The following is a 44,102-nucleotide window of genomic DNA, read 5'->3' on the forward strand; positions in this document are numbered from 1 at the left end:
GGGCGTCTCGAAGCATAAGGCCGCTGTCTGCTTTTCAAAGCCACTGGCAAGCGTCGGCTCCCTCTGCTCAAATGCGGCTCATCCTTCCGCAATCATCCGGGTTCCCATGTCCAAGCATCACACGCTTTCCTCCAGCCCCGAAACCTGTCACTGGGGCGCGTTCGACGCGAAGATCAAGCCGGTGCTGGAGGTGGAATCGGGCGACCGGGTGACGATCCACACCGTCTCCGGCGCGCCGGAGGTGACCAGCGGCGAGGGCATCGTGGTGCGTCCCGAGCTGAAGGAAATTCACGCGAAATCGCCGCGCCTGTTGCCCGGCCATATCCTCACCGGCCCGGTGGCGGTGAAGGGCGCGATGCCCGGCGACGTGCTGGAAGTGCGCATCATCGACGTGTCGTTGCGCGACGATTGGGGCTGGAACATCATCCGCCCGCTCGGCGGCACCCTGCCGGACGAGTTCCCGAACATGCGGTTGCTGCACATCCGCATGGATCTGGAGAAGATGGTGGCGAAGCTGCCCTGGGGCGTCGATCTGCCGCTCGACCCGTTCTTCGGCGTGATGGGCGTCGCCCCGCCGCCGGGCTGGGGGGCGCAGACCACCATCATCCCGCGCGCCATGGGCGGCAATCTCGACATCAAGGAGCTGAAGCCGGGGGCCACGCTCTATCTGCCGGTGTTCAACGAGGGCGGCCTGTTCTCCTGCGGTGACGGCCATGCGGTGCAGGGCGATGGCGAGGTCTGTATCACCGCCATCGAGACGGCGCTGAGCGGCACCTTCGAGTTCGTCGTGCGTAAGGATATGAGCCTGAAACTGCCGCAGGCGGAAACCGCGAAGCACTACATCACCATCGGCCTCGACCCCGATCTCGACGAGGCGGCGAAGATCGCGCTGCGCGGCATGATCGAGCTGATCTGCGCCAAATCCAACCTCAGCCGGGAGGACGCCTATACCCTGTGCAGCCTGGCCTGCGATCTGCGCGTCAGCCAGTTGGTGAACCAGCATAAGGGCATCCACGCCATGCTGCCGAAGGCGGCGCTGCACGGCGCGAAATAGCGCCTCAACCCTTGGCGGCCACCGCCTCGATCTCGACCAGGAAGGCGGGGCTGGCCAGCCCCGCCACGACCATCAGGGTGGAGGCGGTCTCCACGCCCTTCAGCATGCGGTCGCGGATCGCGCGGTAGGCCGGCACGTCCTGCTGGCGGGTGATCAGCACCGTCACTTTCACCAGATCCTCGACGCCCATGCCGGACGCTTCCAGGCAGGCGACGATGTTCTGGAAGGATTGCTCGCACTGCGCCTCGAAGCCGTCCAGCACCGCGCCATCGGCGGTGACGCCGATCTGCCCGGAAACATGCAGCCAGCGCAAAGCGCCGGAGCCTTCGACCGTCTGGGCGTATTTCGAGGCCGGCTGCGGCACGCCGTTCGGGTTGCGCTTGGTCAGCATGGCATCCTCCCTCAGATCACGCCCTTGGCGCGCAGCGCCTCGATTTCCTCGGCCGGCAGGTTCAAAAGTCCGCCCAGAACATCGTCCGTGTGCTGGCCCATCAGCGGCGGCGGCAGGCGGTAGGTCGCCGGCGTGCCGGACAGCTTCAGCGGATAGGCCAGCATGGTCACCGGGTCGGGCGACAGCGGGTGGTCCATCTGGACGGTCAGGTTGCGGGCCTTCACCTGCGGGTCCTCGAACACCTGGTCGATGCGGTTCACCGGGCTGCACGGCACGTTGCAGCCTTCCAGCCCGTCGACCCAATAGGCCACGCTCTGCGTCGCCGTCACCGCCTGGATCAGCGGGATCAGTTCCTCGCGGTTGCGAATCCGGTCCGGATTGCCGACGAAGCGCGGATCGGTCGCCAGATGCTCGATCTGCGCGAATGTGCAGAAGCGCTGATACTGCCCGTCATTGCCGCAAGCCAGGATGATGTAGCCGTCCGAGGCCTTGAACACCTGGTAGGGCACGATGTTGGGATGCGCATTGCCGCGCCGCACCGGCACGGTGCCGGAGACCAGATAGTTGGTCGCCTCGTTGACCAGCCAGGAGACCTGGGTGTCCAGCAGGCAGGCATCGATATGCTGGCCCTCGCCGGTGGCGTCGCGGTGGCGCAGCGCCGCCAGGATGGCGACGGCGGAATGCATGCCGCACATCAGATCGGCGATGCCGACGCCGACCTTCACCGGCTCGCCCTCGACCTCGCCGGTGATCGACATGATGCCGCCCAGCCCCTGGGCGACGAAATCGTAGCCCGCGCGCTCCGCATAAGGGCCGGTATTGCCGAAGCCGGTGACCGAGCAATAGACCAGGCGCGGGAATTCCGCCTTCAACTGCTCATAGCCCAGGCCGTATTTCGCCAGCCCGCCAGTCTTGTAATTCTCCACCAGCACATCGCATTCGGCGATCAGCTTCTTCGCCAGCGCCTGGCCTTCCGGCGTGGCGATGTCCAGCGTCACCGAGCGCTTATTGCGGTTGGCGCACAGATAATAGGCGCTCTCGGAGGTGTCGTTGCCCTCGGCATCCTTGATGTAGGGCGGGCCCCATTTGCGCGTGTCGTCGCCCTGGCCCGGCCGTTCGATCTTGATCACGTCGGCGCCGAGGTCGCCCAGCATCTGCGTGGCGCTGGGGCCGGCCAGGATGCGGGTCAGGTCGAAAATGCGGATGCCCGCGAGCGGTCCGGGGAAAGGCTGGGTCATGGGATGCGGCCGTGATGTTCGGGTCTATGACAGGTGCGCGACCGTCGCCGATAGACGCCGAGGCGTCAAGCGCCGGGGCGGCTACCCTGCCTTACATCAGGAACATCACCACCACGGGCAGGGTCAGGGCGGCGGCGATGACCTGGGCGGTGAGGATGCCGGCCATCAGCCGGTGGTCGCCACCCATCTGCCGGGCCAGGATGTAGGAGGATGAGGCCGCCGGGGTGCCGGAGAACAGCACCGCCACCTTCGCCGTCAACCCCTCGACGCCGAACACGAAGCAGGCGAAGGCGGTGAGCGCCGGCAGCAGCAGCAGCTTCAGCAATCCGGAGATCAGAATGCCGCGTTGGCCGGCCTTGGCGGCGGCGAAATCCAGCCCCGCGCCGACGCATAGCAGGCCGATCGGCAGGGCGGCGCGGCCGATGGCGTCCAGCGCCGGGCCCAGGACCGGCGGCAGGCTGATGTTCAGCCCGTTGAGCGCGAGGCCCAGGAACACGGCGAGAATGATCGGGTTGCTGGCCAGCGCCCGCACGATGCTGCGGCTGCCCGGCTCCGCCGTGCCGTTCAGCCGCGCCAGCAGGATGACCGACAATACGTTCACCGTCGGCACCACCACGGCGATGGCGATGGCGACCAGCGTGTTGCCGGCCGCGCCGTACAGCGCGCTGGCGGCGGCGATGACGACATAGATGTTCGGGCGGATGGCGCCCTGCATCACCGAGGTCAGCGCCGGCATGTCCATATGCAGCCGGCCGCGCATCAGCAGCAGCCAGCCGATGATCATCAGGATCGGCGCGACCAGGGCTGCGGCCATCGGCAATATCTGCAACTCGCCGACGCTGGAGCCGGCCACGCGGGTCAGCAGCATGGCCGGGAACAGCACGTAATAGGTCAGCCGCTCGGTCGCGTCCCAGAAGGCGTCGCCCAGGCCGAGACGGGGAAAAACGAGACCGCGCTTCAGCAGCGTGCCGAGCAGGATCATCAGGAAGATGGGGCCGAGGGCGGAGAGGACGGAAACCATGATAGGGGGCGTTTACCGCGCCTTGCGCGCCGCGTCCAGCGCGCCTTGCAGAATGTAGGCCGCCGCCATCTTGTCGACCAGCTCGCCGCGCCGCTTGCGGGTCATGTCGGCGTCGATCATCAGCCGGGTGACTGCGGCGGTCGACAGGCGCTCGTCCCAGAAGGCGTAGGGCAGGCCCAGCGGGGCGATGTTGCGGGCGAATTGCCGGGTCGACTGGCAGCGCGGCCCCTCACTGCCGTCCATATTCACCGGCAGGCCGATGATCAGCGCGCCGACCTCGCGCTCGGTGACGATCCTGCGCAGCGCCTCCATATCTTTCGTCAGCTTGCTGCGGGCGATGGTTTCCAGCGGCGAGGCGATGGAGCGGCTGAAGTCGGACAGCGCGGTGCCGATGGTGGTGGAGCCGACATCCAGGCCAAGCAGCCGGGCGCGCGGCTTGAGCGCCTGGATCAGCGCCAGCACGGCCTCGATGGGGCTGTTTTCCGGCGGCTGGGGCGGGGTGTCGGGGTTGCGGTGCGTCATGGCCGATGCTACTTTCCGCCGCGTTTCACGAATCCCTGAATTCTGCGGCTTTCCGCCGTTCCGCGAGGAAGACTTACAGCATGTCGATGGACAAGGCCACCGTCGCGAACATCGCCCGACTGGCGCGCATAAGACTGAACGAGGACGAGCTGGAGCTCTACGCCAAGGAGCTGTCCGGCATCATGGGCTGGATCGAGCAATTGAACGCTGTCGATACCGGCGATGCGGAGCCGATGAGCAGCGTCGTCGAGCGCCTGCTGCCGGAGCGCGCGGATGTCGTCACCGATGGCGGCATCCAGGAAGACGTGCTCGCGAACGCGCCGGATACGGCGCATGGCTATTACGTGGTGCCCAAGGTGGTCGAGTAATGACTGATCTGACCGGATTGACGATGGCGGCGGCCCTGGACGGCCTCGCCAAGAAGGATTTCTCCAGCGCCGAGCTGACCGCCGCCTATGTGACGGCGATGGAAAAGGCGCGGCCGCTCAACGCCTACATCACCGAGACGCCGGACCAGGCGCTTGCTATGGCGAAGGCGTCCGATGCGCGGCGGGCCAAGGGCGAATCCCGCGCGATGGACGGGCTGCCGCTGGGCATCAAGGATCTCTACTGCACCAAGGGCGTGCAGACCACGGCGGGCAGCCATATCCTGGGCGGCTTCACGCCGACCTATGAATCGACCGTCACCCAGAAGCTGTGGGATGCCGGCGCGGTCATGCTGGGCAAGCTGAATCTGGACGAGTTCGCCATGGGCTCGGCCAACATCACCTCCTATTACGGCACGGTCGAAAGCCCCTGGCGCAAGGCCGGCGACAACCGGCCGCTGGTGCCGGGCGGCTCTTCCGGCGGGTCGGCGGCGGCGGTCGCCGCCCATGCCGCCATCGCCGCCACCGGCACGGATACCGGCGGCTCGATCCGCCAGCCGGCTTCCTTCACCGGCATCGTCGGGCTGAAGCCGACCTACGGGCGCTGCTCGCGCTGGGGCATCGTCGCCTTCGCCTCCTCGCTGGACCAGGCCGGGCCGATGACCCGCAGCGTCACCGACGCGGCCATCATGATGGGCGTCATGGCGGGTTACGATGCGAAGGATTCCACCTCGGTCGATATCGCCGTGCCGGATTACCGCGCCGCGCTGGACGGCTCGGTGAAGGGGCTGCGCGTCGGCATCCCGAAGGAATACCGCGTTGACGGCATGCCGGCCGAGATCGAGCGGCAGTGGCAGCAGGGCATCGCATGGCTGAAGGAAGCCGGCATGGAGCCGGTCGAGGTCAGCCTGCCGCACACGAAGCACGCGCTGCCGACCTATTACATCATCGCGCCGGCCGAGGCGTCGTCCAACCTGGCGCGCTATGACGGCGTGCGCTACGGCCTGCGGGTTGAGGGCGATTCGCTGGACAAGCTGTACGAGAACACCCGCGCCGCCGGCTTCGGGGCGGAGGTGAAGCGCCGCGTGCTGATCGGCACCTATGTGCTGTCGGCCGGCTATTACGATGCCTACTACCTGAAGGCGCAGAAGATCCGCACGCTGATCGCCGACGATTTCAAGAAGGCCTATCAGCAGTGCGATGTGATCCTGACGCCGACATCCCCCTCGGCGGCTTTCGCCCTGGGCGAGAAAATGGACGATCCGGTCGCCATGTACATGCAGGACGTGTTCACCGTGCCGGCGAACCTGGCCGGCATTCCCGGCCTGTCGGTGCCCTCCGGCCTGTCGTCTGACGGGCTGCCGCTGGGCCTGCAGGTGCTGGGCAAGGCGTTCGATGAGGAGACGGTCCTGAAAGTCGGCCGGGTGATCGAGAAGGCGGCGGCATTCAGCACCAAGCCGTCCTTCCTGGCGGGAGAATAAGAGCATGAGCGGATTGCTTATCGAGGGTAGCACCGGCACCTGGGAGGTCGTCGTCGGCCTGGAAGTGCATGCGCAGGTCACCTCCAACGCCAAGCTGTTCTCCGGTGCCTCGGCCGAGTTCGGCGCGGAGCCGAACAGCCAGGTCAGCCTGGTCGATGCGGCCATGCCGGGCATGCTGCCGGTCATCAACACGGTCTGCGTCGACCAGGCGGTGAAGACCGGCCTGGGGCTGAACGCGGCGATCAACCGAACCAGCGTGTTCGCCCGGAAGAACTATTTCTATGCCGACCTGCCGCAGGGCTACCAGATCTCGCAGTACGAGAAGCCTATCGTCGGCGAGGGGGTGGTGCTGGTCGACCTGCCGGACGGCAGCACCAAGGAAGTCGGCATCGAGCGGCTGCATCTGGAGCAGGATGCCGGCAAGAGCCTGCATGACCAGCACCCGAGCAGGAGCTATATCGACCTGAACCGTTCCGGCGTGGCGCTGATGGAGATCGTCTCCAAGCCCGACCTGCGCTCCGGCGACGAGGCGGCGGCGTATCTGACCAAGCTGCGCGCCATCCTGCGCTATCTCGGCACCTGCGACGGCAACATGGAGGAAGGCTCCATGCGCTGCGACGCCAACGTGTCGGTGCGCAAGGCCGGCGACCCGCTGGGCACGCGCTGCGAGATCAAGAATGTGAATTCGATCCGCTTCGTGAAGCAGGCCATCGAGTATGAGGCGCGCCGCCAGGTCGAGGTGATCGAGGAGGGGGGCACGATCGTTCAGGAAACCCGCCTGTTCGATTCGCGCCAGGGGGTGACCCGCTCCATGCGTTCCAAGGAGCACGCGCATGATTACCGCTATTTTCCCGATCCCGATTTGCTGCCGCTGGTGCTGACCGAGGAGCGGATCGAGACGATCAAGGCCAGCCTGCCGGAATTGCCGGACGCCAAGAAGCAGCGCTTCATGGAGGCCTATGGCCTGTCCGCCTACGATGCCGGCGTGCTGGTAGCGGAGCAGGAGACATCCGGCTTCTACGAGCAGGTGGTGACGTCCAGCGGCGACGCCAAGCTGGCCGCCAACTGGGTGATCACCGAATTGTTCGGGCAGCTCAACACCGCCGGCAAGCCCATCGCCGAGAGCCCGGTCTCGGCCGCGGCGCTGGGCCAGATGATCGCCCGCATCAAGGACGGCACGATCTCCGGCCGCATCGCCAAGGATGTGTTCGCCGAGATGTTCGCCACCGGCAAGGACGCCGACGCGATCATCGAGGAGAAAGGGCTGCGCCAGGTTTCCGACACCGGCGCCATCGAGAAGATCATCGACGACGTGATCGCCGCCAACCAGGACAAGGTGGCGGAATACAAGGCCGGCAAGGACAAGCTGTTCGGCTTCTTCGTCGGCCAGACCATGAAGGCCAGCCAGGGTAAGGCCAACCCCGGCATGGTCAATGAGATGCTGAAGGCGAAGCTGGGCTGAGCCCAACCGACTGAATTAAGTCGAAGAAGAACCGTTCAAGAATGCCCGGCATGTCCGCGGCATTCTTGAAAAAGGTTGACCTCGTTCAAACTTCGGCTCAAACACAGGTCGGAATTTCCACAAGAAGGGACGCCTATGGCGAAGGAAGACGTCATCGAATTTTCTGGCACGGTCGCAGAACTGCTGCCGAATGCCATGTTCCGCGTGAAGCTGGACAATGATCATGAAGTGCTGGCGCACACGTCGGGCAAGATGCGCAAGAACCGCATCCGCGTGCTGGCCGGCGACCGCGTCAATGTCGAAATGACGCCCTACGACCTCACCAAGGGTCGCATTACCTTCCGCTTCAAGTAAGCGGCTCCGCCGGGAGCCGGGAGGGGCCATGCCCGCGCCTGCATCCATGCCTGCGCGGCCCCCCGCGCAGGCCAAGCTGATTCTGGCCTCCGCCTCGCCGCGCCGCCGCGACCTGCTGGCGCAGATCGGCCTGACGCCCGACGCTATCGATCCCGCCGAGCTCGACGAAACCCCGCAGCCCCGCGAATTGCCGCTGGACTACGTCAGGCGCCTGGCCGAGGCCAAGGCGCTGGCCGTCGCCGCGCGCCATGCCGGCGGCTTCGTGCTGGCCGCCGATACGGTGGTCGCGGTCGGCCGCCGCATCCTGCCCAAGGCGGAGACCGAGGCTGAGGCGCGCGCCTGCCTGGCGCTGCTGTCCGGCCATCGCCACAAGGTTATCGGCGGGCTGTGCCTGATCGCGCCCGACGGCCGCCGGGTGGTCCGCGTCGTCACCACCGCCGTCACCTTCAAGCGCCTGTCGGACGAGGAGCTGCGCTGCTACATCGCCAGCGGCGAATGGCAGGGCAAGGCCGGCGGCTATGCGGTGCAGGGGCTGGCGGCGATCTTCGTCGCCCAGCTTGTCGGCTCCTATACCAATGTGGTCGGGCTGGATCTGCACATGGCCTACAAGCTGTTGGCGGGGCACGGATACCCATGCCTGGCGCCGGGCTGAACGGCATCGATTCCATCCTGATCGAGCTGGGGGCGGACAGCACCCGGATCGCCCTGCTGCGCAATGGCGAGCTGATCGAATTGCTGGTCGAGCGCGCTGGCCATGAAAGCCGGCTGGGCTGGATATTCCTCGGCCGCGTCGCGGAGGTCGTCAAGCCGCTGAACGCCGCCTTTGTTGATATCGGCCAGACACCGCCGGCCTTTCTGTCCGGCGCGGCGGCGCATTGGCTGCATCCCGATGTCAGCGCCGACACGCCCATCGGGCGCAGCGTGACCGAAGGGGCCGCCGTGCTGGTGCAGCAGGTGAAGGATGCCCAGGGCGACGCCAAGGGCGCGGCCGTGACCGCCGATATCTCGCTGGCCGGCACGCATCTGGTCTTCACCCCGCGCCGGCCGGGAATCGCCGTGTCGCGGAAGATACCTGACAAGGCGGAGCGCGCGCGGCTGCGCCAGACGGTGCTCGATTGTCCGTTGCCGGCGCAGGCCGGACTGGTCGTGCGCACCTCCGCCCAGGGCGCCGACGCGGCGGCGCTGCGGGCTGAGCTGACCGGCCTGCTGGCGCGCTGGCAGGGGCTGCTGGACAAGGCCGCCGCCCTCCAGCCCCCGGCGGTGCTGGACCGGCCGCCGGGGCTGCTGGAGCGGCTGCTGGGGGAGATCGCCGACGATTGCGCCATCCGCGCTGAGCTGACTGGCTTCACCCGCGCCCGGCGCTATGCCGAGGCGCACCGACCGGCGCTGCTGGAAAGCCTGTCGCAGCATCGCGGCCCGACATCTCTGTTCGCCGCCGAAGGGGTGGAGGAGCAGATTGCCGCCGCGCTGGAGCGCCGCGTGCCGCTGCCCGGCGGCGGCGAGCTGGTGATCGACCCGACCGAGGCGCTGGTCGCCATCGATGTGAACAGCGGCGGCCGCGCGCCGCGCGAGGCCGCCTTCGCGGCGGTTGGCCCGGTGGCGCGGCAGATCTGCCTGCGCGCGCTCTCCGGCCTTATCCTGGCCGATTTTCCCCGGCTCGACGCCAGGGCCGACCGCGCGCGCCTGCTGGACGCGCTGCGCCAGGCCGTGGCCGGCGACCGCGTGCCGGTGCAGGTGCTGGGCTATACAAATGGCGGCCTGGTCGAGCTGATCCGCCCGCGCGACCGCGACACGCTGGCCGAACAGCTCGCCAAAGGTTGACGGGGTGGATTGACGGGGCAGCCCGGGGCGCTTATCTCGACCGCTCACGTACCGGAACCCGAGCGATCCGCCATGGCCGAAATCCACCATCTGCCGAGCCGCCGCCGCAAGCCCGGCTGCCCGATCTGCGGCAAGCCATCGGCCGAGAAGAACCGGCCTTTCTGCTCCCCGCGCTGCCACCGGATCGATCTGGGCCGCTGGCTTGGCGACACCTACCGCATCCCGACCGACGAGGAGCCCGACGAAGCCGACCTCCTCGCCGCCGCCCGCGAGCGCGACAGCGAATCCTGATATGACACTTTAAGTATCGTCCGGCCCGGAAAGTGTTGGACAGGCCGCCGGGAATTTCCTATAAGCCAGACCGCTCAGCGCCTTAAGCCCAGGTAGCTCAGTTGGTAGAGCATGCGACTGAAAATCGCAGTGTCGGTGGTTCGAATCCGCCCCTGGGCACCATTCTCCTTCAATGGCCGGCTGTAGCGCATTTCCCTTCGGTGCGATCTTCACGTCCTTGTGTAGCGGTCCGGTCTGGACTTGTGGCTGGCGTCTATCCAGACTTGTTGCAATTCTCTAGGCGGGAGGCGGCATGCGGCGGATTGTTCTGGCTGCGGTTACGCATGGGGCGGCGGTTGTTCTGGGGTTTGCCCTTGGCGTCTATTTCCTGCCGGTGTTGACCGCGCCGGACTCGCCAACCGCGGAAAATTTGCAGGGAAGCGCGCAAGGCGCGCTGTTCGCGGCAGACTTCACGCGCGACCTTAGGGGCAGCGACCTGCTGCATTGGGGCGAGGGGCGGATCAGCGTGACCGCGACGCAGATCGTGCATGAAGGCCGCCTGGCGCCCGGCCCGGATTACAAGCTCTATCTGGTAAAGGAATTCGTCGCGCATGAGGATGAATTCCTGCCGGTCAAATCCGCCGCCCGGCGGATCGGCGACGTGAAGAGCTTCGACGGTTTCATCCTGGACCTGCCCGCAGGCATTGACCCGGCCGATTACACCACCGTGCTGGTCTGGTGCGAAGCCTTCTCGGAATTCATCACCGCCGCGCGCTATCGCTGACGCGGGGTGAATCGCCGATGGCGGGAAACTTTTCCCGTCCCGAGCGTTCTATCAGCATGAACCTACAGAATTCGGCGCGACGGATGGCGATGTGCGACCTCGACGGCTTCCGCCTGACGGAAGACGACGCCTTGTTTATCGATTTCGACGGCACGCTGGCCGAGATCGGCGACGATCCCAATGCGATCCGGCTTGATGCTTGTGCGGCGCTGGCGCTGACGGCGCTCGCGGCGCGCCTGGGCGGTGCGGTGGCGATCCTGAGTGGGCGGGATATACGCGACCTCGCCGCCCGCACACCCGATGGCGTGTGGCGGGCCGGCGGACATGGGCTGGAAGTGATCGCGCCTGGGTGGACGCCGGCTGAACGACCTGACCCGCTGCCCGATAGCGTCCTGGCCCCGATGCAGGCGGTCGCCATATCGCACCCAGGCGTAAGGCTGGAGCTGAAAGGGCCGGTGGCCGCCTTGCATTACCGCGCCGCGCCCAAGGCGGAGGAAGCCTGCCTGCAAGCCGCCCAGAAGGCGGCGTCCTCGGCGTCGGGCCTGGTGTTCCAGCCCGGCAAGATGGTGGTGGAGGTAAAACCGGCCACCGCGCATAAGGGTCGGGCGCTGCGACGGTTGATGGACCGGTCGCCCTTCGCCGGCCGCCGGCCGGTCATGCTGGGCGACGACACGACGGATGAGGACGCCATCCAGGCGGCCCAGTTACTGGGCGGTATCGGCGTGAAGGTGGGGGAGGGCGGCAGCGCCGCCCGGCTGCGGACGCCCGATCCGGCCGCGGTGCGGGATTGGCTGGCGCGCGAGGCAATACACTAGACGCGGCGTCGGACGAAACTAGATACTATTTTATCGTTCCCCCCCAGGCGTCGTGCTCTCGCGGCGCCTCTTTCACGTGAGCACCGACGATGAGCCAGGCTGTCCGCACCCCGCATGCCCGCAGCCTGAAGGGGCTGGACTGGGCCAATCTGTTCCTGGCCGATGTGCGCGACGGCGTCGGGCCGTTCCTCGGTATCTATCTGCTGGCCAGCCATGATTGGGACGCGGCGGGAATCGGTGTGGCGATGGCCGCGATGGGGCTGGCCTCGGTGATCACCCAGACGCCGGCCGGCGCCCTGATCGATTCGACCCGGCGGAAGCGGCTGCTGATGGCGCTGGCGACGGCGGTCGTCGGCGTGAGCTGCATCCTCATGACCATCCCGGCCTTCGTGAATATCTACGCCATCGTCGCCTTCCAGGCGCTGATGGGCATGGCGGCGGCCATCCTGATGCCTGGCCTGGCGGCGATCACGCTGGGCATGGTCGGCTTCAAGCGCTATCCGGGGCGGCAGGGTCGCAACGAGATGTTCAACCATGCCGGCAACGCCGCCTCGGCGATCCTGGCCGGCGTGCTGGGCTACCTGCTGTCGCCGGAATGGGTGTTCTTCGCCGTCGCCCTGTTCGCGGTGGCCAGCATCGTGTCGATCCTGGCGATCCGCGAGGACGACATCGACCATGAGCTGGCGCGCGCCGCGCCGGAATCGGCCGATAAGGAGCATCCGAAGACCGCCGGCCTGCTGACCGTGCTGGCCGACCGGCGGCTGCTGATGTTCGCGATCTCCGTCGTGCTGTTCCATTTCGCCAATGCGGCGATGATGCCGGTGGTCGGCCAGTACATGGCCTCCAGCGCGCCGGAGGGGGCGACCTTGTATATGTCGGCCTGCATCGTGGTGGCGCAGCTGGTGATGATCCCGATGGCGAAGTTCGCCGGCCGTTATTGCGAGATATGGGGCCGCAAGCCAGTGTTCCTGCTGGCCTTCGCCGCGCTGCCGGTTCGCGGGCTGCTCTATACCGTCAGCGACGATCCGGCCTGGCTGATCGCGGTGCAGACGCTGGACGGCATCGGTGCCGGTATTTTCGGCGTGGTCTGGCTGGTGATGTGCGCCGACCTGACGCGCGGCACTGGGCGCTATAATGTGACCGTGGGGGCCATCGCCACGGCGCACGCCATCGGCGCATCGGCCAGCAATGTGGTCACCGGCTTCGTTGTCGCCGCCACCAGCTATGCCGGCGGCTTCACCTTCCTGGCCGGGGCGGCCGCGGTGGGGTTGGTGTTTTTCTGGACCATGGTGGGCGAGACCAAGCCCAGCGCCGAGGAAGAGCCGGCGCCGGCGGCGCAGCCGGCATGAGCTATTCCTGCCGGGCCTTCCATTCGGCATAGGTCGGGCGCGGCAGCTCGAACTGGTCGCCGGTGCGGCAATAGAGCGTGCCGAACAGCCGGCCGACCGGGCGATATTGCGCGGTGTCCACCCGCAGCGTGTCGGGGTCGATCAGCCCGTCGCGCACATGCATCGTCAGCACCTTGCCGATGACGATCTGCCGGCCGGGGCTGACCTGAACCATGGCGATGCGCTCGCACTCGAACGCCACCGGGGCCTCGGCGATGCGCATCGGGGCAACCCGGTCGGAGGGCACCAGCGTCAGCCCGGCGGCGGCGGCCTCGCTGAGGCCGCGGGGAAATTCGGCGGCGCATAGATCCATCGCCTCGGCGATGCCCTCGTCGACGGTATGGACGACATACTGGCCGCTGCGCTGGATGTTGACCGTGGTGTCCTTCAGCGAACCGTCGGCCTTCTCCTGCAAGCCCAGCACCAGGGTCGGCGGGTTCTCGCCCATCGTGTTGAAGAAGCTGTAGGGCGCGGCGTTCTGATTGCCGTGTTCGTCCGCCGTGGCGACCAGCGCGATCGGGCGCGGCACCACGGTGGCGGCGAGCAGCTTGTACTGAAGCGTGGGCTCCAGCGCGTCGAGCTGGAACTTCATTCCGGCGGCAGCTCAACGCCGGTCTGTGCGGTGATGCGGCCGTAATGCTCGATCCGGCGGTGCCGCGCGAAGTCGAAGATGGTGGCCTTGCCGAACTTGGTGGCGTCCAGATCGCAGGCATGCACCAGCAGTTCGTCATCCTCGGTCGTTGCCTCGGCGACGATCTCGCCGTTCGGGTCGACGATCAGGCTGCCGCCGATCAGCGGGAAGCCGTCCTCGTTCCCGGCCTTGGCGACGGCGGCGACCCAGGTGGAATTCTGGTACGCGCCGGCCTGCACCGACAGCCGGTTGTGGAACAGCCGCTTTTCCGGCCCTTCATCGGCTTTCTGCGAATTCACCGACGGCGTGTTGTAGCCCAGCAGCACCATTTCCACGCCCTGCAGGCCCATGACGCGGTAGGTCTCCGGCCAGCGGCGGTCGTTGCAGATGCACATGCCGAACAGCCCGCCCTCGGTGCGCCAGACCGGGAAACCGGTGTCGCCCGGCTCGAAATAGCGCTTCTCCAGATGCTGGAAGGCGCGGCTGGTGTCGAATTCGGAATGGCCGGGCAGGTGGGTCTTGCGGTATTTGCCGACGATCTTGCCGGTCCGGTCGACCAGGATGCAGGTGTTGAAGTGCCGGCCTTCCGGCGTCAACTCGGCATAGCCGAAGCTCATCGCCATGCCGTATTCCTTGGCCCGCTCGAACAGCGGCAGGGTCGCTGCGTTCGGCATCTCGCGCTCGAACCAGGCATCGACCTCGGCCTGATCCTCCATGTACCAGCGGGGGAAGAAAGTGGTCAGCGCCAGCTCCGGATACAGGATCATGGTGGCGCCCTTGGCCTTCGCCTGATCCATCAGCTCCAGCATGCGGGCGACGACGTGCTGGCGGCTTTCGGCGCGCTGGATCGGCCCCAACTGCGCGGCGGCGAGGGTGACGATACGCATGACCTTCTCTCCTTGTTAGGCTTCCTTACATCTTCACATAGCGCAGAAGCGGGCATTGGGATAGGGCCAGATTTCCCGCGATTCCGATCCCGTGCCTGTGCTTTATTGAGGCTATTGCACGGTCTCGCGGCGAGGAAGCGGATGGACGGTCTGGTCTTGCAGGTGGTGACGTTCCTGGCGGCGGCTATCGTCGCGCCGGCCCTGTTCAAGCGGCTGGGGTTCGGCTCGGTCGTCGGCTATCTGTGCGCCGGCATCGCCATCGGCCCGTCGGGAATGGCCGTATTCGACGATGCCGAGGGGGTGATGGATGTCGCCCAGCTTGGCGTTGTGCTGCTGCTGTTCGTCATCGGGCTGGACACCAGGCTGTCGCGGCTGATCGAGATGCGCGGCGAAATCCTCAGTCTCGGCGTGGGCCAGGTGGTGCTGACCACGGTGGCCGTCGCGACCATCGCCATGTGGACCGGGTACGATCTCACCACGGCGCTGCTGGTGGGTTTCGCCCTGTCGCTGTCCGGCACGGCGGTCGCCTTGCAGATATTGGAGGATCGCGGGGATTTGCCGAAGCGCTATGGCCAGCGCAGTTTCGCGGTGATGCTGACGCAGGACATGCTGACCGTGCCGGTGCTGGCGCTGGTGCCGATCCTGTTTCTGTCCGGCGGTTCGGCCGGCCTGACCGGCGATCCGCTGCTGGATGCCGCGCTGGCGCTGGCGGTGGTGGCCGGCATCGTGCTGGCCGGGTTCTATCTGCTGGACCCGCTGTTCCGGATCATCGCCTCCTCCGGCGTGCGCGAGGTGATGACCGCTGCCGCCCTGCTGGTTGTGCTGGGGGCGGCGCTGGCGGCCGCCGCCGTCGGCATCTCGATGGCGCTGGGCGCGTTCCTGGCCGGCGTGATGCTGGCCGAATCCTCCTACCGCCACCAGATCCGCGCCGATGTGGAGCCGTTTCGCGGGCTGCTGCTGGCGCTGTTCTTCATGAGCATCGGCATGATCGTCGATCTGCGCGCGGTGCTGGTCGATTCCGCCGTGCTGGCCGTGCTGCTGCCGGCCTATCTGGTGGTGAAGATCGCGGTGGCTGCGCTGCTGGCCTGGGCCTTGTGCTCGCCGCGCATCGAGGCGCTGCGTATCGGCTTGGTGCTGGCGTCGGCCGGCGAGTTCGCCTTCGTGCTGCTGCCGATGATCGCCGGGGCCGGCCTGCTGTCGGCGGAGATTGCCGGCCATCTGATCGCCCTGTCGGCGCTATCGATGATCGTCGTGCCGCCGCTGGCCGCGCTGGGCGAGCGGTTCCTGAAGCGGCGTCGACCGGCGAGCGCCAAGCCAGCCGAGGATTTCGACGGCGCGGGCGGCTCGATCCTGGTGATCGGCTTCGGCCGCGTCGGCCAGATCGCCTCCCAGGTGCTGCTGTCGAGCGGGGTGGCGACGACGATGCTCGACGTCAATCCCGACCGCATCAAGGCGGCCGCCCGGTTCGGCTTCAAGGTCTATTACGGCGACGGGCGGCGCGCCGACGTGCTGACCGCCGCCGGGGCCAGCGAGGCGAGGGTGATCCTGGTATGCGTCGGCGAGGCGAACATATCGCTGCAAATCTGCAAGGCGTTGCGCATCCAGTGTCCGCACAGCCGTATCTACGCCACCGCCTATGACCGGGTGCACGCCATTGCGCTGATGGAGGCTGGCGTGGATTACCAGCTGCGCGAAACCTTCGACGCGGCGGTGATCGTCGGTCGCGAGGCGCTGGTGGCGGCCGGCGTGGAGCCGGAGCGGGCCGCCGAGGTGGAAGCCGATGTGCGCGAGCGCGACGCCGCGCGGCTGGAACTGCAACGTCTGCGCGGCATCGAGGCCGGGGCCGATTTGATGCACCAGAAGACCATGCAGCCCGAACCGCTGAAACAGCCCGACCGCACCGAGGAGCCGGTGGACCTTACCGGCGAGCAGACGACGGTGCGGCAGACGGCTTGAGAGTTCTGGGCTGCCGCCCTGTCCTTCGAGACGCCGCTACCCCTTGCCGCCATGCGGGAAGAGCGAGCGGCCGATATAGCCGGCAACGTCGCGCAGGGCCTCGCCCAGCCGGTCGATCTGCTCGGGCGTGTGCTGGCCCTGGATGGCGATGCCGCTTATGCCGAACCGGGGGTGGCCGTTATGGTCGGTCACCACGCTGGCGATGGTGGTGATGCCGCGATAGAGATTGCCGACATCCTTGGTCCAGCCCTTGCGGCCGGCCTCCGCCACCTCGGCCTCGAAATCCTCGAAGCTGGGCGGGTTCTGCCAGCGCAGCGTGGTGAAGCGCCGGCGCAGCTCCGCCGAGGGCAGGCGCAGATGCGCCGCCACGCAGCGCCCGACCGCGCCGATCAGCGCCGGCAGGCGTGAGCCGACGCGCATGTCGACGCGGACCACATGCTCGCCATAGGCCCGATCCAGCACGACGATGTGCCCGTCCTCGGTGATCCGCCAGAGTGCTATCAGCATGCCATGATTGAGCGCCAGCCGCTCGATCTCCGGGCGGATCAGATCGAGATAGGAGCTGCCGATCATGCCGATGGCCAACTCGGAGACGGCGAGGCCCAGGCTGTAGGTCTTGTCGGTCTCGCTGAAGCTGACGAAGCGCCCGCGCGCCATGGTGCGCAGAATGCTGAAGCAGGTGCTGGGGCTGATGCCCGTGGCCCGGGCGATGGCGGCCACGCCCTGCGGGCCGGGAACGCCGGCCAGATGCTGCAATATCCGCATCGCATGCACCACCGCGCCGACCTCGCGCTGCTTTTCAGGATCGGATTTCATTCAATACCCCGATTGCAATTCTCAATATCGAATGTACCATGGTCGCGAAAGCAAGCCATGCCGTTCAGCTCATTCTATGCATTGTGCGGTGCAACATGGCAAGAATTGGTCATACCAGCAATGTTAGGTGGTGTCGTAAATCTACAATGTTTGTTCTCTATACGGAATATAATTCTGAATAGAGAATAATCTAATAAGGACGAAAGAGAAACACATGATCCCGATCGCTACTCCCGGCCCCGGGCCGGAAGCCCAGTACCGCGCCTTCCTGGAGGAAGGCCGCTTTATGATCCAGCGCAGCCCGTCGACCGGGCAATATGTGTTCTACCCGCGCGTCGCAGCACCCGGCAGCGGGGCGAGCGACCTGGAGTGGGTGCCGGCCTCGGGCCGGGGCACGGTCTATTCCATCACCGTCAACCGCACCCGCCAGGGTAGCTACAACATCGCCCTGGTGCAGCTTGAGGAAGGGCCGCGCCTGATGACCCGCATCGAGGGCGTGGAGACCGCGCCGGTCGGCGCGCCGGTGAAAGCGCGGATCGCCGAGCTTGAGGGTGAGAAGGTCGTGGTGTTCGACCTGGCAGGTAACGCATGAGCGCGGACAGCGTGCGCGGCCGCACGGCCATCGTCGGCATTGGCGGGGCGGGCTGGGGCGAATCGCCCGGCCGCAGCGCCATGGAGCTGCTGGGCGAGGCGGCCATCGCCGCCGTCCGGGATGCCGGGCTGGAGCTGAAGGATATCGACGGGTTGTGCGCCGCGACCAGCACGCACGCCTTTCCGACGCTCTCGGTGGCGGAATATCTCGGCATCAAGCCGGCTTTCTTCGACGGCACGAATATCGGCGGTTCGTCGTTCGAGATGCATCTGCTACAGGCTGCTTTGGCGCTAGAGGCCGGCATCTGCAACGCGGTGCTGATCTGCTACGGCTCCAACCAGCGCACCGCCGGCGGGCGTCTCGTCTCGATGAGCGAGCCGCAATGGCACGAGGCGCCGTTCAAGCCGCGCCATCCGGTGACCGCCTATGCGCTGGCGGCGCAGCGGCACATGCATGAGTTCGGCACCACCCGCGAGATGCTGGCCGACATCGCCGTCGCCGCGCGGCAATGGGCCAACAAGAATCCCAGCGCTTTCGAGCGCGGCCCGCTGAGCCGCGAGGATGTGCTGAACGCCCGCATGATCAGCGACCCGCTGACCACGCGCGATTGCTGCCTGGTGACAGATGGCGGGGCGGCCTGCGTGATGGTGCGCGCCGACCGGGCGAAGGATCTGAAGCAGAAGCCGGCCTATGTGCTGGGCGTCGGCGGCGCGCATTCTCACCGTTCCATCGCCCAGATGGCCGATCTGACCCGTACGGTCGCCGCCGAAAGCGGCCCGCGCGCCTTCAGGATGGCGAAGCTGAAGCCGTCCGATTGCGATCTGGTGATGCTGTATGACGCCTTCACCATCACCACCCTGCTGTTCCTGGAAGACCTCGGATTCTGCCCCAAGGGCGAGGGCGGCCGCTTCGTGCAGGGCGGGACCATCGCGCCCGGCGGCAAGCTGGCGGTGAACACCAGCGGCGGCGGCCTGTCCTGCGTGCATCCCGGCATGTACGGGCTGTTCCTGATCATCGAGGCGGTGACGCAGCTGCGCCGCCAGGCCGGCGACCGCCAGCTCGACAAGTGCGATGTCGCGATCTGCCACGGCAATGGCGGCACATTGTCCAGCCAGGTCACGGCGCTGCTCGGCAGCGAGGCGGCACTGTGAGCGGCAGCGAACAGCTCGCGCGGCTGTTCGCGCCGCGTTCGGTCGCCATCATCGGCGCGTCGGCCGATCCCAAGCGGATCGGCGGGCGGCCCATCGGCGCGATGCTGGCGCGGGGCTTCACCGGCCGGATCATGCCGGTGAACCCGAACCGGCCGGAGATTCAGGGCCTGCCGGCCTATGCCTCGGTCGCCGATCTGCCGGAGACGCCGGATGTGGCGATCATCGCCGTGCCGGCCGCCCTGGTAGCCGATACGGTGAGCGCGCTGGCCGGGCGCGGCGTGCCCGCCGCCATCGTGTTCAGCGCCGGCTTCGCGGAAATGGGCGGCGAGGGCGAACGCGAGCAGGCGCGCGTGGTGGCCGCGGCACAGGCCGGCAATATGCGCTTGGTAGGCCCCAACACGCTGGGCCTGTTCGACATGCGCAGTGGCTTCTACGGCACCTTCACCTCGGTGTTCGAGGGCGGCTTCCCGGATGTCGGCCGCATCGGTATCGCCAGCCAGTCGGGCGCTTATTGCGGCCATCTGGTCGCCGTGATGCGCGAGCGCGGCCTGGGCATCGCCACCGCCGTCATGACCGGCAACGAGGCGGATATCTCCATCGGCGACGTGATCGGCCGCATGGTGGAAGACCCGGAAATCGATGTCATCGCCGCCTATGCCGAGGGCATAAACAAGGGCGACAGCTTCATTCGCGCGCTGGAGGCGGCCCGCCAGGCGCGCAAGCCGGTCGTGGTGATGAAGGTCGGCCGCAGCGCCATCGGTGGGGCGGCGGCAATATCGCACACCGCCTCCATCGCCGGCGACGACGCGGTGACCAGCGCGGTGCTGGAGGAATTCGGCGCGGTGCAGGCCCGGACCACGGACGAGATGCTGGACATCGCCCAGCTCGCCACCCGGAAAATCTATCCGGCGAAGAACACGCTGGGCGTCATCACCGTCAGCGGCGGGGCCGGCGTCGTCATCTCCGACGCGGCGGAGGAGCTGGGGCTGGACATGCCGCAGATGCCGGCGGCATCGCAGGCCCGGCTGAAGGAAATCCTGCCCTATGCCGCGCCGCGCAACCCGGTGGACGCCACCGCGCAGGTGCTGAACGATCTATCGCTGCTGGGCCAGTTCGGCGAGGCGGTGGTGAAGGAGGGCGGCTATAGCAGCATTCTGGGCTTCCTGACCTACACCGCCGACGCGCCCAGCCTGTCCGCCCGGCTGCGCGAGCAATTCCGGCTGTTGAAGGACGCTTATCCGGACCGTCTCTATGTGCTGTCCCTGGTCGCCGGGGCGGAACGGGTGCGCGAGTTCGAGGCCGACGGCTTCACCGTCTTCGCCGACCCGACGCGCGCCACCGTGGCGATTTCGGCGATGGGCACGTTCGGCGCGGGCTTCGCGCGCCAGCCCGGCCAGCCGCCGCTGACCGTGCCGAAGGTCGGGTTGCCCTCCAGCAATCCCAGCGAGGCGGAAGCCAAGAAGCTGCTGGCCCAGGCCGGCATCGCCTCGGTGCCGGAGGAAGTCTGCGCCACTGCCGATGCGGCGGTCGCGGCGGCCGCGCAATTCGGCTTCCCGGTGGTCCTCAAGATCGTCTCGCCCGACATTCTGCATAAGACCGAGATCGGCGGCGTGCTGCTGGACGTGGCCGACGAGGCCGGCGTGCGCGCCGGCTTTGCGACGCTAATAGAGCGCGCCAAGGCGCACGCCCCGCAGGCCCGAATCGAGGGCGTGCTGGTGGCCCGGCAGCTAAAGGGCGGGGTGGAATGCATCCTGGGCATCCATCGCGACCCGGTGTTCGGCCCGGTGGCGATGGTCGGGCTGGGCGGCGTGTTCGTCGAGATCGTGAAGGATGTCGCCTTCCGCCGCTGCCCGTTCGGCGTCGATGTGGCGGAGCGGATGATCCGCTCGCTGAAGGGCGCGCCGCTGCTGCTGGGCGCGCGCGGCCGGCCAAAGGCCGACATCAAGGCGCTGGCCGAGATGCTGTCGCGGCTGTCCAGCTTTGCCCACGGCCAGGGGGAAAAGCTGCAATCCATCGATCTGAACCCGGTGATCGTCCTGCCTGTCGGCCACGGCGCTTACGCCGCCGACGCGGTGATCGAGATAGGGGGCGGCGATGGCCATTGAGTACGAAAAACTGCTGAATTTCCCAATCCCGGAGGTACGGCAGACCCTCACCAAGCGCGATAGCGCCTTCTATGCGCTGTCCATTGGCCTGGGCCAGGACCCGCTGGACGAAAGGCAGCTCGATTTCGTCGATTTCCAGCGGCCGATGAAGGCGATGCCGTCCATCGCCGTGGTGCTGGGCTATCCCGGCTTCTGGCTGCGCAACCCGGAAACCGGCGTCGATGCCGTGAAGCTGGTGCATGGCGAGCAGGGCATCGTGATCCATCGCCCATTGCCGGTCGAAGGCGAGATTATCGGCAAGACCCGGGTGACCGGCATTATCGACAAGGGCGCGGGCAAGGGCGCGCTGCTGTATTCCGAGAAGGAGCTGCGCGGGGCGGACGGCACGCATTACGCCACCACCAGCTCCACCACCTTCCTGCGCGGCGATGGCGGCTTTGGCGGTCCGTCCGGCCCGGTGAAGCCGCCGCATCCGGTGCCCGATGGAGCGCCAGACATGGTGGTCGACCTGCCGACCCGGCCGGAGCAGGCGCATTATTACCGGCTGAACGGCGACGACAATCCGCTGCATGTCGACCCCGGCACGGCGGCGAAGGCCGGATTCCCCCGGCCGATCCTGCATGGGCTGTGCACGCTGGGCGTGGTGACGCATGCCCTGGTCCGCGCCTTGGCGGAATATGATTCGGCCAGGTTGCGCGCGCTCGACCTGCGGTTTTCCAGCCCGGTCTTCCCCGGCGAGACGATCCGCACCGAAATCTGGCGTTCCGGCGCGTTCCGGGCGCGGGTGGTGGAGCGCGACATGGTGGTGGTGAATAACGGCAAGGCGGAGTTCGGCAATGCTTGAGGCATCCCCCCTTCACGAACGGCGCGAGGGCGAGATCGCCATTCTGACGCTGGATAATCCGGCCCGGCGCAACGCGCTGTCGATGGCGATGCGCGAGCGCATGATCGAGGCGCTGCGGCGGCTGGAAACCGATGCCGACATCCGCGCCCTGGTGCTGACCGGCGCGGGCGGGCATTTCTGCGCCGGCGGCGATATCACCGGGCAGGGCAATGCCAGCCTGGCGGCCGGGCGCGAACGCTTCCGCGTCACGCATGAGATGGCGCGCCTGATGGCTGGCGGCTCGAAGCCCATCGTCGCCGCCGTCGAGGGTTGGGCCGCCGGGGCGGGGCTGTCGCTGGCGCTGCTGTGCGACACGGTGGTGGCCGCCGATTCGGCGAAATTCTCCGCCCCCTTCGGCAAGCTCGGCCTGGTCGGCGATCTGGGGCTGATGCACACGCTGCCGCAGCGCGTCGGCGAGGGCAGGGCGCGGCAGATCCTGCTCTATGGCGAGCCGGTGGAGGCGGCCCAGGCGCTGGCCATCGGCCTGATCGACCGGATCGCCCCGACCGGAGGCGCGCTGGATGCGGCGCTGGCGCGCGCCCGCACGCTGGCGGCCTCGGCCCCGCTGCCTCTGGCCGTCACCCGGCGCTACCTGTCGCGCGGGCTGGACGCGGTGCTGGAGTGGGAGCGCGACATGCAGGCCGCCCTGATGACCACCGAGGATCACGGCGAGGGCCGCGCGGCCTTCCTGGAGAAACGCGCGCCGCGCTTCGTCGGCCGCTGAGAAGAACACAGGCGAGGAAACATCATGCAGACATCCAACATTCTGGCCGGCAAGGTGGCCCTGGTGACCGGAGCAGGCGGCGGCATCGGCCGCGAGATCGCCGTCGCCATGGCGACCGCCGGGGCAGACATCCTGATCAACGATATCGGCGTCTCGCTGACCGGCGAGGGCGGTTCCGGCTCGCCGGCCGAGCAGACCAAACAGATCATCGAGCAGCGCGGCGGCAAGGCCGCCATCAGCACCGAGAGCGTGTCCGAATGGGCCTCGGCCAAGCGCAGCGTCGAGGCCGCGCTGGATGCCTTCGGGCGCATCGACATCGTGGTGAACAATGCCGGCATCCTGCGCGACGTGATCTTCCACAAGATGTCGCCGGAGGACTGGCTGGCGGTCATCAACGTGCATCTGAACGGCAGCTTCTTCATCAGCCGCGCGGCCGCCGAGCATTTTCGCAAGCAGGAGAGCGGCGCCTACGTCCATATGACCAGCACGTCGGGCCTCGTCGGCAATTTCGGCCAGGCGAACTATTCGGCGGCGAAGCTGGGCATCACCGCGCTGTCGAAATCCATCGCGCTGGACATGGCGCGCTACAATGTGCGCTCCAACTGCATCGCGCCCTTCGCCTGGAGCCGCATGACCAGCTCCATCCCGGCCGACACGCCGGAGCAGAAGGCGCGCGTCGCCAAGCTGCAGCAGATGACGCCGGACAAGAACGCGCCGCTGGCGGTCTATCTCGCCTCCGACGCAGCGTCGCATGTGTCGGGGCAGGTCTTCGCCGCGCGCATGAACGAGATTTTCCTGATGAGCCAGAGCCGGCCGATCCGCTCCGTCCATCGCGCCGAGGGCTGGACGCCGGAGAGTATCGCCGAGCAGGGCATGCCGGCGCTGAAGGCCTCGCTGCTGCCGCTCGACCGCAGCCCCGACGTGTTTTCCTGGGACCCGGTCTGAGGAGGGTCCGCTAACCGCCGCCAACCATAAAGACCGTGGAAAACCGCGGCTTTAACACAAGGAGGAAACGAAATGCGTATTACCCGTCGACAGTATCTCCAAGGCACCGCCGCCCTGACCGCCCTCGGCGCGGTCGGCATGCCGGCCATCATCCGCTCGGCCGCCGCGCAGACCGCGCTGCCGAACCTCGCCTCGACCATGATCTGGAGCACCTACGATGTCGGCTCCACCGGCTATGTCGAGGCGTCCGCCGTGGCTGACGCCTTCGGCAAGCGCTACGGCACCCGTGTCCGGCTCCAGCCTTCGGGCAGCGCCATCGGCCGGGTGAAGCCGCTGACCGACGGCAAGGCCTCGCATGCCTGGCTCGCCAACGAACTCTTCTTCTCGGTCGAGGGTCTGTACGAATATTGTGCGCCGGAATGGGGCCCGCAGAATTTGCGCACCCTGATGGGCCGGGTGAATTCCTTCTCCGTCGTCGCCACCAAGGTTAGCGGCATCAAGGAGCCGAAGGATCTGAAGGGCAAGCGCTTCGCCATCGCGCGGGCCAACAGCTCGGTCAACATCAAGGTCGAGCCGATCCTCGCCTTCGCCGGGCTGAAGTGGGAGGACATGGAGATCATCGAATTCCCCAGCTATGGCGCGACCATGAAGGCGCTGATCGAGGGCAAGGCCGATTGCTGCGGCGTCGCCCCGGCGGCGGCCACCTTGCGCGAGCTGGAGGCCAGCCCGAACGGCATCGGCTGGGTCGCCCTGGACCCCGCCAACAAGGAGGGCTGGGCGCGCGCGCAGAAGGCGGTGCCTTTCGTCGAGCCGTTCCAGGAAACCATCGGCGCCGGCCTTACCGAGGCCAACCCGGTATGGATGATGGGCTATCGCTATCCGATGATCACCGTGCCGGCCGACGCCAAGCCGGAGGAGGCCTACGCCATGACCAAGGCGGTGGCGGAAAGCTACGAGGCCTACAAGGACGCCAGCCCGATCATGGTGCGCTGGCAGGCCAGCAAGGCCGGCACCCCGCCGATGGACGCCGCCTTCCATGATGGGGCGATCCAATATCTGAAGGAGGCCGGCATCTGGAAGCCGGAATTCCAGACCTGGCAGGATGCCTCGCTGAAACGCCACGCCACCTTGCAGAAGGCATGGAAGGAGATGATGGCGACCGATGCGGCGAAGAACGCCGAGCTGCCGGCCCTGCAGACGCTGTGGGACGCCCGGCGCGCCGAGGCGCTGACGTCGCTCTGACCCGGCAGGGGCGGGCTGCCGGCGCGCCCGGCGGCCCGCCCTCCCATCCTCTCGCCAGGATCGTTTCATGACGACACGCAGCGACGCGCCCGCCATCGAGCCGACGCGCGAGATCGAAGACCCCGAAGCCCGCTCCAAGCGGTTGCGAGGGCCGGCCTTCTGGGCTGCTTTCGTGATGACTGCCATCGGGCTGCTGGTCTCGGTGAACCAGATGTTCAATCTGGGGCTGGGCGGCTTCCGCCCGGTCAGCACCGCCTATTACTATCTGATGATCGGCCTGTTCGTCGGCGTCGGCTATCTGGCCTTCCCCGCGCGCAAGGGGCAGGTGGCGGTGCGCTGGTACGATTGGCTGCTGGTGGCGCTGGTTCTGGGCGCGTCGCTCTGGATGGCGGCGAACGCCCAGCGCATCCTGGATCGCGGCTGGAACATGGAAGCGCCGACCCTGCCGACGGCGCTGGCCGGCCTGTATGTGCTGCTGGCGCTGGAGGCGCTGCGGCGCACCGGCGAGATCATCCTGTTCGTGTTCTGCATCGTGTTCGCCGCCTTCCCACTCTATACCGGCCATATGCCGGGCTTCCTGTGGGGCGTGCAACTCGACCTGGCGCAGACCGTCACCGAGCACGCCTACGGGCTGGAGAGCATTATCGGCATCCCGATGCAGGTGGTGGCCGATACGCTGATCGGCTTTATCGTGTTCGGCGTGGTGCTGGCCAATACCGGGGGCGGCAGCTTCTTCATGGATTTCGCCTCCTCGCTGATGGGCCGTACGCGCGGCGGGCCGGCGAAGGTGGCCATCGTGTCGTCCGGCCTGTTCGGCATGCTGTCTGGCAGCCCCACCTCCAACGTGCTGACGACCGGCACGCTGACCATCCCGACCATGAAACGTTGCGGCTATTCCCCGGTCTATGCCGGCGCGGTGGAAGCCTGCGCCTCGACCGGCGGCTGCCTGATGCCGCCGGTCATGGGGGCCGCCGCTTTCATCATGGCGAATTTCCTGAACGTGCCCTATGCCGAGGTGGTGACCGCCGCCTTCCTGCCGGCGATCCTGTTCTATCTGGCGCTGCTGTTGCAGACCGACCTGTACGCCGCGCGCAACGGGCTGCTCGGCGTGCCCTCGGTGCCGAACCTGCTCGGCACGCTTAAGCAGGGCTGGTACTACATACTGGCGCTGATCGGCCTGACCGTCATGCTGCTGATGTGGCGCATGGAGGGCGAGGCGCCGTTCTGGGTGGCGCTGTTCCTGCTGGGCGTTGCGGTGCTGCGGCGCAAGGCCATCGGCTTCGACGGCCGGGCCTCCTGCCAGTTGGTGGTCGATGTCGGCCAGGCGGTGGCGCAATTGGTCTGCCTGATCGCCGGGATCGGGCTGATCATCGGTGCGATGTCGATCACCGGCGTCGCCAACTCCTTCTCGCGCGAGCTGGTGCAGTATGCCGGCGGCAACCTCGCGCTGCTACTGGCGGCGGGCGCGCTGACCAGCTTCGTGCTCGGCATGGGGATGACCGCCTCGGCCTGCTACATCTTCCTCGCCATCGTGCTGGCCCCGGCGCTGGTGCAGGTCGGCATCGATCCGATGGCCGCCCATCTCTACATTTTCTATTGGGGTATCGTGTCTTTCATTACCCCGCCGGTGGCGCTGGCCGCCATCGCCGCCGCGTCCATCGCCAAGGCCGACGCCATGGCGGTGGGCTTCAAGGCCCTGCGCGTCGGCTGCCTGCTGCTGCTGCTGCCGGTGCTGTTCGTGCTGCAGCCGGCGCTGATCCTGAAGGGCGAGCTGTCGCTGGTGATCCAGGCGGCGGCGACCGCCACGCTGGCGGTGATCCTGCTCTCCGCCGCCTTCGAGGGCTATCTGTGGCGGCTCGGCCGGTTGCCGCTCTGGGCGCGCATCGGCTTCGGCGTCGCCGGGCTGATGCTGTTCGTTCCGGAAGGGCTGACCGATCTGCTGGGCGTGATCCTGGGGCTCGCGGTCGGCGTCGCGGCTTTCCTCGGCCGGCGGCTGAACGAAGGAAAGATCATAAAATGACGTTCGATTCCAAACCGACCGGGGCCATCGCCCCGGATACGACCGGCCTGAATTTCTACACCGCCGATCCGTCCCTGCCGGACTTGCTGGATATCCATCTGCCCGCCGACATCCGCCGCCATATCGAGCCGCATCTCCAGGCGCTCGGCGCGGAGGCCGGCGACCGGCTGGACGAATGCGGCCGGCTGGCCGACCGGCACGGGCCGGTGCTGCATCACCGCGATCGGTTCGGCCGCGACATGCAGCATATCGAGTATCATCCGGCCTATCGTGAGTTGGAGGAAGCGGCGTTCGGCCGTTACGGCATCCACGCCCTGTCGCATCGCGACGGCATCATGGGCTGGAAGGGCCGCTATCCGGCGGCGGCGAAGCACGCTTTCACCTACCTGTTCAACCAGTGCGAATTCGGCATGGGCTGCCCGATCAACGTGACCGACGGGGCCGCCATGCTGCTCGACCGCTATGGCAGCGCCGAATTGAAAGCGCGCTATCTCGACGGTCTCACCACCACCGACATGAATCGCCTGACCCAGGGCGCGCAATTCATGACGGAGAAGGAGGGCGGCTCCGATGTCGGCAAGCTGACCACCCGCGCGGTGCCGGAAGGCGATCATTGGCGGCTCTATGGCGATAAATGGTTCTGCTCCAACGCCGACGCGAAAATCGCGATGCTGCTGGCCCGGCCGGAAGGGGCGGGCGAGGGCACGCGCGGCGTCGGTCTTTTCCTGATGCCGCGCTTCCTCGACGATGGCAGCCCGAACCACTATCGGATCGTGCGGCTGAAGGACAAGCTGGGCACCCGCTCGATGGCCTCGGGCGAGATCAGGTTCGAGGGCGCCGTCGCCTATGCCGTCGGCCGGATCGACCGGGGCTTCGTGCAGATGGCGGAGATGGTGAACTGGTCGCGCCTGTCGAACGCGGTGAAGTCGGCCGCGCTGATGCGCCGGGCGCTGCATGATTCCCTCACCGTCGCGCAGGGCCGCGTGGTGTTCGGCAAGCGCATCGTCGACCATCCGCTGGCCCGCCGGCAGCTGCTGAAGCTGATGCTGCCGCTGGAACAGGCGCTGTCGCTGTGCTTCGTCACCGCCGACGCGCTGGACCGCGCCGAGCAGGGCGGCAGCCAGGAAGCCGCCGCCTTGCTGCGCATTCTGACGCCGGTGCTGAAATACCGCGCCACCCGCGACGCCCGCAAGCTGTGCGGCGACGCCATGGAGATGCGCGGCGGCATCGGCTATGTCGAGGAATTCGCCACGCCCCGGCTGCTGCGTGACGCGCATCTGGGGTCGATCTGGGAGGGGACGGGCAATATCGTCGCCCTTGACGCGCTGCGCCGCGCCGTCGGCAAGCATGGGGCGGAGGCGGCGCTGGCCGCCGACCTGCACGCCCGTCTCCAGGACACGCCCGGCGTGCCGCAATCCTATCGCGATCGGCTGGCCGGGCTGACCGACAAGGCCATCGGCTTCGCCCGCGCCGTCGCGGCCGAGGAGGGCGCGGAAGCCGATGCCCGCCGCGCCACCAGCGCGCTCTACCATGTCGCCAGCGCTGTGACCCTGGCGTGGGAAGCGGCGCGCATCCACGACCGGCGCGGCGACGCCCGGCGGCTGCTGCTGTCCCGCCTGGTGCTGGATCACCGGCTGTTGCCGGCCGACCCGTTCGCGCCGATGGCCGGCGCGCGGGAGGACCGTATCGCCAGCCTGCTCTTGTCCGCCGATCCGGTGTCGATGGCGGACGCCGCGGCCCTCGCCGCCGCCTGAGGAACTGATCATGACCGAGCAGACCGAAACCATCGCGCTGCTGCGCAATTCCGCCGCCGGCTTCGCCAAGTTCGACGGCAAGCGCATCCGTGGCTGGCGCGGCAACGCCCCCGGCTTTGATCGCGATCTGTGGGGGCGCATGGCGGCGCAGGGCTGGTTCTCCATCCTGGCGGCTGAGGAGGAAGGCGGGCTGGGCCTGGGCGTCGAGGCCGCCGCCGCCGTGGCCGAGCAACTGGGCCGCGCTTGCGCGCCGGAACCATTTGTGGCGTCCGGGGTTCTGGGGCCGGCTCTGTTGAGCCAGGCGACCAATCAGGCCCTGAAGCAGGACCTGATGCCGGCCGTGCTGTCAGGCGATTTGCTCGTCTCCCTAGCCTGGCAGCCGGCCGGCGGCGCCTTGCCGCCGGAATCGACCGGTGTGACCGCTCAGCGACGCAATGGCGGCCTTGTGCTCGATGGTGACGCCCGCTTCATCAACCCCGCCCAGGCCGACGGCTACATGGTGCTGGCGCGCGAGCCGGGCGGCTTGCTGCTGGTCTGGGTGGACGCCAAGGCGTTTGACGGCGCGCTGAGCGAGGAGCCGGGGCCGGACGGCATTCCCTCCGGCCGCCTGCGCCTCTCCGGCATCGAGCTTGCCGACAGCGCCGTGCTGATGAGCGGCAACCGCGTCGCCGAGGCGGTGCAGGGCGCGCTCGACCAGGCTGTGATCGTGCAGAGCGCCGAACTCTGCGGGCTGATGCAGCGCGCGCTCGACATGACGCTGGACTATTTGAAGACCCGGCAGCAATTCGGCGTCGCCATCGGCAGTTTCCAGGCCTTGCAGCATCGCTCGGTCGATTTGTTCATCCAGCAGGAGCTGGCGCGGCACGCCACGGCGGCCGCGATCCAGAAGGCGGAGGCGGGGGCCGCCGGGCGCGATCTCTCGCTGGCCGCCTCCAGCGCCAAGGCGCGCGCGGCGGAGGCGGCGATGACCATCGGCACCCAGGCGATCCAACTGCATGGGGCCATCGGCTTCACCGACGAATATGACCTCGGCCTGTATGTGAACCGGATCGTCCGGCTGGCCGCCAGCCTGGGCAATGCCGCCTGGCACCGCCGCCGTTTCGGCGATCTGAGCGAGGGAGCCTGACCATGAGCTTTCAGTATGGCGTCACGCAGGAGCGCGACTGGAACGCGCTGAGCGACGCGGAATTCCGCCGCATCGTGCGCGCCGAGTTCGAGACGCATTACCCGGCCCATCTGCGCTATGCTCCGCGCCGGCTGCGCTGGCACGAAAACCGGGACTGGTATCTGCGCATGGCGGAGAAGGGCTGGATCGCCCCGAACTGGCCGGTCGAGTATGGCGGCATGGGCCTGTCGGCCGCCAAGCTGCTGATCTTCCAGGAGGAGGCGGAGCGCTGGGGCATCGGGCGCTATCAGGATCACGGCACGCTGATGCTGGGCCCGGTGTTGCTGCGCTGGGGCACGGAGGAACAGCGCCGGCAGTATCTGCCCGATGTGCTGTCCTGCAAGGCGATCTGGTGCCAGGGCTATTCCGAGCCGGGCAGCGGCTCCGACCTTGCCAGCCTGAAGACCAGGGCGGTGCGCGAGGGCGACGCGTTCGTCATTACCGGGCAGAAGATATGGACCACGCTGGCACAGGACGCGACGCACATGTTCGTGCTGGTCCGCACCGATTTCGAGGCCAAGAAGCAGGAGGGCATCAGCTTCCTGCTGGTCGATCTGGCGCAGGACGGCGTGACCATCCGGCCGATCCGCGACATGGCCGGCCATGAGGAATTCTGCGAGGTGTTCCTGGATGGCGTGCGCACGCCGGCCTCAAACCTGGTCGGCGAGCTGAACAAGGGCTGGACCGTGGCCAAGTCGCTGCTCGGCTTCGAGCGCATTCATGTCGGCAGCCCGAAAATGCCGGAATACGGCTTGACCGTGCTGGAGAAGATCGCCCGCGCCCGTGGCCTGTGGGACGACCCGGCCTTCCGGGAGAAATATGTTCGCCTGAAGCTCGATGTCGCCCATCTGTCCGACGCCTATAATCATTTCACCGGCATCGTGGTGCGCGGCGAGGCGCTTGGGCAGGATATCTCCTACCTGAAAATCTGGGCGACCGAGAGTTTCCAGCGCATCGCCGACCTGGTTATCGAGACCGCCGGCCCGTTCGCCGCGCTGAATGGAGAGGTCGAGATCGGCGACACCAGCGTCGACGTGCTGGCCAGCTTCTACAAGGCCCGCCCGCCGACGATCTATGGCGGCTCCAACGAAATCCAGCGCAACATCCTGGCGCAGCAGGTGCTGGGTCTGCCCCGGCGATAGAGGCAGCGATTCAGGCGGTGCGGCGTTCCGCGCGCAAGCTGGCGGTGCGCGCTATGTCCAGCGCGCCATCCGCCGTCAGCGCCACGGCGAAGCGGCGCTCGGCTTCCGGCGCGTCGTAATAGCCGCGCTGGATATCGTGCATCACGGCGTCGGGGTCGCGCTCCAGCGGATTGCCATAGCCGCCGCCGCCGGGCGTGGTGACCTCGACGCTGTCGCCCTCGGATATCCGGATATCCTGGTCCTTGCTGAGATGCGGCGGATCGTACACACGGCCGTCGGCATAGCGGATGCGCACGGCGTTGCGCCCGCCTTCCTCGCCGCCCTGCGCGCCGTTCGGCCCGGTGCGGCCATGATCCATGACGAAGCTGGCCCGCGCCTGGCCCCGCGCGATGCGAACCTTGTAGTTGATGCCGAAGCCGCCGCGATGCTTGCCCGCCCCGCCGGAGCCCTCGGCCAGCGAATATTCCTCGAACAGGATGGGGTAGCGCTGCTCCACTACCTCCAGCGGCGTGGTTTTGGAGATGCCAATGGTCGAGCAGCCGTTCGACAGCCCATCCACCTCCAGCGAGCCGCCATAGCCGCCGCCGGAGATCAGATAGAGCACGTAATTCTTGCCGGTGTCCGGGTCGTGGCCGCCCAGCGCGAAATTGCCGCTGGTGCCGGCCGGCGCGCCGAACAGCCGGTCGGGGATCGCCTGTGCGATGGCGTCGAACACGGCCTCCGCGATGCGCTGCGAGACTTCCGCCGCGCAGCCGGAGACGGGGCGCGGATATTTCGCGTAGAGGAAGGTGCCATCCGGGTCGGCGATGTGGAGCGGCGCGAAGGTGCCGGCATTGATCGGCACGTCGGGGAAGATGTGCTTCATCGCCAGATAGATCGAGGATTTCGTCGTCGCCAGCACGCTGTTCATCGGCCCCTGGCAGGGCGGCGAGGAGCCCGCCATGTCGAAATGCAGGTCGGACCCTTCCTTGCGGACCTGCATGGCGATCTTCAGCGGCTCGTCCACCACGCCGTCGCTATCGACATAGGCGGTACCTTCATAAGTGCCGTCCGGGATGGTGGCGATCTTGGCGCGCATCTGCTGTTCGGCGCGGGATTTCAACTCGGCGATGGCGGCGTCCACCACATCGGCGCCGTAGCGGTCGAGCAGCGCGGTCAGCCGCTTGTCGCCAACCATCAGCGCGGCGGCCTGCGCCTTCACGTCGCCGATGCGCTGGTCGGCGATGCGGATGTTGGAGAAGATGATGGAGAGGATTTCCTCGTCGATCACGCCCTGCTTGAACAGCTTCACCGGCGGCAGGCGCAGCCCTTCCTGTTCCACCTCGGTCGCCTTGGCGGAGAAGCCGCCCGGCACCATGCCGCCGAAATCCGGCCAGTGCCCGGTATTCGCCAGCCAGGCATAGAGCGCGCCCTTGTAGAAGAAGGGACGCACGAACTTCACATCCATCAGATGCGTGCCGCCCATATAGGGATCGTTCACGATATACACGTCGCCCGGCTGCGGGTTGCGGGCGCGGGCGATGACGGCCTGGGTCGAGAACTGCATGGTGCCCACGAAGACCGGCAGCCCGGTCTCCCCCTGGGCGATCAATTCCCCGGTCTCGCGGTGATAGATGCCGTCGGACCGGTCGAGCGTCTCCGAGATGACTGGCGAGAAGGCGGCGCGCTGGAACGCCAGATCCATCTCGTTGCAGACCTGCTGCAAGCCCGCCTGGATGACCGTCAGCGTCACCGGGTCGAGAATGATGTCCTGCGCCTGTTCCGCCGTCTCGATGCTCATGCCCGTGTCCCCTTCAGAACTAAACTCCCTCCCCCCGCAAGGAGGGAGGGAATGAACGGTCGATCTTCCTCACAAACTTCCCGCCAGCTCCCGGTCGAAGCGGGCCAAGGCCTCGGTGGCGGCGGCGGAGCCGCAGCCTGCGGCTTTCATCTGGTCGCGCGAGGCGGTCATGATCTGCAGCTTGTCGCCGGCGCTGACCTCGCCCTGCATGCGCGTCGCGATGGCGCGCGACAGCTTGTCCTCGGTCATCTGGTCGGACGGCAGGTCGCGGCAAAGCTTCGCGGCCTCCACGGCGTCGACATAGGATTTGTACTGCTGGTTCGGCGATTGCGCGCCGGCCGGGGCCGAAAAGGCGACGAGCACGGCCAGCATCGGGAGAGCGTATTTCATATGGACCTCACTGTGACGATCAGGTTTCCCAAATCATCAACGTCCACGGCGCAATTCGGTTCGATCACGATTGTGGTATCGAGCTGCTCGACGATGGCCGGCCCCTCGAAACGGCCGCCCAGCGGCAGCTTTTCGCGTCGGTAGATCGGCGTTTCCTGCCAGTCGCCCTCGGCGAACCAGACGGCGCGCCGGGCGGTCACGGCCTCGGCCGGCGTGGCCGCCTGCTGCGCCTTGTCGATCAGCGCGGTCAGCGGCACCGCCGGGCGGCGGCCGATGACGGCGGTGTGCAGGTTCACCAATACCGGGCGAATTTCCGGCAGCTCGACCTCGAATCGCTCCCAATAGGCTTTGGCGAAGGCGTCCTCCAGATATTCCCGGCCGACATCCGGGCCGGGCACCGGGATGGTGAGGATGTGGGTCTGTCCCTGGAACTGCATGTCGGCATCGTGCAACACGGTGATCTCCTCGATCTCCGTGCCTTCGCGGGCGATGGTTTCGCGCCCGGCCGCCACCTGCTCGCGCAGGATCGTCGCCACCTGGTCCATATCGACGGCGGCCAGCGGCGTGTTCACCGTGTTCACGTAATCGTGCCGCAGGTCGGCCACCACGCAGCCCAGCGCGTTGGTGATGCCGGGCCGGGCGGGGATCAGCACCTTCGGAATCGCCAGCTCGCGCGCCAGGGCGACGGCATGCAGCGGGCCCGCGCCGCCGAAGGCGAACAGCGCGAAATCGCGTGGATCGTGCCCGCGCGCCAGCGAGACCATGCGTATGGCGTTGGCCATCTTCATATTGCCGATGGCCAGGATGGCCGCCGCCGCTTGGTCGGTATCCAGCCCCAGCTTGTCGCCGACCTGCTCCGATATGGCGCGCTTCACATCGTCGATCGAGACCGGCGCGTCGACCGCCAGCAGCCCGGCCGGGTTCAGCCTGCCCAGCGCCAGATTGGCGTCGGTGATGGTCGGTCGGGCACCGCCGCGCCCATAGCAGATAGGCCCCGGCGTCGCCCCGGCGCTCTCCGGCCCGACCTGCAACAGCCCGGCCTCGTCGATGCGGGCCAGCGAGCCGCCGCCGGCACCGATGGTGTGCACATCGACCATCGGCACATGGATCGGCAGAGCGTATTCCAACTCCAGCTCGGCGCTGACCGCCGGCACGCCGCCCAGGATCAACCCGACATCGGAACTGGTGCCGCCCATATCGTAGGTGATGACCTCGGGATAGCCCGCCAGCCGCGCGGTATAGGCTGCCGCCATGACACCCGAGGCCGGGCCGGACATGACCGTGTTCACCGCCGCCTCGGCTACGATGCGGGCCGAGACGGTGCCGCCATTGCCCTGCATCACCAGTAGCTCGTTCGCATAGCCCTTGCCGGACAGCTCGTCGGTCAGCCGGCGGATATAGCGGTCCAGCACCGGCTGGATGGCGGCGTTCACCGAGGCGGTGGTGCCACGCTCATATTCGCGGAATTCGGAGAGGATATCGCTGCCGATGGTGACGTAGGGATTGGGCCATATCTCGCGCACGATCTCGGCCGCGCGGCGCTCATGCGCCGGGTTGGCGTAGGCGTGCAGGAAATGGATCACCAGCGCCTCGACGCCTTGGTCGAGCAGCGCGCGGGCGGCATTGCGCACGCCTTCCTCGTCCAGCGGGGTGAGGATATGGCCATAGGCGTCCGTGCGCTCCGCCACTTCCAGCCGGTTCTCGCGGGCGATCAGCGGCTCGAAACTGCCGATCAGCCCGTAGGGCTTCGGGCGGGTGCGCCGGCCCAGTTCCAGAATGTCGCGGAAGCCCCGGGTGGTGATCAGGCCGCATGTGGCGATCTTGCGTTCCAGGAGCGCGTTGGTCGTGGTCGTAGTGCCATGGACGATGGAGGCGATATCGGCCAGGTGCGCGCCGGTCTTCTCAATGGCGCTCATCACGCCGTAAGCCTGGTTCTGCACCGTGGTCGGCACTTTGGCGATGCGCAGGCCGCCCGTCGGGTCGATCAGGATCAGGTCGGTGAAGGTGCCGCCGACATCGACGCCGACCATCTTGCCCGCCGGCTGCTGGGGCTGGATATTCAGGCGCTCTGGCGTGGAATCGGGCATCGTCGTCCTTCCGGTCGGTGGCGAGGCACGGTAGCGCATCCAGCGCCGCCCGCCAGAAGGAATTTTGTTCGTATGCTAATGAATACGTCAAGAGGGATCGCAGCGCGAGCCAAGCGGTCGACGGGACTCGCCGCTGCGCGGTTTAGCGCAGCTTCACCGCGTCGATATAATGCCGGAAATGGCTCAGCGGCGGCGTGACGGCATCGGGCAGCTTGGCCATGTCGTCCCAGCGGCGCAGCATGACGGCGTCGCGGGCATAGGGCAGGGCGATGAATTCCTGCTCGTCCTCGCGATCGAACGGCCCGCCCTGCATTTCCAGGCTGTGCTTGGAGGCGGGCGACAGGCTGTCGTAATAGCCGACATCGGTGGCGCACAGATAGCGCTTGGCGTCGACATGCAGGCGGGCCGGCTGGATCACGTCCGGGCCGAACCATTGCTTGAGGTACCGTTCCGCCTGGGCCTCATGCCGGGCATCCTCGCCGCGCGCGCGGGCCTTGTTGGCGTCGGGGTCGATCAGATGGCCGATATCGTGCAGCAGGCAGGCGACGATCAGCGCCGGCTGCGCCCCGGCCTGCTCGGCAAGGGAGGCGCATTGCAGCGCGTGCTGGAGCTGGGTGACCGGCTCCGTGCCGTATTCCCGGCCGCCCTGGGCGTCGATAATGGCGAACAGGGTGTCGGCGGTATCGCTGGTTGCGGTGGCCATGGCTTCCTCCTTTTCTGTCAGTTCCTCAAGCGACGCGGCTGCCCTCGCGCCACACCTGGCGGACCAGCGGCAGGCCCTGATGCAGGGTGACGCGGGCGAGGTCGGCGCGCTTGCCGGCCGCGATCTCGCCGCGGTCGTCCATCTTCAGCATGCGCGCCGGATTGCGCGACACGGTGGCGACCGCCTGCGGCAGGGTCAGCCCGTGCTGCTGGTTCAGCTTGAAGGCGGCATGCATCATGCTGATCGGCACATAGTCCGACGACAGCGCGTCGAGCAGCCCCAGCTCCGCCAGCTCATGCGCCGCGACATTGCCGGAATGCGAGCCGCCGCGCACAACATTGGGCGCGCCCATGATGGTCGCCATGCCATTGTCATGCGCGCCGGTGGCGGCCTCAACCGTGGTCGGGAACTCGCTGATGGTGATGCCCAGCGACGCCGATTCCGCGACATGCGCCATCGTCGCGTCGTCATGCGCGGCGATCGGAATGCCCCGGTCCCGGCAGGCCGCCGCCAGCGCGATGCGGTGCGGGTCGGCGTATTTCTCCTGATTCGCCTTGGTGGAGACGATCATCTCCTGCAGTTCGGCTTCGGAGACATTGTGCTTCTTCTGGTAATAGAGCCGGTACTGGGCAATATCGACGAACTGGCGCTGGCCGGGGGTGTGGTCCATCAGCGAGACCAGGCGGAGCAGCGGATGTCCCTGCACCTTCTCGTACTGGTTCAGCACGTCGGGATCGGCGACCTCGCAGCGTAGATGCAGGAAATGGTCGGCGCGGGTCAGCCCGGCGGCGCGGGCCTGATCGATGGCCTCCACGCTCTGGTCGAGCAGCTCCAGCCGGGTGTTGTTGCCGATGGTGTTGCCCAGCACCACGGCGTCGAACACCGTGGTGATGCCGGCCGCGGCGATCTGCGCGTCGTGCGCCAGCAGCGCCGGCACGCCGGGCCAGCGCACGCCGGGGCGGGGGGCGAGATGCTTTTCCAGATTGTCGGTATGCAGCTCGATCAGGCCCGGCAGCAGATAATCTCCTTCCAGGTCAATGGCTTCGGCGGCATTGCTGCGACCTTCCGCGATCTCCAGAATGCCGCCGTCGCTCACCCGCACGGTGCCGCCCTCCAGCACGGAATCGGCCAGCACGATACGGGCATTGGTCAAAATCATCTCTTCGGACATCAGGCGGCCGCTTTTTCGTAAGGGGTGACGGTGATGGTGCGGTTGCCCAGGGCTTCCCTGACCGCCGCATCGTGGAAGATACCAACGATGGCGGCGCTGCGCCCGCACGCTTCTGTGACAAGATCGACGACGGTCTGCCGGTTGTCGGCATCCAGCGAGGCGGTCGGCTCGTCCAGCAGCAGGGCCGGATAATGCACCACCATGACGCGGGCGATGTTCACCCGCTGCTGCTCGCCGCCGGAAAAGGTGCCCGGGGGCAGCCGCCACATCCGCTCCGGGATGCGCAGGCGCGACAGCAGGGTGGCGGCGCGTTCCTTGGCTTCGGCCTCGGCGACGCCCAGGGTCAGCAGCGGCTCCATCACCAGATCCAGCGTGCCGACGCGCGGGATGACGCGCAGGAACTGGCTGACATAGCCCAGCGAGCGGCGGCGGATATCCAGAATGGCGCGTGGCTCGGCATGGGTGATGTCGGTAAGATCGCCGTCATGTCGGATAAGCACCCGGCCTTCCTGCGGCAGGTAATTGGCGTAGATGCAGCGCATCAGCGTCGATTTGCCGGCCCCGGACGGCCCGTCCAGGATGGCGCACTCGCCGGCCCGGACGGCGAAATCCATGCGGCCCAGCACCGGTATGTGCGTCGCCCCTTGCAGATGCAGCGTGAAGGATTTCGCCAGCCCTTCCGCCGCAATCATCACTGTATCATCGTAAGTCATTGTCACACCGGCAATATCGAGGAAACGAGAAGCTGGGTGTAGGGGTGCTGCGGATCGTCCAGCACCTGGTCGGTCAGGCCGTGTTCGACCACCCGGCCGCGACGCATGACCATCAGCCGGTGCGCCAGCAGCCGCACCACGCCCAGATCGTGGGTGACGATGACGCAGGCGATGCCCAGCCGGTTGACCAGCGTGCGGATCAGGTCGAGCAGGCGGGCCTGCACCGACACGTCAAGGCCGCTGGTCGGCTCGTCCATGAACACCAGGCGCGGCTGGGTGACGAGGTTGCGGGCGATCTGCAGACGCTGCTGCATGCCGCCGGAGAAGGTGGCCGGCAGATCGTCGATCCGGCCGGTATCGATCTCCACCTTGGTCAGCCAATCCTCCGCCTCGGTGCGGATATTGCCGTAATGCCGCGCGCCCACCGCCATCAGCCGCTCGCCGACATTGGCCCCGGCGGAGACTTCCATGCGCAGCCCGTCGCGGGCGTTCTGGTGCACGATGCCCCAGTCGGTGCGCATCAGCATGCGGCGCTCCGGCTCCGACAGCGACCAGATATCGGTCAGCCCCTGCGTGCGCATGTCATAGGCGATGCGTCCGGCACTCGGCTCAAGTTGGGCCGACAGGCAGCGCAGCAGCGTGGTCTTGCCGGAGCCGGATTCGCCGACGATACCCAGCACCTCGCCCGGATAAAGGTCGAAGGCGACCCCCTCGCAGCCGATGCGGCTGCCGTAATTCTTCGACAGGTCAGTCACTTGCAACAGCTTGTTCATGCCGCCTGTTCCTCGCCCGTATGGCCGGCGGCAACCCGCTCGCCGCAGTAATCCGTGTCGGAGCAGACGAACATCCGCCCGCCCTTGTCGTCGGTAACGATCTCGTCGAGGTAGCTGTCAGCCGAACCGCAGATGGCGCAGGCCTGGTCCCAGCTTTCGATCTGGAAGGGGTGGTCCTCGAAATCCAGGCTCTCCACCCTGGTGTAAGGCGGAATGGCGTAGATGCGCTTCTCGCGCCCGGCCCCGAACAGCTGGAGGGCGGGCGAATTGTCCATCTTCGGATTGTCGAATTTCGGGATCGGGCTGGGGCTCATCACATAGCGGCCATTCACCCGCACCGGATAATCGTAGGCCGTGGAGATATGGCCGTAATGCGCGATATCCTCATACAGCTTCACCTGCATGACGCCATATTCCGCCAGCCCGTGCATCTTGCGGGTCTCGCCCTCGCGCGGCTCAAGCCAGCGCAGCGGCTCGGGGATCGGCACCTGGTAGACCATGATCTGGCCCTCGACCAGCGGCGTCTCCGGGATACGGTGGCGGGTCTGGATGATGCTCGCCTCACGGGTCCGGTCGGTCGTCGCCATGCCGGCGGTCTTTTGGAAGAAGCTGCGGATATTCACCGCGTTGGTGGTGTCGTCGGCCCCCTGGTCGATCACCTTCAGCGTATCGTCCGGGCCGAGGATGGCGGCGGTAACCTGAATGCCGCCGGTGCCCCAGCCATAGGGCAGCGGCATCTCGCGGCTGCCGAACGGCACCTGATAGCCGGGGATGGCGACGGCCTTCAGGATGGCGCGGCGGATCATCCGCTTGGTCTGCTCGTCCAGATAGGCGAAATTATAGCCCTGCGCGGTGCTCATCTCAGTCCGCCGCCTCCTCGAAATCATCGTTGCGGGCGGCATTGTTCGCCGCCGTCTCGCGCATCCGCCGCACCATCACCAGCTCAGCCTGGAAATCGACGTAATGCGGCAGCTTCAGATGCTGGGTAAAACCCGACGCCTCGACATTGTCGGCGTGGTACAGCACGAACTCCTGATCCTGCGCCGGGGCCTTTGCCTGCTCGCCCAGCTCCTCGGCACGCAGCGAGCGGTCGACCAGCGCCATGGCCATCGCCTTGCGCTCGCAATGGCCGAAGGTCAGGCCGTAACCCCTTGTGAATTTTGCCGGTTCGGTAGCTGAGCCCTGGAACTGGTTGACCATCTGGCATTCGGTGACGGTGATCTCGCCGATCTCGATGGGGAAGCCCAGCTCCTCCGGCACGAACTCCACCGCCAGCTCGCCCAGGCGGATTTCACCGGCGAAAGGGTGGTTCTTGCCGTAGCCGCGCTGCGTCGAATAGCCCAGCGACAGCAGGAACCCCTCGTCGCCGCGCGCCAGCGATTGCAGCCGCACATCGCGCTCAGCCGGGAAGCGCAGCGGGTCGCGGGTCAGATCGCCCACCTCCTGCTCGTCGCGCGGCTCCTCCGGCTCGATCAGCCCGCCATGGCCCAGAATGTCGGTGACGCGCGGCATGCCGCCTTCCAGCGGCGCGTCGGCGGCTTCCGCCTCGGGCGCGTTGTCGGCTGCGGCAAGGTCGAAATCCAGCAGCCGCAGCGTGTAGTCGAAGGTCGGGCCCAGCACCTGGCCGCCCGGCAGATCCTTATAGGTCGCCGAGATGCGCCGCCGCACCTGCATCGCCACCGTGTCCAGCGGCTCGGCATAGCCGAAGCGGGGCAGGGTGGTGCGATAGGCGCGCAGCAGGAAGATCGCCTCGATCAGATCTCCACGCGCCTGCTTCACCGCCAGCGCCGCCAGCTCCCGGTCATAGAGCGAGCCTTCGGTCATCACCCGGTCGACGGCCAGCGACAATTGTTCGTCGATCTGCGCCAGCGTCACCTCCGGCACCGATGTGTCGCCGCGCCGCTCCTCGGCCAGCAGGCGCCGGGAATTCTCGATGGCGCGCTCGCCGCCTTTTACCGCGACATACATGGCTCAGGCCTCCTTGCGTTCGATGCGGGTGGTGCGCGGCAGGCCGATCAGCCGCGCGCCATCGGCCAGGAACAGGTCGATACCGCGCGGAAACAGGCCGCGATTACGCTCCCAAAGAGCAGCAAAATCGTCCGGCAAGCCATTGATTTGCATTGTTTCCTCAAGCTCTATGCCGGGTCCGGTTAGGCGATGGGCCGCACCCTCGGACAGGCCGGCCACCTGCACCAGCAGCGTGGCGGAATGGTCGGGATAGGCGTCGCTGCCGGCGGCAAATCCGTCGAGAGCGTCCAGCGGCCCGGCCAGAATGGCGAAGCGCGCCTGCGCCTTGTCCGCCACCAGCGGGCAGCCGCAATGGAAGCGCAGCCAGTCGCGCACCGCCAGCCGGTCGGCCTCGGGGTCGAGCCAGACCGGGGTTTCGTAGTCGAACAGCGCCAGCGCCAGGGCGGCGGTGGCGGGCATCAGCGGGGCCGGCGCGCCGTCCGGCAGCACGTCCGGCAGGTCGACCGCCCGGCCGGGGCGCGACAGGGCGTCCAGCGCCGCGCGGAACACGCGCTGGCTGTCGAGGGTGGGGTCGGCGAGGCCGGCAAGCAGGGTCTCGGTCATCTCACTCTCCGCGAACCATGGTGAAGAAATCGACCTTGGTGGCCGCCGCCTTGCGCGCCGAGAGATCGCGGCGGTCAGCGGCGCTGGCTTCCAGCGGCGCGATGACCGCCTGTTCCAGGGCGGCGCGGCGGGTCTCGTCCTGCATCAGCGCGTCGATCAGCGCGGCGGTGGTGGCGTGGCCCTGGCCGCGCCCCGCGACATAGCCATGGCCGACGCGCCCATCGCCCAGCCGGATCGAGCAGCGCGTCATAGTCATCTCGCCCAGATTGAAGCGCTGGCCGCTACCGCCGGCGCGGCCGCGCACCATGACCATCCCGGTTTCCGGCCGGCGCAGATAGGACCAGTCCGGCTTGTCGGGCAGCGAATCCCATAGATGGATCAGCTTTTCCGCCGGGGCCTTGGCCAGGACGGACATCCAGCGGCGGCGCGCCTGTTGATCCGGAGAGAGGGCGGTGGACGAGGGCATTCTATACCTCTGAAAAATTTGTATAGACATCCATATCAATTTCGCCTCACTATGCTCCCGCACCGATGTCGCCGTAAAGAGGCAAGGTGTGAATTTCTGATGACAGCAGCGGGTGACGCGATGCAGGTCGATGCCAATCTCTCCCGCGGCGCGGGCGTGGCGCTGTGGCGGCAGATCGAGGAGACGGTGATCCGCGATATCGCCGATGGGCGCTTCCAGCCCGGCGAGCGGCTACCGACGGAAAAGGAGCTTTCCGACCGCTTCAAGGTGAATCGCCATACGCTGCGCCGCGCCATGGAGGCGCTGGAAGGGCGGGGGCTGATCCGTATCGAGCAGGGGCGCGGCTCCTTCGTGCAGGAGCATGTCCTGGATTATACGCTGGGGGCACGCACCCGCTTTTCCGAGATCGTGTCGGGGCAGAACCGCATTCCCGGCGGCAAGCTGATCGATTCGAGCCTGGTGGCGGCCGATGCCGATATCGCCGAGGCGCTGGAAATGCCGGCCGGCACGCTCTGCGTCATGCTGCGCATGGTCGGCGAAGCCGATGGCCGGCCGATCGTCTATTCGCAGAATTATTTCCCGGCCGAACGCTTCCCCAACGCCGCCCAGCTTTATGCCGACACCCATTCCGTCACCCAGATGGTGAGGGCGCATGGCGTCGCGGATTACCGCCGCAAGCTGACCCGCGTTACCGCCCGCATGCCGACCGAGGACGAGGCGGCAACCCTGGCCCAGCCGCGCAACCGCCCGGTGCTGGTGGCCGAGGCGGTCGACGCCGACCTGAACGGCACGCCGATCCGCTACGGCTATGTCCGCTTCGCGTCGGAGCGGGTGCAGCTGGTGTTCGACACGCCTTAGGCGGGCATCTGCGCCGGGCTGAATTCGGGGAACTCCCGGATTAGCCCGGCATGGCGGTCGGCAAGTGTATCGGTGAGATAGAGGATGTTGGTCTCCGTCGCGCCGATGAAAGCGTCGTACGTGTCCGCGCGAAAATTATCCGGGTTGAAGGCCGGCGCCTGCACCGTCCATCCGCGATAGCCGAGGGGGCGCAGGATCGCCTCCACGGCCTCCGAGCGAGCGCGGCTGGTGGCCTCGGCGAACACAGCCGGCTTCAGCCGGTCGAGGGTCTTTATCATGCCTCGTAGAACCTCGGCCTCCATGCCCTCCGCATCGATCTTCACCAGATCCAGGCGTTGAATGACGAGATCGTCCGCGCAGATCATCTGGATCGTCTCGAAGCTTCGTTCGGCGGCATCGACGTCGCGAAAATGAACGGCGCCGAAATTCCCGGTCTCCGCGTAATCGATGGCGGGGGGAAGGAAGCTGCCCATATGGTCGCCCGCGAGGGCATGGAATGTCCGCACGTTCTGACAGCCATTCAAGGCGATGCTGCCCGACAGGCAGGCATGGATGAAATATTGCGGCTCCAGCGCGATCACCTTTCCTTCCGGTCCGACCAGACGGGAAAAGGCGAGCGTATGGCAACCGAGATTGGCGCCCACCTCCAGCACGGTGCCGCCGAAGGGTATGAAGGCCGCCATCAGCTTCACCTCGCTTTCGGCCCACTCGCCGTAGCGGCGCAGCGCGCCGCCGATGGTGATATCGGCGCGCGGCACCAGCATCAGCCCATGGCGAGCCTGGATGACCTCCACGATTCCCCCCTGAATGCCCATTGTCTGTACTGGTGCAGGCGGTGGTGGCGGCGCCACACGATACAGGATACGGGCCGCGATATTGCGGACCCGCTGGGTCAAGGATGGCATCGTCGCGTTCTTTCCGTTTGGAAGCTTACCTCGGCAGCACGACCAGGGATTGGTCGCGCCAGGACAGCCAGACCGGTGTGCCGTCGTCCAGATCGTCGCGCACGCTGCGGTCGATGTTCTGGGTCGAGACGGCGATGGGGGCGGCGACATCCGGCAGGCGGATGTGGAAGTGGCTGCGGTCGCCGAGATAGGCGGAATGCAGGATGGTGCCCTGCACCGCCTGGCTGCCGTCGGCCGGACGCTCCAGCGTCAGTTGCAGCTTCTCCGGCCGGATGGCGACCAGTGCCGCGCCATTGACCGGCCAGGCCGGGGCGGGGGCGGCGATCGGGCCCAGGCCGCGGGCGTCGAGCCGCAGCCTCTCGCCTTCCATCCCCTTTGGCGTGGCCTCGAAGAAATTCATCGTGCCGATGAAGCTGGCGACCTCGCGGCAGTTCGGCGCCTCGTACAGCGCGCGCGGGGTGGCAACCTGCAGCACCTTGCCCTGCGCCATCACGGCGACCCGGCAGGACATGGTCAGCGCCTCCTCCTGGTCGTGGGTGACGTAGACGACGGTGACGCCCAGGCTTTCGTGGATATGCTTGATCTCGATCTGCATATGCTCGCGCAGCTGCTTGTCCAGCGCGCCCAGCGGCTCGTCCAGCAGCAGCACCTTGGGCCGCTTGATCAGCGCCCGGGCCAGGGCCACGCGCTGGCGCTGGCCGCCGGA

44 protein-coding genes and 1 tRNA gene are annotated in these 44,102 nt (G+C 67.3%); 25 read left to right on the forward strand and 20 right to left on the reverse strand.

Going from position 1 to position 44,102, the window contains the following annotated elements:
- Positions 1-106: 106 nt before the first annotated feature.
- Positions 107-1,054: an acetamidase/formamidase family protein gene (locus AUP43_RS08675; protein WP_067555258.1), complete on the forward strand. Its 948-nt coding sequence runs from the start codon at positions 107-109 to the stop codon at positions 1,052-1,054.
- Between the two features lie 4 nt (positions 1,055-1,058).
- On the opposite strand, the gene AUP43_RS08680 is transcribed toward AUP43_RS08675, so the two are convergent.
- The 4 genes from AUP43_RS08680 to ruvX all read right to left on the reverse strand — a co-directional run bounded on the left by AUP43_RS08680 (position 1,059) and on the right by ruvX (position 4,226).
- Positions 1,059-1,445, reverse strand: a complete 387-nt coding sequence (locus AUP43_RS08680; RefSeq protein WP_067555260.1) for a RidA family protein — start codon at positions 1,443-1,445, stop codon at positions 1,059-1,061.
- Positions 1,446-1,456: 11 nt separating this feature from the next.
- On the reverse strand, positions 1,457-2,683 hold the full coding sequence (locus tag AUP43_RS08685; RefSeq protein WP_067555263.1) for a CaiB/BaiF CoA transferase family protein: 1,227 nt from the start codon (positions 2,681-2,683) through the stop codon (positions 1,457-1,459).
- 91 nt (positions 2,684-2,774) lie between these two features.
- Entirely contained in the window at positions 2,775-3,704 is a 930-nt protein-coding gene (locus tag AUP43_RS08690) for an AEC family transporter (RefSeq protein ID WP_067555266.1), read from the reverse strand.
- Between the two features lie 12 nt (positions 3,705-3,716).
- On the reverse strand, positions 3,717-4,226 hold the full coding sequence (gene ruvX, locus AUP43_RS08695) for a Holliday junction resolvase RuvX (RefSeq protein WP_067555269.1): 510 nt from the start codon (positions 4,224-4,226) through the stop codon (positions 3,717-3,719).
- Positions 4,227-4,306: 80 nt separating this feature from the next.
- On the opposite strand from ruvX, the gene gatC reads away from it, so the two are divergent.
- The 11 genes from gatC (at position 4,307) to AUP43_RS08750 (ending at position 12,927) form a co-directional block, all read left to right on the forward strand.
- Complete coding sequence (gene gatC / locus AUP43_RS08700) at positions 4,307-4,594, forward strand: Asp-tRNA(Asn)/Glu-tRNA(Gln) amidotransferase subunit GatC (protein ID WP_067555272.1); 288 nt, start codon at positions 4,307-4,309, stop codon at positions 4,592-4,594.
- Complete coding sequence (gatA, locus tag AUP43_RS08705; RefSeq protein ID WP_067555275.1) at positions 4,594-6,072, forward strand: Asp-tRNA(Asn)/Glu-tRNA(Gln) amidotransferase subunit GatA; 1,479 nt, start codon at positions 4,594-4,596, stop codon at positions 6,070-6,072. Before gatC ends, gatA begins: the two co-directional genes overlap by 1 nt.
- A 4-nt stretch (positions 6,073-6,076) precedes the next feature.
- Positions 6,077-7,534 carry an Asp-tRNA(Asn)/Glu-tRNA(Gln) amidotransferase subunit GatB gene (gatB, locus tag AUP43_RS08710; RefSeq protein ID WP_067555278.1) on the forward strand — a complete coding sequence of 486 codons (1,458 nt, stop codon included), beginning with the start codon at positions 6,077-6,079 and terminating at the stop codon, positions 7,532-7,534.
- Positions 7,535-7,669: 135 nt separating this feature from the next.
- Complete coding sequence (gene infA, locus AUP43_RS08715) at positions 7,670-7,888, forward strand: translation initiation factor IF-1 (RefSeq protein WP_067555280.1); 219 nt, start codon at positions 7,670-7,672, stop codon at positions 7,886-7,888.
- A gap of 28 nt (positions 7,889-7,916) precedes the next feature.
- Positions 7,917-8,540 carry a Maf family nucleotide pyrophosphatase gene (locus tag AUP43_RS08720; RefSeq protein ID WP_084462665.1) on the forward strand — a complete coding sequence of 208 codons (624 nt, stop codon included), beginning with the start codon at positions 7,917-7,919 and terminating at the stop codon, positions 8,538-8,540.
- A complete protein-coding gene (locus AUP43_RS08725) occupies positions 8,522-9,709 on the forward strand; it encodes a ribonuclease E/G (protein ID WP_067555286.1) in 1,188 nt (395 codons plus the stop codon). Before AUP43_RS08720 ends, AUP43_RS08725 begins: the two co-directional genes overlap by 19 nt.
- 72 nt (positions 9,710-9,781) lie before the next feature.
- The gene (locus tag AUP43_RS08730) at positions 9,782-10,000 is read left to right on the forward strand and encodes a DNA gyrase inhibitor YacG (RefSeq protein ID WP_067555289.1); all 219 of its coding nucleotides are present in this window, start codon (positions 9,782-9,784) and stop codon (positions 9,998-10,000) included.
- A gap of 86 nt (positions 10,001-10,086) precedes the next feature.
- Positions 10,087-10,162: transfer RNA gene (locus tag AUP43_RS08735), tRNA-Phe, on the forward strand.
- Positions 10,163-10,292: 130 nt separating this feature from the next.
- Entirely contained in the window at positions 10,293-10,763 is a 471-nt protein-coding gene (locus tag AUP43_RS08740) for a DM13 domain-containing protein (RefSeq protein WP_067555292.1), read from the forward strand.
- 56 nt (positions 10,764-10,819) lie between these two features.
- Positions 10,820-11,578, forward strand: a complete 759-nt coding sequence (gene otsB / locus AUP43_RS08745; protein WP_198154857.1) for a trehalose-phosphatase — start codon at positions 10,820-10,822, stop codon at positions 11,576-11,578.
- 89 nt (positions 11,579-11,667) lie between these two features.
- Entirely contained in the window at positions 11,668-12,927 is a 1,260-nt protein-coding gene (locus AUP43_RS08750) for an MFS transporter (protein WP_067555298.1), read from the forward strand.
- A 1-nt stretch (position 12,928) separates the two neighbouring features.
- On the opposite strand, the gene AUP43_RS08755 is transcribed toward AUP43_RS08750, so the two are convergent.
- Together AUP43_RS08755 and AUP43_RS08760 are read right to left on the reverse strand one after the other, a co-directional pair.
- The gene (locus AUP43_RS08755; protein ID WP_067555301.1) at positions 12,929-13,558 is read right to left on the reverse strand and encodes a flavin reductase family protein; all 630 of its coding nucleotides are present in this window, start codon (positions 13,556-13,558) and stop codon (positions 12,929-12,931) included.
- On the reverse strand, positions 13,555-14,484 hold the full coding sequence (locus AUP43_RS08760; protein ID WP_067555304.1) for an N-carbamoyl-D-amino-acid hydrolase: 930 nt from the start codon (positions 14,482-14,484) through the stop codon (positions 13,555-13,557). The genes AUP43_RS08755 and AUP43_RS08760 overlap by 4 nt, the downstream gene beginning before the upstream one ends.
- 141 nt (positions 14,485-14,625) lie before the next feature.
- Between AUP43_RS08760 and AUP43_RS08765 the strand changes: the two genes are divergently transcribed.
- Positions 14,626-16,440, forward strand: coding sequence for a monovalent cation:proton antiporter-2 (CPA2) family protein (locus AUP43_RS08765; RefSeq protein ID WP_067555307.1), 1,815 nt, complete (start codon positions 14,626-14,628; stop codon positions 16,438-16,440).
- 36 nt (positions 16,441-16,476) lie between these two features.
- On the opposite strand, the gene AUP43_RS08770 is transcribed toward AUP43_RS08765, so the two are convergent.
- Positions 16,477-17,256, reverse strand: a complete 780-nt coding sequence (locus tag AUP43_RS08770) for an IclR family transcriptional regulator (RefSeq protein ID WP_067555310.1) — start codon at positions 17,254-17,256, stop codon at positions 16,477-16,479.
- 214 nt (positions 17,257-17,470) lie between these two features.
- On the opposite strand from AUP43_RS08770, the gene AUP43_RS08775 reads away from it, so the two are divergent.
- From AUP43_RS08775 to AUP43_RS08825, 11 genes are all read left to right on the forward strand, one after another.
- The gene (locus tag AUP43_RS08775; RefSeq protein ID WP_067555313.1) at positions 17,471-17,848 is read left to right on the forward strand and encodes a Zn-ribbon domain-containing OB-fold protein; all 378 of its coding nucleotides are present in this window, start codon (positions 17,471-17,473) and stop codon (positions 17,846-17,848) included.
- The gene (locus AUP43_RS08780; protein WP_067555317.1) at positions 17,845-18,999 is read left to right on the forward strand and encodes a thiolase; all 1,155 of its coding nucleotides are present in this window, start codon (positions 17,845-17,847) and stop codon (positions 18,997-18,999) included. Before AUP43_RS08775 ends, AUP43_RS08780 begins: the two co-directional genes overlap by 4 nt.
- The gene (locus AUP43_RS08785; protein ID WP_067555321.1) at positions 18,996-21,104 is read left to right on the forward strand and encodes an acetate--CoA ligase family protein; all 2,109 of its coding nucleotides are present in this window, start codon (positions 18,996-18,998) and stop codon (positions 21,102-21,104) included. The genes AUP43_RS08780 and AUP43_RS08785 overlap by 4 nt, the downstream gene beginning before the upstream one ends.
- A complete protein-coding gene (locus tag AUP43_RS08790) occupies positions 21,094-21,948 on the forward strand; it encodes a MaoC family dehydratase (protein WP_067555324.1) in 855 nt (284 codons plus the stop codon). Before AUP43_RS08785 ends, AUP43_RS08790 begins: the two co-directional genes overlap by 11 nt.
- Positions 21,941-22,711 carry an enoyl-CoA hydratase/isomerase family protein gene (locus AUP43_RS08795; RefSeq protein ID WP_067555327.1) on the forward strand — a complete coding sequence of 257 codons (771 nt, stop codon included), beginning with the start codon at positions 21,941-21,943 and terminating at the stop codon, positions 22,709-22,711. The genes AUP43_RS08790 and AUP43_RS08795 overlap by 8 nt, the downstream gene beginning before the upstream one ends.
- A 24-nt stretch (positions 22,712-22,735) precedes the next feature.
- Positions 22,736-23,656, forward strand: a complete 921-nt coding sequence (locus AUP43_RS08800; RefSeq protein ID WP_067555330.1) for an SDR family NAD(P)-dependent oxidoreductase — start codon at positions 22,736-22,738, stop codon at positions 23,654-23,656.
- A 72-nt stretch (positions 23,657-23,728) separates the two neighbouring features.
- Positions 23,729-24,898 carry a TAXI family TRAP transporter solute-binding subunit gene (locus AUP43_RS08805; protein ID WP_067555333.1) on the forward strand — a complete coding sequence of 390 codons (1,170 nt, stop codon included), beginning with the start codon at positions 23,729-23,731 and terminating at the stop codon, positions 24,896-24,898.
- A gap of 67 nt (positions 24,899-24,965) precedes the next feature.
- Complete coding sequence (locus AUP43_RS08810; protein ID WP_067555337.1) at positions 24,966-26,918, forward strand: TRAP transporter permease; 1,953 nt, start codon at positions 24,966-24,968, stop codon at positions 26,916-26,918.
- Entirely contained in the window at positions 26,915-28,672 is a 1,758-nt protein-coding gene (locus AUP43_RS08815) for an acyl-CoA dehydrogenase family protein (RefSeq protein ID WP_067555340.1), read from the forward strand. The genes AUP43_RS08810 and AUP43_RS08815 overlap by 4 nt, the downstream gene beginning before the upstream one ends.
- Positions 28,673-28,682: 10 nt before the next feature.
- A complete protein-coding gene (locus AUP43_RS08820; protein WP_067555343.1) occupies positions 28,683-29,798 on the forward strand; it encodes an acyl-CoA dehydrogenase family protein in 1,116 nt (371 codons plus the stop codon).
- A gap of 2 nt (positions 29,799-29,800) precedes the next feature.
- Positions 29,801-30,979, forward strand: coding sequence for an acyl-CoA dehydrogenase family protein (locus AUP43_RS08825; RefSeq protein ID WP_067555346.1), 1,179 nt, complete (start codon positions 29,801-29,803; stop codon positions 30,977-30,979).
- A 10-nt stretch (positions 30,980-30,989) separates the two neighbouring features.
- Here AUP43_RS08825 and AUP43_RS08830 read toward each other — a convergent pair whose 3' ends face one another.
- From AUP43_RS08830 to phnG, 11 genes are all read right to left on the reverse strand, one after another.
- Positions 30,990-32,759 (reverse strand): hydantoinase B/oxoprolinase family protein, encoded by a 1,770-nt coding sequence (locus AUP43_RS08830; protein WP_067555349.1) that lies wholly within the window; start codon positions 32,757-32,759, stop codon positions 30,990-30,992.
- A gap of 69 nt (positions 32,760-32,828) precedes the next feature.
- Positions 32,829-33,149, reverse strand: coding sequence for a hypothetical protein (locus AUP43_RS08835; protein ID WP_067555352.1), 321 nt, complete (start codon positions 33,147-33,149; stop codon positions 32,829-32,831).
- Positions 33,146-35,236: a hydantoinase/oxoprolinase family protein gene (locus AUP43_RS08840; RefSeq protein WP_067555355.1), complete on the reverse strand. Its 2,091-nt coding sequence runs from the start codon at positions 35,234-35,236 to the stop codon at positions 33,146-33,148. The genes AUP43_RS08835 and AUP43_RS08840 overlap by 4 nt, the downstream gene beginning before the upstream one ends.
- A gap of 142 nt (positions 35,237-35,378) precedes the next feature.
- A complete protein-coding gene (locus tag AUP43_RS08845; protein ID WP_067555358.1) occupies positions 35,379-35,939 on the reverse strand; it encodes a phosphonate degradation HD-domain oxygenase in 561 nt (186 codons plus the stop codon).
- 25 nt (positions 35,940-35,964) lie between these two features.
- On the reverse strand, positions 35,965-37,110 hold the full coding sequence (locus tag AUP43_RS08850; protein WP_067555361.1) for an alpha-D-ribose 1-methylphosphonate 5-triphosphate diphosphatase: 1,146 nt from the start codon (positions 37,108-37,110) through the stop codon (positions 35,965-35,967).
- Complete coding sequence (phnL, locus tag AUP43_RS08855) at positions 37,110-37,823, reverse strand: phosphonate C-P lyase system protein PhnL (protein ID WP_067555364.1); 714 nt, start codon at positions 37,821-37,823, stop codon at positions 37,110-37,112. Before phnL ends, AUP43_RS08850 begins: the two co-directional genes overlap by 1 nt.
- Before the next feature lie 2 nt (positions 37,824-37,825).
- On the reverse strand, positions 37,826-38,596 hold the full coding sequence (phnK, locus tag AUP43_RS08860) for a phosphonate C-P lyase system protein PhnK (RefSeq protein ID WP_067555367.1): 771 nt from the start codon (positions 38,594-38,596) through the stop codon (positions 37,826-37,828).
- The gene (locus AUP43_RS08865) at positions 38,593-39,456 is read right to left on the reverse strand and encodes an alpha-D-ribose 1-methylphosphonate 5-phosphate C-P-lyase PhnJ (protein ID WP_067555370.1); all 864 of its coding nucleotides are present in this window, start codon (positions 39,454-39,456) and stop codon (positions 38,593-38,595) included. Before AUP43_RS08865 ends, phnK begins: the two co-directional genes overlap by 4 nt.
- Before the next feature lies 1 nt (position 39,457).
- A complete protein-coding gene (locus AUP43_RS08870) occupies positions 39,458-40,564 on the reverse strand; it encodes a carbon-phosphorus lyase complex subunit PhnI (protein ID WP_067555373.1) in 1,107 nt (368 codons plus the stop codon).
- Between the two features lie 3 nt (positions 40,565-40,567).
- On the reverse strand, positions 40,568-41,167 hold the full coding sequence (gene phnH, locus AUP43_RS08875; protein WP_067555377.1) for a phosphonate C-P lyase system protein PhnH: 600 nt from the start codon (positions 41,165-41,167) through the stop codon (positions 40,568-40,570).
- Position 41,168: 1 nt separating this feature from the next.
- Positions 41,169-41,663: a phosphonate C-P lyase system protein PhnG gene (phnG, locus tag AUP43_RS08880; RefSeq protein WP_322096410.1), complete on the reverse strand. Its 495-nt coding sequence runs from the start codon at positions 41,661-41,663 to the stop codon at positions 41,169-41,171.
- 69 nt (positions 41,664-41,732) lie between these two features.
- On the opposite strand from phnG, the gene phnF reads away from it, so the two are divergent.
- Positions 41,733-42,491, forward strand: a complete 759-nt coding sequence (gene phnF, locus AUP43_RS08885) for a phosphonate metabolism transcriptional regulator PhnF (RefSeq protein WP_232314951.1) — start codon at positions 41,733-41,735, stop codon at positions 42,489-42,491.
- Here the strand turns inward: phnF and AUP43_RS08890 are convergent.
- On the reverse strand, positions 42,488-43,285 hold the full coding sequence (locus AUP43_RS08890; protein WP_198154858.1) for an FkbM family methyltransferase: 798 nt from the start codon (positions 43,283-43,285) through the stop codon (positions 42,488-42,490). The two genes, phnF and AUP43_RS08890, sit on opposite strands and share 4 nt — an antisense overlap.
- A gap of 136 nt (positions 43,286-43,421) precedes the next feature.
- On the reverse strand, positions 43,422-44,102 hold a 681-nt coding region (locus AUP43_RS08895), incomplete at its 5' end, for an ABC transporter ATP-binding protein (protein ID WP_157089289.1).

This window comes from Oceanibaculum pacificum (assembly GCF_001618175.1).
Classification (GTDB): Bacteria; Pseudomonadota; Alphaproteobacteria; order Oceanibaculales; family Oceanibaculaceae; genus Oceanibaculum; species Oceanibaculum pacificum.

Coding starts and splice junctions, on each gene's coding strand:
- AUP43_RS08675 (WP_067555258.1), top strand. CDS start 107: ATGTCCAAGCATCACACGCTTTCCTCCAGCCCCGAAACCTGTCACTGG.
- AUP43_RS08680 (WP_067555260.1), bottom strand. CDS start 1,445: ATGCTGACCAAGCGCAACCCGAACGGCGTGCCGCAGCCGGCCTCGAAA.
- AUP43_RS08685 (WP_067555263.1), bottom strand. CDS start 2,683: ATGACCCAGCCTTTCCCCGGACCGCTCGCGGGCATCCGCATTTTCGAC.
- AUP43_RS08690 (WP_067555266.1), bottom strand. CDS start 3,704: ATGGTTTCCGTCCTCTCCGCCCTCGGCCCCATCTTCCTGATGATCCTG.
- ruvX (WP_067555269.1), bottom strand. CDS start 4,226: ATGACGCACCGCAACCCCGACACCCCGCCCCAGCCGCCGGAAAACAGC.
- gatC (WP_067555272.1), top strand. CDS start 4,307: ATGTCGATGGACAAGGCCACCGTCGCGAACATCGCCCGACTGGCGCGC.
- gatA (WP_067555275.1), top strand. CDS start 4,594: ATGACTGATCTGACCGGATTGACGATGGCGGCGGCCCTGGACGGCCTC.
- gatB (WP_067555278.1), top strand. CDS start 6,077: ATGAGCGGATTGCTTATCGAGGGTAGCACCGGCACCTGGGAGGTCGTC.
- infA (WP_067555280.1), top strand. CDS start 7,670: ATGGCGAAGGAAGACGTCATCGAATTTTCTGGCACGGTCGCAGAACTG.
- AUP43_RS08720 (WP_084462665.1), top strand. CDS start 7,917: ATGCCCGCGCCTGCATCCATGCCTGCGCGGCCCCCCGCGCAGGCCAAG.
- AUP43_RS08725 (WP_067555286.1), top strand. CDS start 8,522: ATGCCTGGCGCCGGGCTGAACGGCATCGATTCCATCCTGATCGAGCTG.
- AUP43_RS08730 (WP_067555289.1), top strand. CDS start 9,782: ATGGCCGAAATCCACCATCTGCCGAGCCGCCGCCGCAAGCCCGGCTGC.
- AUP43_RS08740 (WP_067555292.1), top strand. CDS start 10,293: ATGCGGCGGATTGTTCTGGCTGCGGTTACGCATGGGGCGGCGGTTGTT.
- otsB (WP_198154857.1), top strand. CDS start 10,820: ATGAACCTACAGAATTCGGCGCGACGGATGGCGATGTGCGACCTCGAC.
- AUP43_RS08750 (WP_067555298.1), top strand. CDS start 11,668: ATGAGCCAGGCTGTCCGCACCCCGCATGCCCGCAGCCTGAAGGGGCTG.
- AUP43_RS08755 (WP_067555301.1), bottom strand. CDS start 13,558: ATGAAGTTCCAGCTCGACGCGCTGGAGCCCACGCTTCAGTACAAGCTG.
- AUP43_RS08760 (WP_067555304.1), bottom strand. CDS start 14,484: ATGCGTATCGTCACCCTCGCCGCCGCGCAGTTGGGGCCGATCCAGCGC.
- AUP43_RS08765 (WP_067555307.1), top strand. CDS start 14,626: ATGGACGGTCTGGTCTTGCAGGTGGTGACGTTCCTGGCGGCGGCTATC.
- AUP43_RS08770 (WP_067555310.1), bottom strand. CDS start 17,256: ATGAAATCCGATCCTGAAAAGCAGCGCGAGGTCGGCGCGGTGGTGCAT.
- AUP43_RS08775 (WP_067555313.1), top strand. CDS start 17,471: ATGATCCCGATCGCTACTCCCGGCCCCGGGCCGGAAGCCCAGTACCGC.
- AUP43_RS08780 (WP_067555317.1), top strand. CDS start 17,845: ATGAGCGCGGACAGCGTGCGCGGCCGCACGGCCATCGTCGGCATTGGC.
- AUP43_RS08790 (WP_067555324.1), top strand. CDS start 21,094: ATGGCCATTGAGTACGAAAAACTGCTGAATTTCCCAATCCCGGAGGTA.
- AUP43_RS08795 (WP_067555327.1), top strand. CDS start 21,941: ATGCTTGAGGCATCCCCCCTTCACGAACGGCGCGAGGGCGAGATCGCC.
- AUP43_RS08800 (WP_067555330.1), top strand. CDS start 22,736: ATGCAGACATCCAACATTCTGGCCGGCAAGGTGGCCCTGGTGACCGGA.
- AUP43_RS08805 (WP_067555333.1), top strand. CDS start 23,729: ATGCGTATTACCCGTCGACAGTATCTCCAAGGCACCGCCGCCCTGACC.
- AUP43_RS08810 (WP_067555337.1), top strand. CDS start 24,966: ATGACGACACGCAGCGACGCGCCCGCCATCGAGCCGACGCGCGAGATC.
- AUP43_RS08815 (WP_067555340.1), top strand. CDS start 26,915: ATGACGTTCGATTCCAAACCGACCGGGGCCATCGCCCCGGATACGACC.
- AUP43_RS08820 (WP_067555343.1), top strand. CDS start 28,683: ATGACCGAGCAGACCGAAACCATCGCGCTGCTGCGCAATTCCGCCGCC.
- AUP43_RS08825 (WP_067555346.1), top strand. CDS start 29,801: ATGAGCTTTCAGTATGGCGTCACGCAGGAGCGCGACTGGAACGCGCTG.
- AUP43_RS08830 (WP_067555349.1), bottom strand. CDS start 32,759: ATGAGCATCGAGACGGCGGAACAGGCGCAGGACATCATTCTCGACCCG.
- AUP43_RS08835 (WP_067555352.1), bottom strand. CDS start 33,149: ATGAAATACGCTCTCCCGATGCTGGCCGTGCTCGTCGCCTTTTCGGCC.
- AUP43_RS08840 (WP_067555355.1), bottom strand. CDS start 35,236: ATGCCCGATTCCACGCCAGAGCGCCTGAATATCCAGCCCCAGCAGCCG.
- AUP43_RS08845 (WP_067555358.1), bottom strand. CDS start 35,939: ATGGCCACCGCAACCAGCGATACCGCCGACACCCTGTTCGCCATTATC.
- AUP43_RS08850 (WP_067555361.1), bottom strand. CDS start 37,110: ATGTCCGAAGAGATGATTTTGACCAATGCCCGTATCGTGCTGGCCGAT.
- phnL (WP_067555364.1), bottom strand. CDS start 37,823: ATGACTTACGATGATACAGTGATGATTGCGGCGGAAGGGCTGGCGAAA.
- phnK (WP_067555367.1), bottom strand. CDS start 38,596: ATGAACAAGCTGTTGCAAGTGACTGACCTGTCGAAGAATTACGGCAGC.
- AUP43_RS08865 (WP_067555370.1), bottom strand. CDS start 39,456: ATGAGCACCGCGCAGGGCTATAATTTCGCCTATCTGGACGAGCAGACC.
- AUP43_RS08870 (WP_067555373.1), bottom strand. CDS start 40,564: ATGTATGTCGCGGTAAAAGGCGGCGAGCGCGCCATCGAGAATTCCCGG.
- phnH (WP_067555377.1), bottom strand. CDS start 41,167: ATGACCGAGACCCTGCTTGCCGGCCTCGCCGACCCCACCCTCGACAGC.
- phnG (WP_322096410.1), bottom strand. CDS start 41,663: ATGTCTATACAAATTTTTCAGAGGTATAGAATGCCCTCGTCCACCGCC.
- phnF (WP_232314951.1), top strand. CDS start 41,733: ATGACAGCAGCGGGTGACGCGATGCAGGTCGATGCCAATCTCTCCCGC.